General features: G+C 64.6%; 54 protein-coding genes and 1 pseudogene (2 of these 55 running past the window's edge). 29 read left to right on the top strand and 26 right to left on the bottom strand.

Annotated elements, in window-relative coordinates; translation table 11 throughout:
* Window positions 1–1,232: the 3' portion of an RNA repair transcriptional activator RtcR gene (gene rtcR / locus DWF74_RS27350; protein ID WP_115582102.1), read on the top strand. The gene continues 361 nt to the left of window position 1, outside the view; only the last 1,232 of its 1,593 coding nucleotides appear in the window; the start codon falls outside the window, past its left edge; the stop codon is at window positions 1,230–1,232.
* Window positions 1,233–1,516: 284 nt separating this feature from the next.
* Here the strand turns inward: rtcR and DWF74_RS27345 are convergent, their stop codons facing one another.
* On the bottom strand, window positions 1,517–1,936 hold the full coding sequence (locus DWF74_RS27345) for a PaaI family thioesterase (RefSeq protein ID WP_060843155.1): 420 nt from the start codon (window positions 1,934–1,936) through the stop codon (window positions 1,517–1,519).
* A 196-nt stretch (window positions 1,937–2,132) separates the two neighbouring features.
* Here DWF74_RS27345 and DWF74_RS27340 point away from each other — a divergent pair, with 196 nt between their 5' ends.
* The gene (locus DWF74_RS27340; protein ID WP_102880000.1) at window positions 2,133–2,930 is read left to right on the top strand and encodes a DUF4349 domain-containing protein; all 798 of its coding nucleotides are present in this window, start codon (window positions 2,133–2,135) and stop codon (window positions 2,928–2,930) included.
* A gap of 154 nt (window positions 2,931–3,084) precedes the next feature.
* Here DWF74_RS27340 and DWF74_RS27335 read toward each other — a convergent pair whose 3' ends face one another.
* On the bottom strand, window positions 3,085–3,678 hold the full coding sequence (locus DWF74_RS27335) for an ATP phosphoribosyltransferase regulatory subunit (RefSeq protein ID WP_115582101.1): 594 nt from the start codon (window positions 3,676–3,678) through the stop codon (window positions 3,085–3,087).
* A gap of 354 nt (window positions 3,679–4,032) precedes the next feature.
* Complete coding sequence (locus DWF74_RS27330; protein ID WP_115582100.1) at window positions 4,033–5,124, bottom strand: DUF1615 domain-containing protein; 1,092 nt, start codon at window positions 5,122–5,124, stop codon at window positions 4,033–4,035.
* A 467-nt stretch (window positions 5,125–5,591) separates the two neighbouring features.
* Between DWF74_RS27330 and DWF74_RS27325 the strand changes: the two genes are divergently transcribed.
* Window positions 5,592–6,206, top strand: coding sequence for a LysE family translocator (locus DWF74_RS27325; RefSeq protein ID WP_102864163.1), 615 nt, complete (start codon window positions 5,592–5,594; stop codon window positions 6,204–6,206).
* A gap of 63 nt (window positions 6,207–6,269) precedes the next feature.
* Window positions 6,270–7,820 (top strand): FAD-dependent oxidoreductase, encoded by a 1,551-nt coding sequence (locus tag DWF74_RS27320; protein WP_115582099.1) that lies wholly within the window; start codon window positions 6,270–6,272, stop codon window positions 7,818–7,820.
* On the opposite strand, the gene DWF74_RS27315 is transcribed toward DWF74_RS27320, so the two are convergent.
* Entirely contained in the window at window positions 7,807–8,664 is an 858-nt protein-coding gene (locus DWF74_RS27315) for an SDR family NAD(P)-dependent oxidoreductase (protein WP_102864161.1), read from the bottom strand. The genes DWF74_RS27320 and DWF74_RS27315 overlap by 14 nt on opposite strands.
* 198 nt (window positions 8,665–8,862) lie before the next feature.
* On the opposite strand from DWF74_RS27315, the gene DWF74_RS27310 reads away from it, so the two are divergent.
* Complete coding sequence (locus DWF74_RS27310; RefSeq protein ID WP_115582098.1) at window positions 8,863–9,771, top strand: LysR family transcriptional regulator; 909 nt, start codon at window positions 8,863–8,865, stop codon at window positions 9,769–9,771.
* 55 nt (window positions 9,772–9,826) lie between these two features.
* On the opposite strand, the gene DWF74_RS27305 is transcribed toward DWF74_RS27310, so the two are convergent.
* The 6 genes from DWF74_RS27305 to DWF74_RS27280 form a co-directional block, all read right to left on the bottom strand.
* A complete protein-coding gene (locus DWF74_RS27305; RefSeq protein WP_115582097.1) occupies window positions 9,827–12,301 on the bottom strand; it encodes a TonB-dependent siderophore receptor in 2,475 nt (824 codons plus the stop codon).
* 104 nt (window positions 12,302–12,405) lie between these two features.
* On the bottom strand, window positions 12,406–13,377 hold the full coding sequence (locus DWF74_RS27300) for a FecR domain-containing protein (RefSeq protein ID WP_115582096.1): 972 nt from the start codon (window positions 13,375–13,377) through the stop codon (window positions 12,406–12,408).
* Window positions 13,374–13,895: a sigma-70 family RNA polymerase sigma factor gene (locus DWF74_RS27295; RefSeq protein ID WP_102864158.1), complete on the bottom strand. Its 522-nt coding sequence runs from the start codon at window positions 13,893–13,895 to the stop codon at window positions 13,374–13,376. The genes DWF74_RS27300 and DWF74_RS27295 overlap by 4 nt, the downstream gene beginning before the upstream one ends.
* A 111-nt stretch (window positions 13,896–14,006) precedes the next feature.
* Complete coding sequence (gene hemB, locus DWF74_RS27290) at window positions 14,007–14,981, bottom strand: porphobilinogen synthase (RefSeq protein ID WP_016962997.1); 975 nt, start codon at window positions 14,979–14,981, stop codon at window positions 14,007–14,009.
* A 305-nt stretch (window positions 14,982–15,286) separates the two neighbouring features.
* Complete coding sequence (locus tag DWF74_RS27285; protein ID WP_115582095.1) at window positions 15,287–16,132, bottom strand: PhzF family phenazine biosynthesis protein; 846 nt, start codon at window positions 16,130–16,132, stop codon at window positions 15,287–15,289.
* Between the two features lie 1,300 nt (window positions 16,133–17,432).
* Complete coding sequence (locus DWF74_RS27280) at window positions 17,433–18,137, bottom strand: glutathione binding-like protein (RefSeq protein WP_102864156.1); 705 nt, start codon at window positions 18,135–18,137, stop codon at window positions 17,433–17,435.
* Window positions 18,138–18,355: 218 nt separating this feature from the next.
* On the opposite strand from DWF74_RS27280, the gene DWF74_RS27275 reads away from it, so the two are divergent.
* From DWF74_RS27275 to DWF74_RS27255, 4 genes and pseudogenes are all read left to right on the top strand, one after another.
* Window positions 18,356–19,018, top strand: a complete 663-nt coding sequence (locus tag DWF74_RS27275; protein WP_115582094.1) for a histidine phosphatase family protein — start codon at window positions 18,356–18,358, stop codon at window positions 19,016–19,018.
* Between the two features lie 254 nt (window positions 19,019–19,272).
* Entirely contained in the window at window positions 19,273–20,328 is a 1,056-nt protein-coding gene (locus tag DWF74_RS27270; RefSeq protein WP_115582496.1) for a permease, read from the top strand.
* Window positions 20,329–20,516: 188 nt separating this feature from the next.
* A pseudogene (locus DWF74_RS27265) lies at window positions 20,517–20,696 on the top strand (type II toxin-antitoxin system HicB family antitoxin); the annotation flags it as partial.
* 448 nt (window positions 20,697–21,144) lie between these two features.
* Window positions 21,145–21,486: a DUF3077 domain-containing protein gene (locus DWF74_RS27255; RefSeq protein WP_060838609.1), complete on the top strand. Its 342-nt coding sequence runs from the start codon at window positions 21,145–21,147 to the stop codon at window positions 21,484–21,486.
* A 52-nt stretch (window positions 21,487–21,538) separates the two neighbouring features.
* On the opposite strand, the gene mnmH is transcribed toward DWF74_RS27255, so the two are convergent.
* The 3 genes from mnmH to DWF74_RS27240 are packed head-to-tail and all read right to left on the bottom strand — an operon-like array spanning window position 21,539 to window position 24,084.
* Window positions 21,539–22,639, bottom strand: a complete 1,101-nt coding sequence (mnmH, locus tag DWF74_RS27250; RefSeq protein ID WP_115582093.1) for a tRNA 2-selenouridine(34) synthase MnmH — start codon at window positions 22,637–22,639, stop codon at window positions 21,539–21,541.
* The gene (gene selD / locus DWF74_RS27245; RefSeq protein ID WP_115582092.1) at window positions 22,639–23,673 is read right to left on the bottom strand and encodes a selenide, water dikinase SelD; all 1,035 of its coding nucleotides are present in this window, start codon (window positions 23,671–23,673) and stop codon (window positions 22,639–22,641) included. Before selD ends, mnmH begins: the two co-directional genes overlap by 1 nt.
* A 45-nt stretch (window positions 23,674–23,718) precedes the next feature.
* Window positions 23,719–24,084 (bottom strand): DUF4440 domain-containing protein, encoded by a 366-nt coding sequence (locus tag DWF74_RS27240; protein ID WP_115582091.1) that lies wholly within the window; start codon window positions 24,082–24,084, stop codon window positions 23,719–23,721.
* 250 nt (window positions 24,085–24,334) lie between these two features.
* On the opposite strand from DWF74_RS27240, the gene DWF74_RS27235 reads away from it, so the two are divergent.
* From DWF74_RS27235 to DWF74_RS27225, 3 genes are all read left to right on the top strand, one after another.
* Window positions 24,335–25,282, top strand: coding sequence for a nucleoside-specific channel-forming protein Tsx (locus DWF74_RS27235; protein WP_102864139.1), 948 nt, complete (start codon window positions 24,335–24,337; stop codon window positions 25,280–25,282).
* A 108-nt stretch (window positions 25,283–25,390) separates the two neighbouring features.
* Window positions 25,391–26,419: a purine-nucleoside phosphorylase gene (locus tag DWF74_RS27230; protein WP_115582090.1), complete on the top strand. Its 1,029-nt coding sequence runs from the start codon at window positions 25,391–25,393 to the stop codon at window positions 26,417–26,419.
* Between the two features lie 141 nt (window positions 26,420–26,560).
* Window positions 26,561–26,788, top strand: a complete 228-nt coding sequence (locus tag DWF74_RS27225; protein WP_011060569.1) for a DUF6555 family protein — start codon at window positions 26,561–26,563, stop codon at window positions 26,786–26,788.
* Between the two features lie 46 nt (window positions 26,789–26,834).
* Here DWF74_RS27225 and DWF74_RS27220 read toward each other — a convergent pair whose 3' ends face one another.
* A complete protein-coding gene (locus DWF74_RS27220; RefSeq protein WP_102864137.1) occupies window positions 26,835–27,005 on the bottom strand; it encodes a metallothionein in 171 nt (56 codons plus the stop codon).
* A 252-nt stretch (window positions 27,006–27,257) separates the two neighbouring features.
* On the opposite strand from DWF74_RS27220, the gene glcD reads away from it, so the two are divergent.
* From glcD to glcF, 3 genes are read left to right on the top strand one after another with little or no spacing between them, the layout of a single operon-like run.
* Complete coding sequence (gene glcD / locus DWF74_RS27215; RefSeq protein ID WP_115582089.1) at window positions 27,258–28,757, top strand: glycolate oxidase subunit GlcD; 1,500 nt, start codon at window positions 27,258–27,260, stop codon at window positions 28,755–28,757.
* Window positions 28,757–29,821 carry a glycolate oxidase subunit GlcE gene (gene glcE / locus DWF74_RS27210; RefSeq protein WP_115582088.1) on the top strand — a complete coding sequence of 355 codons (1,065 nt, stop codon included), beginning with the start codon at window positions 28,757–28,759 and terminating at the stop codon, window positions 29,819–29,821. The genes glcD and glcE overlap by 1 nt, the downstream gene beginning before the upstream one ends.
* 3 nt (window positions 29,822–29,824) lie before the next feature.
* Entirely contained in the window at window positions 29,825–31,012 is a 1,188-nt protein-coding gene (glcF, locus tag DWF74_RS27205) for a glycolate oxidase subunit GlcF (protein WP_115582087.1), read from the top strand.
* A 128-nt stretch (window positions 31,013–31,140) separates the two neighbouring features.
* On the opposite strand, the gene DWF74_RS27200 is transcribed toward glcF, so the two are convergent.
* Window positions 31,141–31,590 (bottom strand): DMT family transporter, encoded by a 450-nt coding sequence (locus DWF74_RS27200; protein ID WP_115582086.1) that lies wholly within the window; start codon window positions 31,588–31,590, stop codon window positions 31,141–31,143.
* A 2-nt stretch (window positions 31,591–31,592) separates the two neighbouring features.
* Entirely contained in the window at window positions 31,593–32,018 is a 426-nt protein-coding gene (locus tag DWF74_RS27195) for a DMT family transporter (protein ID WP_249735905.1), read from the bottom strand.
* A gap of 192 nt (window positions 32,019–32,210) precedes the next feature.
* On the opposite strand from DWF74_RS27195, the gene DWF74_RS27190 reads away from it, so the two are divergent.
* Window positions 32,211–33,158 carry a LysR family transcriptional regulator gene (locus tag DWF74_RS27190; RefSeq protein WP_102864131.1) on the top strand — a complete coding sequence of 316 codons (948 nt, stop codon included), beginning with the start codon at window positions 32,211–32,213 and terminating at the stop codon, window positions 33,156–33,158.
* 80 nt (window positions 33,159–33,238) lie between these two features.
* On the opposite strand, the gene DWF74_RS27180 is transcribed toward DWF74_RS27190, so the two are convergent.
* Window positions 33,239–34,507, bottom strand: coding sequence for an Nramp family divalent metal transporter (locus DWF74_RS27180; protein ID WP_430757478.1), 1,269 nt, complete (start codon window positions 34,505–34,507; stop codon window positions 33,239–33,241).
* A 208-nt stretch (window positions 34,508–34,715) separates the two neighbouring features.
* Between DWF74_RS27180 and DWF74_RS27175 the strand changes: the two genes are divergently transcribed.
* A complete protein-coding gene (locus tag DWF74_RS27175) occupies window positions 34,716–35,177 on the top strand; it encodes a thiol-disulfide oxidoreductase DCC family protein (protein WP_102864129.1) in 462 nt (153 codons plus the stop codon).
* A gap of 22 nt (window positions 35,178–35,199) precedes the next feature.
* Here the strand turns inward: DWF74_RS27175 and DWF74_RS27170 are convergent, their stop codons facing one another.
* From DWF74_RS27170 to folE, 3 genes are read right to left on the bottom strand one after another with little or no spacing between them, the layout of a single operon-like run.
* Window positions 35,200–35,727, bottom strand: coding sequence for a DUF3833 domain-containing protein (locus DWF74_RS27170; RefSeq protein WP_102864128.1), 528 nt, complete (start codon window positions 35,725–35,727; stop codon window positions 35,200–35,202).
* Between the two features lie 24 nt (window positions 35,728–35,751).
* Entirely contained in the window at window positions 35,752–36,279 is a 528-nt protein-coding gene (locus tag DWF74_RS27165) for a chalcone isomerase family protein (protein WP_115582084.1), read from the bottom strand.
* Complete coding sequence (gene folE / locus DWF74_RS27160) at window positions 36,280–36,840, bottom strand: GTP cyclohydrolase I FolE (protein WP_102864126.1); 561 nt, start codon at window positions 36,838–36,840, stop codon at window positions 36,280–36,282. It lies immediately after the preceding gene.
* A 437-nt stretch (window positions 36,841–37,277) separates the two neighbouring features.
* On the opposite strand from folE, the gene DWF74_RS27155 reads away from it, so the two are divergent.
* The 5 genes from DWF74_RS27155 to DWF74_RS27135 all read left to right on the top strand — a co-directional run bounded on the left by DWF74_RS27155 (window position 37,278) and on the right by DWF74_RS27135 (window position 42,525).
* Complete coding sequence (locus tag DWF74_RS27155; protein ID WP_115582083.1) at window positions 37,278–38,060, top strand: hypothetical protein; 783 nt, start codon at window positions 37,278–37,280, stop codon at window positions 38,058–38,060.
* A gap of 97 nt (window positions 38,061–38,157) precedes the next feature.
* Window positions 38,158–38,934, top strand: coding sequence for a helix-turn-helix domain-containing protein (locus DWF74_RS27150; protein ID WP_115582082.1), 777 nt, complete (start codon window positions 38,158–38,160; stop codon window positions 38,932–38,934).
* Between the two features lie 99 nt (window positions 38,935–39,033).
* A complete protein-coding gene (gene yddG, locus DWF74_RS27145; protein ID WP_115582081.1) occupies window positions 39,034–39,948 on the top strand; it encodes an aromatic amino acid exporter YddG in 915 nt (304 codons plus the stop codon).
* Between the two features lie 187 nt (window positions 39,949–40,135).
* Window positions 40,136–41,779: a B12-binding domain-containing radical SAM protein gene (locus DWF74_RS27140; protein WP_240321970.1), complete on the top strand. Its 1,644-nt coding sequence runs from the start codon at window positions 40,136–40,138 to the stop codon at window positions 41,777–41,779.
* A 167-nt stretch (window positions 41,780–41,946) separates the two neighbouring features.
* Window positions 41,947–42,525 carry a hypothetical protein gene (locus tag DWF74_RS27135; RefSeq protein WP_115582079.1) on the top strand — a complete coding sequence of 193 codons (579 nt, stop codon included), beginning with the start codon at window positions 41,947–41,949 and terminating at the stop codon, window positions 42,523–42,525.
* On the opposite strand, the gene DWF74_RS27130 is transcribed toward DWF74_RS27135, so the two are convergent.
* From DWF74_RS27130 to DWF74_RS27115, 4 genes are all read right to left on the bottom strand, one after another.
* A complete protein-coding gene (locus DWF74_RS27130; protein WP_205413467.1) occupies window positions 42,519–42,917 on the bottom strand; it encodes a hypothetical protein in 399 nt (132 codons plus the stop codon). The two genes, DWF74_RS27135 and DWF74_RS27130, sit on opposite strands and share 7 nt — an antisense overlap.
* 123 nt (window positions 42,918–43,040) lie before the next feature.
* Complete coding sequence (locus DWF74_RS27125; protein WP_102864120.1) at window positions 43,041–44,153, bottom strand: M14 family metallopeptidase; 1,113 nt, start codon at window positions 44,151–44,153, stop codon at window positions 43,041–43,043.
* A gap of 114 nt (window positions 44,154–44,267) precedes the next feature.
* The gene (locus DWF74_RS27120; protein WP_102864119.1) at window positions 44,268–45,047 is read right to left on the bottom strand and encodes an ABC transporter substrate-binding protein; all 780 of its coding nucleotides are present in this window, start codon (window positions 45,045–45,047) and stop codon (window positions 44,268–44,270) included.
* A 273-nt stretch (window positions 45,048–45,320) separates the two neighbouring features.
* Complete coding sequence (locus DWF74_RS27115) at window positions 45,321–45,755, bottom strand: rhodanese-like domain-containing protein (protein WP_115582077.1); 435 nt, start codon at window positions 45,753–45,755, stop codon at window positions 45,321–45,323.
* A 103-nt stretch (window positions 45,756–45,858) separates the two neighbouring features.
* Between DWF74_RS27115 and ftrA the strand changes: the two genes are divergently transcribed.
* Window positions 45,859–46,827 (top strand): transcriptional regulator FtrA, encoded by a 969-nt coding sequence (gene ftrA, locus DWF74_RS27110; RefSeq protein WP_115582076.1) that lies wholly within the window; start codon window positions 45,859–45,861, stop codon window positions 46,825–46,827.
* 60 nt (window positions 46,828–46,887) lie between these two features.
* Here the strand turns inward: ftrA and cobF are convergent, their stop codons facing one another.
* Both cobF and DWF74_RS27100 read right to left on the bottom strand, forming a co-directional pair.
* Window positions 46,888–47,649 (bottom strand): precorrin-6A synthase (deacetylating), encoded by a 762-nt coding sequence (gene cobF, locus DWF74_RS27105; protein WP_115582075.1) that lies wholly within the window; start codon window positions 47,647–47,649, stop codon window positions 46,888–46,890.
* A gap of 87 nt (window positions 47,650–47,736) precedes the next feature.
* Window positions 47,737–48,300: a histidine phosphatase family protein gene (locus DWF74_RS27100; RefSeq protein WP_115582074.1), complete on the bottom strand. Its 564-nt coding sequence runs from the start codon at window positions 48,298–48,300 to the stop codon at window positions 47,737–47,739.
* 212 nt (window positions 48,301–48,512) lie between these two features.
* Here DWF74_RS27100 and DWF74_RS27095 point away from each other — a divergent pair, with 212 nt between their 5' ends.
* The 6 genes from DWF74_RS27095 to DWF74_RS27065 all read left to right on the top strand — a co-directional run.
* Window positions 48,513–50,510 carry a bifunctional diguanylate cyclase/phosphodiesterase gene (locus DWF74_RS27095; RefSeq protein ID WP_115582073.1) on the top strand — a complete coding sequence of 666 codons (1,998 nt, stop codon included), beginning with the start codon at window positions 48,513–48,515 and terminating at the stop codon, window positions 50,508–50,510.
* Window positions 50,511–51,267: 757 nt separating this feature from the next.
* Complete coding sequence (locus DWF74_RS27085) at window positions 51,268–52,122, top strand: MurR/RpiR family transcriptional regulator (RefSeq protein ID WP_102861851.1); 855 nt, start codon at window positions 51,268–51,270, stop codon at window positions 52,120–52,122.
* Window positions 52,123–52,124: 2 nt separating this feature from the next.
* The gene (locus tag DWF74_RS27080; protein ID WP_102861852.1) at window positions 52,125–52,769 is read left to right on the top strand and encodes an isochorismatase family cysteine hydrolase; all 645 of its coding nucleotides are present in this window, start codon (window positions 52,125–52,127) and stop codon (window positions 52,767–52,769) included.
* A complete protein-coding gene (locus DWF74_RS27075) occupies window positions 52,766–54,121 on the top strand; it encodes a glutamine synthetase family protein (RefSeq protein WP_115582071.1) in 1,356 nt (451 codons plus the stop codon). Before DWF74_RS27080 ends, DWF74_RS27075 begins: the two co-directional genes overlap by 4 nt.
* Window positions 54,105–54,857, top strand: coding sequence for an N-formylglutamate amidohydrolase (locus DWF74_RS27070; RefSeq protein WP_115582070.1), 753 nt, complete (start codon window positions 54,105–54,107; stop codon window positions 54,855–54,857). Before DWF74_RS27075 ends, DWF74_RS27070 begins: the two co-directional genes overlap by 17 nt.
* Window positions 54,858–55,041: 184 nt before the next feature.
* A protein-coding gene (locus DWF74_RS27065) for an APC family permease (RefSeq protein ID WP_102861855.1) crosses the window boundary here: on the top strand, window positions 55,042–55,614 show its start. The gene runs 777 nt beyond the window's last position; the window shows 573 of its 1,350 coding nt (coding positions 1–573); its start codon is at window positions 55,042–55,044; the stop codon falls past the right edge of the window.

Below are 55,614 nucleotides of genomic sequence, written 5' to 3'. Positions count from 1 at the left end.
ACGTGGCGCAGATCTGCTGGTTCCTGCTGACCGAGGCGCGCTACCTCCCTGCCCGGCTGATCCAGACCTCGCCGGCCCGGCGCCGCGACCCCAGCGAACACGCCACCGGCACCCATGCGCTGATCGACCTCGACCTGTCGCGCTACGACCGCATCGCCTCGCGTTTTGCCCACAGGCGCCTGGAAGGCCTGGCCTTCCTCAAGTCCGGGATCGCCACCCGCAACCCGACGTTCAACCGCTCCATCGAGCAGATCGAACGGGTCGCGGTGCGCTCCAAGGCACCGATGCTGCTGATCGGCCCCACCGGTGCCGGCAAGTCGTTCCTGGCCCGGCGCATCTATGAGCTCAAGCGTGGGCGGCATCAGGTGCAGGGGCGTTTTGTCGAGGTCAACTGCGCCACCCTGCGCGGCGACGGTGCCATGTCGGCGCTGTTCGGCCATATCAAGGGCGCCTTCACCGGCGCCCAGAACGCCCGGGAGGGCCTGCTGCGGGCGGCCCACAGCGGCATGCTGTTTCTTGATGAAATCGGCGAGCTGGGACTGGACGAACAGGCCATGCTGCTCAAGGCCATCGAGGAAAAGCGCTTCTTCCCCATGGGCGCGGACCAGGAAGTGGAGAGTGACTTCCTGATCATCGCCGGCACCCACCGCGACCTGCGCGACCGGGTGGCCCAGGGCCTGTTCCGCGAAGACCTGTATGCGCGGATCAACCTCTGGACCTTCAACCTGCCGGGGCTGGCCGGGCGCCGCGAAGACATCGAGCCGAACATCGACTTCGAGCTGGAGCGCCACGCCCGGGAGCAAGGGCAACTGGTGCGTTTCAACCTGGAGGCGCGGCGCCGCTACCTGGCCTTCGCCAGTTCCGGCGAAGCGGCGTGGCTGGGTAACTTCCGCGAGCTGTCGGCGTCCATCACCCGCATGGCCACCCTGGCCGACAGCGGACGCATCGACCAGGCCCAGGTCGAGGAGGAAATCCAGCGCCTGCGCCACGCCTGGGGCCTGGAAAATACCGAGGATGAACTGCAGCAACTGTTGGGCGACGAGGTAGAGCTGGACCTGTTCGACCGTCTGCAGCTCAAGGCGGTGATTGCAGAATGCCGTCGCGCCGACAGCCTGTCGGACGCCGGGCGCCGGCTGTTCAGCGTATCGCGCCAGGGCAAGGCCAACCCCAACGACGCCGATCGCCTGCGCAAATACCTGGCGCGCTTCGGCCTGGACTGGAAGCAGCTGTAGCCGCTGCCGCAGGCTGCGCACGGCCCGTAGGGACGCAGGGTTCTCAAGACCGACAGAGCTCCGACGAGAGATCGCCAAGCAAGGTCCTGCGGACCTTTGCGCAGCTTCGCCATGGCTCAGCAGCGGCTACAGAGCCCATGCCGATCCGGGATTTGTGTAGCCGCTGCCGCAGGCTGCGAACGGCCCGCAGGGACGCAGGGTTCTCAAGATCGATAGCGGTTTGGCTGGGGATCGCCAGGCAAGGTCCTGCGGACCTTTGCGCAGCTTCGCAGGCTCAGCAGCGGCTACAGGGCTGCGGTTGGGACGGCGAAGACGCCGCTGGCCCGGGCCACTTCACGCTCGCCGACTCGCAGCACCACGGTGGCAAAGGCCATCTGCCGGCCGCGCTTGGCATGCTCCAGGCGCACCTCGATCCATTCCCCGACCTGCACCGCCCCCAGGTAGTCGAGGGTCATGCTGGCGGTGATCAGCGGCAACGGCGGCTCGCTGGAGAACGCCATGGCGTAGCCCATGCCGATGTCCGCCAGGGTGGCGATGATGCCGCCATGCACCGTGCCCCGGCCGTTGGCATGGCGGGTGTCGGCGCGCAGGCCGAGGCACAGTTCACGGCCACTGCCACGCCCATAGACCGGGCCGATCAGCTCCAGCAGCGGGCTGCTGCGAGGCCAGGGACTGAAGCCCGGGGGGATGTCCGATTCGCTCATGAGGTTCTCCTTGAACCGCTGGGTAACGAGGGTTGCACAGGGCGACAGGTGTAGCCCTGATTGACCACGGTGCCCATGAGCATCAGCCAGGCAAATGGATGAAAATAACTTGCGCCGCGATCGTGGTGATCCCGGGAACAGCGGTAAGATGCGCGCCTGCGCTCTGGCCGCAGTTTCAAGTACTCAAGGAGCCTCCATGCAACATCAGGACGATCACCCTGCCATCCGCCGCCGACTGGCCTTTGCCTTCTTCGGTGCCCTGGCCCTCAGCGCCTGCTCCCCCAGTGATCACAACAGCTCTGCGGTGGCCCTCGGTGGGGCCCAGGGCAAGGCCGGCGCCCTGCTGGCCTACGAGCACGAACTGACCCTGTCCCTGCCTGCCGAACAAATCGGCCCGCACCTGACACAAACCCGTGAAGCCTGCGAAAAAGCCCAGTTCGGCCCCTGCAACATCTTGCTCCTGGAGCAAGGCCCGTACCGCGCCCGGGTGGTGCTGCGAATCGTTCCGGAGGGGGTCGAGCCCATCGTCCAGCAGGCGTCCCAGGGGGCAGAACTGGGGGAGCGCATCACCAGCGCCGAAGACCTGGCCGATGCCGTGGCCGATGTGCAACGCCAGCAACAGCGACTCAAGGCCCAGCAACAGCGCCTGGATGAACTGGCGGCGCGCAAGGACATCAGCGTCAGCGACCTGATCGCCCTGAGCAAGGAGCAAGCGGGCATCGAGAACGACCTGCAAGCGCTGGCCCAGACAGCTGCCGGACAACAGCGTCGCCTGGACACCAACCGCCTGACCCTGAACTTCCTGCCCAGCAACGGCGCCGAACGCGGTTCAAGCCTCAAGCGCGCCTTCAGCAACCTGCTGGACAACCTGTCCGACGGCACAGCCGAAGCCCTGGAGAAAGGCAGCTATGCCCTGCCTTTCGTGATCCTGGCCTTCCCCCTCGCGATGCTGTGGGTGTGGCTGTGGCGCAAGTTCGTCCGTCGCCGCCCCTGAGTTCTGCAGCGCCCTCAAGGGCGCCTGCGCTGGCCAGCCAACTCCTACGGTTAGCCCACACACCGCGCAAGGCCCCGTAGGAGCCGGCTCTCCGGCAAAGAGGCCGGCGAATCCTGCAGCGCTCCCAACGGCGCCTTCGCTGGCCAGCCAGCGCCTACGACTGGGGTTGCAGCGCCAGTTGCAGGCGCTCCAGGCCGATGCCGAATCCGGCACCTTCGCGGTAGGCGCCGGCACCTACCACTTGCTGTTGCGCACCCAACTGCGGGCAACGCACCTCGAAACCTTCGCCATTGAGGTAGTAGGTCAGGCCGCGCTTGACCCCGAGGTTGAGCTCGTACTCCAGGCCCAGGGCATCCAGAAAGCCAACGCACAGTTCCCGCGCGCGCTCCAGCGCCTGCAAGGGTTCGGGGCCCAGTATCTCCAGGCCCAACTGGGTGAATTCTCGATACCGCCCGGCTTGCGGCCGTTCATAGCGATAACAGCGAGCGACGTAGAAAAAGATCGCCTGCTCCCGTCCTGCCAACAGCTCGCGGGCGGTTTCCTGGAACAGTGCAGTGGCTTCCGGAATCAGGCAGCAGGGCCGTCCGGCCTTGTCATTGAAGGCCCACATCTGGCCGATGACTTCACTGCCTCCGGCCTTTTCGATAAAGGTGTCCTGGCCCCACAGCGCCGGGACAATGACTTCTTCAGCACCCGCTTCGATGAAGCCAGCTCCGGAAGCGTCCTTCCAGGGTGCGCAGGGCGGCAGCTTGCGGGCCGGTGATCATTCGAGTGCCACGGAGCATGGTCATGGGTGTTTCCTCTTGGTTTTTGACAGGCAATAAAAAAGGCGCCTTGCAGGGCGCCTTGGTTTTTTTTCATCGACGGTCAGTGATCGCGTTCTCTCGATAACTGACGGCTCGACGCGCACAAGCGACCACGGCCCCGGGGGTGAGGTCGATGGTGATGAAGGCGGGAGTCGAGGCGGAAAAAATTCATGGCGCATCCTGCCACGCGGCCCAAGTGCCTGACAAGCCGCCCAATCATCCGGCACTCGCCGACGAAGAGGCCTGTGGGTCCTGCCGCTGGCAAGCCAGCTCCTGCAACGGGCAGGCCCTTGGGGTTACAGCGTCCTTTGCAGGCAGCGCTGGTAGCGTTCATCCACGCGCTTGGCAAACCAGGCAGTGGTCAACTGGCGGGTGATCTTCGGGCTCTTGAGTTCGATGCCCGGCAGTTGCTGGCGCGGCACGGGTCGGCCCGCCGCGCGGTCGGCCAGGGCAAATACCTGGCGGTACAGCTCGGTCTGGGCAAAGGCCTGGCTGTCGCCCTTTTCCAACTGAGCGCGAATCTGCGGGTTGCGCAGCCCCAGTTGCTTGCCCAGGGTACGCACCGCCAGTTCGGTGCTGCCGGGCAGGAGCGAGTCATAGCGGATCAGGTCGCCATCCAGGGCCAGCTTGATCCCGCTGAGGCGGCTCACCGCGGCCTGGAAAGCCGCATTGCGGCTGGCGTACCAGCCGGCGTTGAAGTCGGCGAAGCGATACAGCGGCTGCGGGTAGTCCACCGGATAACCCAAAAGGTGGGCGATGCCGAAGTACAGGCCACCACGGCGACTGAAGACTTCATGGCGGATTGAGTCCTGCACCGGGTACGGATAACCCTGGGCCTGTTGCTGGGCGAATTCGATGCTGACCTGCATCGGCCCGCCGGTGTGCACCGGGTTGAAACGGCCAAACAGGGTCTGGCCCAGGGGCACCTGGCCGATGAAGTCATCGAAGATCGCACTCAGTTCCTTCTCGCTGCGAGCCTTGGCCAGACGCTGGCTGTAGGACTGGCCGTCCGCGCCGCGCACTTGCAGGGCGGCACTGACCAGCAACGCCGGCACATGCACCTTGGCCGCGCGGCGGTCGATTTCCTCCCGGGCAATGCGCCCCAGGCCCGGCACTGTCGGGTCGACCTTGAAGGTGGATTCCTGTTCGGTCACCGCCAGCACCGCGCACAGGTTGCTCGGGCTCGGCTCAAGGCCCTGGGCGCTGAAGGCCACCTGGATATCCCGGGCCCAGCCCTGGCGGTCGCTGACCTGGGCCGGCAGCAGGCGCAGGATCCGCGCCTGGGTCTGCTCCGGGGTCAGCGTCGGTGCCTGGGGGCCACGCGGGCTGGCGCAACCGGCCAGCAGCGACAGGCCCAGGCAGCAACTGAGAAGACGAGAGGAAATCATGGGACTCCGCAAGAGGGCTGGACGAGGGCCGTGCAAGTAAAGCAGCGGCATGGGGCGTTCGACCAAAGAATGCGAGCGCTGTTCCCGCAACGCCCCTGTAGCCGCTGCCGCAGGCTGCGAACGGTCTGGGCGGCATTCCGTCGTAGGGACGCAGGGTTCTCAGGATCGATAGCGGTTTGGCTGGGGATTGCCAGGCAAGGTCCTGCGGACCTTTGCGCAGCTTCGCCTTGGCTCAGCAGCGGCTACAGGGCCAATGCCGATCCGGGATCTGTGTCACCGCTGCCGCAGGCTGCGAAAGGATGCGGACCCTGAGGCCTATGCGTGATCGACGGGAGATCGCCAGGCAAGGTCCTGCGGACCTTCGCGCAGCTTCGCAGGCTCAGCAGCGGCTACAGGCTAAAATCCTTCTATTGGCGGTGTGGCTGGGTGTACTTTGATGACCCCGCCCTCAATGGAGTGACACCCGGATGTTGACCCTGGATTTTCTGCTTACCAGCCTGATTGTCGTGCTGATTCCCGGCAGCGGCGTGATCCTGACCATTTCCACCGCCCTGGTGGCCGGCAAGCGCGCCAGCCTGTTCACCGCCATCGGCTGCACCGCCGGGATCGTCCCGCACCTGCTGGCCTCGATCCTCGGTCTGTCGGCGATCCTGCACACCAGCGCCCTGGCCTTCCAGGGCCTGAAGTTCGCCGGGGTCGCCTATCTGCTGTACCTGGCCTACGCCACCTGGCGTGATCGCTCGGCCTTTGCCGTGGATAGCAACGCGGTGAGCCACGGCGCCGGCGCGCTGATGCTCAAGGCCTGCCTGCTGAACATCCTCAACCCCAAGCTGACCATTTTCTTCCTGGCCTTCCTGCCCCAGTTCATCGCCCATGACGGCAGCGATCCGATCCCGCAGATGCTGCTCCTGAGCGGCGTGTTCATGGCCATGACCTTCTTCGTGTTCGTGCTCTACGGGTTGCTGGCCAATCTGTTCCGTACCGCGGTGATCGAGTCGCCCAAAGTCCAGAACTGGTTGCGCCGCAGCTTTGCCGCAAGCTTCGCGGGGCTGGGCCTGAACCTGGCCTTCGCCCAGCGTTGACCCCGCGGCAGGCGCCGCCCGCAGTCCGATGCATAACGTTGATCTCGTAGCGAGGGCAAACACATGAACTGCAGCGACGTACTGATCATCGGCGCCGGCCCCACCGGCCTGGTGCTGGCGCTCTGGCTGCGCCAGCAGGGGGTCAAGGTACGGATCATCGACAAGACCCTGGGTCCGGGCACCACCTCCCGGGCCCTGGCGGTGCAGGCCCGGACCCTGGAGCTCTACCGCCAGCTGGACCTGACCCAGGCCATCGTCGAACGCGGCCACCACGTGCCGGCGGTCAACCTCTGGGTCCGCGGCGAGCGGGCCGCGCAACTGCCGTTCAACGCCATCGGCGAGGACCTGACGCCCTACCCCTTCCTGCAGATCTTTCCCCAGGACGAGCACGAGCAACTGCTGATCGAACGCCTGGAACGGCTGGGCGTGCGCGTCGAGCGCGACACCGAGCTGCTGGCCTTCACCGATCACGGCCACCTGATCAACGCTCGCCTGCGTGGCCCCGACGGCCGCGAGGAACATTGCCAGGCCTTCTACCTGGCCGGCTGCGACGGCGCCCGCTCCACGGTGCGCAAGACCCTGGGCAGCGGCTTTCCCGGCGGCACCTACCAGCAGGTGTTCTACGTCACCGATGTCGAGGCCGACGGCCCGAGCATCGACGGCCAATTACACGTGGACCTGGACGACGCCGACTTTCTCGCGGTGTTTCCCCTGGCCCACAGCGGCCGCGCGCGGCTGATCGGCACCGTGCGCGACGAGCGCGCCGAGCACCCGGAAAACCTGCGTTTCGAAGACATCAGCCAGCGCGCCATGCATCAGCTCAAGGTCAACGTCACCCGAGTCAACTGGTTCTCCACCTACAAGGTGCATCACCGGGTGGCCGAGCAGTTTCGCCAGGGACGGGTGTTTCTCCTGGGGGATGCCGCCCACGTCCATAGCCCCGCCGGTGGCCAGGGCATGAACACCGGGATCGGCGACGCCATCAACCTGGCCTGGAAATTGGCGGCGGTGCTCAGCGGCCAAAGCGCCGAAAGCCTGCTGGACAGCTATGAAATCGAACGCATGGAGTTTGCCCGGCGCCTGGTGGCCACCACCGACCGGGTGTTCAGCTTCGCCACCGCCGACGGCCCGGTCGCCTACCTGGTACGCACCCGCCTGGCGCCCCTGCTGCTGCCGAAGATCGCCGCCTTCGACAGTGCCCGGGAGTTTCTCTTTCGCACCGTGTCGCAGATCACCCTGAACTACCGGGGCATGCCCCTGAGCGCCGGTGGCGTCGGCCCGGTGCACGGCGGCGATCGCCTGCCCTGGGTCCGCGACGGCGAGCACGACAACTTCGACAGCCTGGAATACCTGGGCTGGCAGGTGCATGTCTATGGCACCACCAGCGATGCCCTGCGGGACTGGTGCAGCGCGCACCGGGTGCCTTTGCGGATTTTCGACTGGCGCCCGGCCCATGCAGCAGCAGGGCTGGCGCGCAATGCCTTCTACCTGCTGCGCCCGGATACCTACGTGGCCCTCGCGGACCGCTCTGGCGACCCGCGGCTACTGGAGCGCTACTTCCGCGAGCGCGAGCTCTCCCCACACAGCGGCACAGCGCCTCTCAAGCCCCGGTGAAAGGCAGCCTGATCTGCGTCCAGCGCTGGGCGAACTGCTCCGGCGTGGCCGCCCGCACCCGCTTCAGGTCCCGGGGATAATCCACCCCGGGCGCCTCTTGCGGGCGCCAGGCGCTGAACTGGCCGTTGCTGGCCCGCAGGATATAGCCGCTGTCCTGGCACCCCTCGCTGACCAGAAACATCACCCCCGGCGTCACCCAGTCCGGCTTGAGTTCGAGCGGCTCGTCGCTGACGCCCCACATGCGGGTCTTGGCCACCGGCGACACCGCGTTGACCCGAATCCCGTGCTCCGCGCCTTCCTGGCTCAGCGCATTCATGATGCCCACCTGGGCCATCTTGCCCGCGCAATAGGCCAACAGCCCGGGCTGTGCATATTCCGCATACAGGGCGCGGTCGGAAGTGGTCAGCAACAGCCGGGGCGCCGTGGATTGCCGGAGAAAGGGCCAGGCGTGCTTGGCCAGCCAGATCGGCGCATGCAGATTGATCCCCAGCATGCGCTGGAGAAACTCGGCGTCGAGCTCCTCCAGCGCCTGGTAGCCGACCCAGCCGGCATTGTGAATCAGGATATCCAGGCCGCCAAAGGCCGCCACGGCGCACTGCACCAGCCCCCGGCACCCGGCTTCGGTGCTCAGGTCGCTGGTGTCGGCCACCGCCCTGGCGCCGCTGGCCCGCAAGGCCCGCACCGCCTCATGGGCGACGCTTTCATCCATCCCCAGGCCCGTGCCGTCGCTCCCGCAATCACTGATCACCACCTGGGCGCCACGGCTGGCCAGGGCCCTGGCATAACTCAGGCCCAGGCCGCGCCCGGCACCAGTGACAATGGCCGTCCTGCCGCTGAAATCCATCGCTTTTCCTCCTGTTTGAACCTCGGGCCGCTTAAGCCTCAGGCCGCTTCAATCTCAGAGTAACAGCATGAAAATCAACGACTTAATACTAAATTACAGCCCCTGTGAGAGGTTCTGAATATCAAAGAAAAACCTGTGAAACCATGGACCTCCAGGTTTACAGTCCCAGCGGTTCCCCCCAAGCAAGGAGCATTCGCCATGATCGAGACGCGCCTGTTGCGCCAGTTCATCGTCGTCGCCCAGGAGCTGCACTTTCACAAGGCCGCTGCGCGCCTGCACATGGCCCAGCCGCCCCTGAGCCAGGCCATCGCCCGCCTGGAGGAAAAACTCGGCTTCAGCCTGCTGCTGCGCAATCGTCGTGGCGTAACCCTGACCCCGGCCGGGGCGGACTTCCTGCACAGCGCCCAACGCACCCTGGAAACCCTGGAGCAAGGCATCCAACAGGCGCGCGATGTCGCCCAGGGGCTGGCCGGCACCCTGCGTATCAGCAGCCTGTCACTGGCCGGCTACCCGATGCTGCTCGCCAGCCTGCGACGCTTTCGCCAGACCCTGCCTGGGGTGCGCCTGGCGTTGCGGGAAATGCCATCGGCCGGGCAGCTAAAGGCCCTGCTCAACGACGACACCGACCTCGCCTTCATGCGCGACCTGCCGCTGCCCGCAGGGCAGATTGTCTCGCGGCTGATCCTCGATGAACCGATCGTCATCGCCCTGCCCCACGACCACCCCCAGGCCCGAGCATCCGAGGTGGACCTGCAGGACCTGGCCACTGAAGATTTCGTGTTCACCCGCCAGGCCCTGGGCAGCGGTTACCACAACCAGCTGATGGCGCTGTGCACGGCAGCCGGCTTCACCCCGAAGGTGGCCCAAGAAGCGGAGCGCATCCACACCCTACTGGGTCTGGTGGCCTGCGGTTTCGGCGTGGCCCTGGTACCGCAATCGATGGCCGACACGGCGCTGCAAGGCAGCGTCGCCTACCGCCCGCTAAGCGCCGTCGGCACGCAATCCAGGCCGAGCATCGGGCTCTACATGAACTGGCACCGGGACAACCCGTCGCCGCAATTGCAACGCTTCATGGCCCTGCTCGACGCCCACCCGCCCACGGCCTGAAGCGGCCGCGCCCGGTCCCCGCACGGCCAGCACCGGCGCGACCGTCAACCCGACCTCAGAAGTCGGCCTTGACCGACAGGGTGAAGTTGCGCGGGTCTCCGTAGAAGTTGCCGAAGCCTTCGGTACCGATGGTGGTGTAGTAACGCTTGTCCAGCAGGTTGTTGCCGTTGAGCGCCAGGGACCAGGTGTCGTCGATGCGATAGCCGATGCGCCCGTTCCAGATCGCATAGCCGGCCTGGCTGATGTGATTGCCGCTGGTGGGCGAGACCCGGTAGTTGTCGCTTTGCGCGTTGACCCCAGCCCCCACATTGAAGCGCTCCAGGGCACCGCCCAGTTGGTAGTCGCCCCACACCCGTAGCAGGTGCCGCGGTACGTAGGAATTGAACGACTGGCCGTTCTTGCTGCTGTCGGCATCCTCCAGGGTCTTGGTCTGGGTGTAGGTGTAGCCGGCCAGCAGTTGCAGGCGCTCGATCACCTCACCGCTGACTTCGGCTTCAAAGCCCTGGGCGCGGACCTTGCCCGAGTTCAGCGAGCAGGTGCTGTCCGGGCAGGCCGGGTCGTCCTGCTGCGCATCCTCCTGAATCGTGCGGAACAGGCTGAAGGCGCTGTTCAGGCGACCGTCAAACCACTCGCCCTTGATCCCCGCTTCGTAGCTCTTGCCCACCAGCGGCTTGAGAGAGGCACCGTCCAGGGTCCGATAGCTGCCCTGGGGGGTGAAGATGCTGGAGTAGCTGGCGTAGGCCGTGAGGTTGTCGTTGAGGTCGTACAACACCCCGGCGAACGGCGTGACCTCGCCGGTTTCCTTGGAACGGGCGCTGCTGGGGGTGCGGGTGTCGCGCCAGTAGGCCACGGCATCGTTCTGCGACTTGTACCAACTGACCCGGCTGCCCATGACCAGGGTCAGCGGGTCGGCCAGTTTCAGGCGCAGGGTGGAATACAGCCCCTGCTGCTGGATCCGCAGATCAGAGGGGCCGCCCCGGGTGGAATTGCTTTCGTAGTAGCTGGCATCAGGCTTGGGCAGATGGTGATCGGGGTCCAGCACGTTCTGCCGCTGCGGCAAGCCGGCCACAGCATAGAAGTCGTCCTTGATCGAGCGGCTGGCGTTGGCGCCGAAGGTCAGTTCGTGCTCCTGGCCAAAGGCCTGGAAGTGGCCGTCGACATAGGCATCGAAGCCGTAGTCCACCTGATCGTAGTCATAGGTGCTGCCCAGCATCAGGGTGCTGGAGCGGCTGGCACCCACCGGCACCGAACCGCTGGGGAAGGCGTACTCGATGTCCTGGGTGTTGCGGCTGTAGACCCCGGCCACCTTCAGCGCCCAGTCGTCGTTGAGCTGTTGCTTGAGGTCGGCGAAATAGGTCGCGCGCTTGCTGCGCGAGTTGTTCCAGGCGGTGTTCAGGCAGGTGGAACGGCCGAGCTTGAGGTCGCTGCCGTCGCTGTAGCGTGGCAGGCCGCCCCAGCACGGGCGCGAGTCAACGTCTTCATAGGCCATGCCCAGGCCCAGGGTGGTGTCGTCACTGAGGTCGAAGTCCAGGGCGCCGTAGTAGACCTGATCCTTGCGCTCCCCCAGGTCATAGAAATACTGCCGGGTCTGCTGGGTCACCACCGCACGGCCGCGAACGGTGCCGGCGTCGTTCAGCGGCCCGCCGGTATCCACCTGGGCCCGGTAGTTGTCCCAACTGCCGGCGGACATCATCAGCTGGGTGTGGGGCGTGGCCTGGCCGCGCTTGCGCACGAAGTTCACCGAGCCGGCGGTGCCGCCCGCGCCCTTGAGCATGCCGGCGGCGCCGCGCAGGATTTCCACCCGATCATAGAAGGCCATGTCGCTGCTGAAGCTGTCGGCCTGCACGTAGCTGCTGCCCATGTCCAGGGGCACGCCGTCGTACTGGTACTGGCCGGTCATGCGAAAGCCCCGGGAGTAGAAATACTTGCCGCCCATGGGCGAGTCGTAGAGGGTGATGCCCGGGGTCTTTTCCATCACCTGGTCGATGGTGTTGAGGTTCTGGTCATCGAGCATCTTGCGGGTGATCACGGTCACCGACTGCGGGGTTTCCTTCAGCGAGTGCTGGCCCTTGCCGATGGTCACCGCGCCGGTGGTGTAGGAACCGGAGTACTCGGTGGTGGCCCCCAGCTCCTGGCCCTGGACCTGAGTGGTGCCCAGCTCCAGGGTGCCATTGCCCTTGGGCACGGGGCGCAGCACATAGCTGCCGTTACTCTGCGGTTCGGCCTGCCAGCCGCTGCCGGCAAGAATCCGCGCAAAGCCTTCCTGCACCCCGTAATCCCCCTGGAGCCCCGCCGAACGCAAGCCGGCCGTCTGTCGCGCATCGAAGGAGATGGCCGCCCCGGCGGCACTGGCGTAACGGCTCAGCACTTCGGTGAGATCCCCCGCCGCGATATCGAAGCGGCGCACCGCCGTCTGTTCGCTGGCCGCCACCGCAGTCAACGGCAGCAGTGCCGCGCCATACACCGCCAGCGCGCCCCAGAGCCCGACCTTGATGGCCTGGGCCAACTTCGACTTGTGAACTTCAGACATGTTTTGCCTTCCCCCAATCTTGAAAATGAATCCACTGGGGGATGAGCCGGATCAGAATGGGCAAAAGTGCAAAGACCGGAATAATTATTTTTTACCGCTTGGTTTCAGCCGAGGCGGCGCTGGGACACCCGCACCCAATAGCGGGTGTAGCGCTCGATGCGCAGCGAGAAACCGCTCTCAAGCGCCGCCAGGGCGCGGTCGGTGTCATCGATGGGAAAGGCCCCGGAAATCTTCAGGCCGGCAATCTGCGGATCGCACTGCACCACACCCCGGCGGTAGCGCGACAGGTCCGCCAGCAAGTCCTCCAAGGGTCGGTCGAGGGCGATGATGCTGCCCTGGCGCCAGGCGCCTACTGAAGCGTCGTTGGGTTGTAGCGCGGCGAAACTCCGGGTGTTGAAAGCCAGTTGCTGCCCGGCTTCGACCCGACGCACCAGCGCCCCGTTACCCAGGCTGACCTGCACGCCCTGCTCCAGCACCGCCACCTGATCCTCGCGCTCTTCGCTGCGCAACACGAAACGCGCGCTCTGGGCCTGGACCTCGCCGTGGCGGGTGATGATCCGCAATGGCCTGTGCTGCGCATCAACGCCGGCGCTCACCAGCATCTCGCCCCAGAGCAACTGCAACCGGCGCTGCTGACCGTCGAAAGCCACATTCACCGAGGTGTCGGTGTTGAGCAGCAATGCACTGCCGTCCGCCAGGCGCACTTCGCGGCGCTCGCCGACCTGGGTTCGATAGTCCGCCAGCAATTGCTGGGCGCTGTCGCTGCGCCAACCCAGCCAGCCCAGGGAGCCGGCCGAAGCCAGCACCACCAGATTGCGCATCAGCTCACGGCGCGAGCGCCCGGCCCCGCGTAAGGTGGAACCGGCCAGACCGCCAGGCAGGGCCGACATCTGCTCGCCCAGTTGCTGCATGCGTTCCCAGGCCTGGCGATGCAAGGGGTCGGCGGCCAGCCATTCGCGCCAGGCCGCCAGTTCCTGTTCGCTGGCGGTGCCGGAGCGCAACTGCGCATACCAGCGCGCCGCGCCGCTGATGGCCTGGCGCTCGCTCACGCTCAGTTGCAGGTTGGCAAAACTCATGACAGCTGCATCCGCATCTGCATCAGGCAGCAATGCTCCATGGCCTTGGCCATGTAGTTGTTGACGCTGCGCACCGAGATCTGCAGGCGTTCGGCGATCTGCTCGTAGGTCAGGCCATCGCACTGGGACAGCAGGAAAGCCTGCTTGACCCTGGCCCCCAGGCCGTCCAGCAGCCGGTCGACCTCCAACAGCGCCTGGAGCATCAGGTTCTGCTCCTCCGGCGACGGCTGCTCGCCCTCGGGCACCAGGGCCAGGGCCTCCAGGTACGCCTGCTCCAGGGAGCGGCGGCGAAACAGGTCGATCAGCAGGCCATTGGCGATGCGCGACAAGTAGGGCCGCGGCTCACGGATCTCCAGGGCATTGCGCGCCTTGAGCACCCGCACGAAGGTGTCCTGGGCCAGATCGGCGGCATCGAAGGTGTTGCCCAGGCGCTGGCGCAACCAGCCCTGCAGCCAGCCGTGGTGATGGGTGTACAGATCGGTGACGGCACTGCGCAGGGATAAGTCGTCGGCGGGCATGACAATAAGGATTCATATTTGATAATGAATCGCATTGTCATGTAGGGGCGGAAGTCTTGGCAAGAGCCACGAACGCCGGACGACGTTCGTGGCGGTACGGCGGGGGCCTGGTCAGATCCCGGCCAGGGCCAGGTCCATGGCGAAGTAGGTGAAGATCAGGTCGGCGCCGGCGCGCTTGATCGAACCCAGGCTTTCACGCACCACACGCTGCTCGTCGATGGCCCCGGCCTGGGCGCCGAACTTGATCATCGCGTACTCGCCGCTGACCTGGTACGCCGCCACCGGCAGGCGCGAGGCCTCGCGGATGTCACGGATGATGTCCAGGTAGGCCCCGGCCGGTTTGACCATCAGCGAGTCGGCGCCTTCCTGCTCGTCCAGCAGGGATTCGCGCACCGCTTCGCGACGGTTCATCGGGTTCATCTGGTAGCTCTTGCGGTCGCCCTTGAGCGCACTGCCGCCCGCTTCGCGGAACGGGCCGTAGAGCGCCGAAGCGAACTTGGTGGAATAGGCCATGATCGGCGTCTGGGTGAAACCGGCGGCGTCCAGGGCGCGGCGGATGGCCTGGACCTGACCGTCCATGGCCGCCGACGGCGCGATCACGTCGGCGCCGGCACGGGCCGCGGCCACCGCCTGCTTGCCGAGGTTGATCAGGGTCTGGTCATTGTCCACTTCATGGCCGTGCATCACGCCACAGTGGCCGTGCTCGGTGTATTCGCAGAAGCAGGTGTCGGACATCACGATCATCTCCGGCACCGCGTCCTTGGCGATGCGCGACATGCGCGACACCAGGCCGTTTTCCTTCCAGGTATCGCTGCCATCGCAGTCCAGGTGGTGCGACACACCGAAAGTCATCACCGACTTGATCCCGGCGCGGGCGTAACGCTCGATCTCCCCGGCCAGCTTGGATTCGGGGATGCGCATCACCCCGGGCATGCTCTTGATCGGCACGAAATCGTCGATTTCCTCCTCGACGAAAATCGGCAGCACCAGGTCGTTGAGGGTGAATTCGGTTTCCTGGAACAGACTGCGCAGTTGTTCGGAGCGACGCAGGCGACGGGGACGGGCTTCTGGGAACTGGCTGGACATGATTTTTCCTAAGGCTGAGCGCGGGACAACACGAGCGATGGCGAAAAAAGGCTGAAAGCTTATGCCCAGAGCCGCCGTGGTACAAACCCGCACGGCTCAAGAGAGTCTTGCGAATCTGCTAACAATCAGCGCCAGGCCCGCTATTCATGGGCTTGGCGAAGGCCCGCGCAGGCCGGCCTGCGACCATCTGACGCAAGACAGAGGAGCAGCAACAAGCAACAAGCTTCGAGCGGCAAGCGGCAAGCGGCAAGCGGCAAGTGGCAAAAGCGCCGGGCTGGGCTTGCAGCTGGACACTTGCCGCGGCTTCACCCTGCGAGAAACTTGCCTTCAATACAGGTGACGGCAGAGCCGCCGATCCACACCTCATCGCCCACCTGCTCCACATCGATGGACCCAGCGCGGCCCATGCTCAGGCCCTGGCTGACCCGATAGCGCGACGGCGCCAGCCCGGCCCCCAGCAGCCACTGGGCGATCCCGGCATTGAGGCTGCCGGTGGCCGGGTCTTCGGGCATGCCATCACCGGCGATAAAGGCCCGCACCTCGAACTGCGCATCGGTGTCATCGTGCTCGGGGTCACAGGGCGCGATCACCCCTACGGCCAGACCGATCAGTGCCGGGTAGTCCGGTTGCAGATCCAGCACCTGCTGGCGCTCGCCGAGCATCACCGCCAGCCAGCCGGCGCCGTTGTCGACCCACTGCGCCTGGACGATATCCCCGGCTTTCAGGCCCAGGCCACGGCCTACCTGCTCCAGCACCTCGGGCTCCACCGGGCCGGACTTGAGCAGCGGCGGCGCGAGAAAGGCCAACTGATCGCCCTGACGACGAATGCGCACCAGACCGACTTCACACTCCTGAATGATCTCCTCGCCCCGGGGCACCCCACCGGCTTCGAGCCAGGCATGGCAACTGCCCAAGGTCGGGTGACCGGCGAAGGGCAGCTCTTGGGTGGTGGTGAAGATCCGCAAGCGATAGTCGGCCCGAGGGTCGCGGGGCTTTAGCAGGAAGGTGGTTTCGCTGAGGTTGGTCCAGGTGGCGAAAGCGGCCATGCGTTCGTCGCTGAGATCGTCGGCGTTGAACACCACGGCCAGGGGGTTGCCCTTGAGGGGGGTGGCGCTGAAGACGTCGATTTGCTTGAAGTTCAGGGCGGGCATTTAGAGGGAGCCTGGGGTCGGTGGGGGGCTGGGGGTGAAGTGTACATATTCGTTGCTGCGGGTGTGGCGGTTGGTGGTTTCGCTCTTACAGCGGTGGGTTGGGTACATATCCGGTGCGGCGGTCAGGGCTACTTGGGGTTTCGCTCTTACAGCGAGTGGGAGGGGGTACATATCCATTCCTGCGGGGGCGGCCGCTGGCGGTTTCGCTCTTACAGCGGGGGTTGGGTACATATCCGTTCCTGCGGGGGCGGCCGCTGGCGATTTCGCTCTTACAGCGGGGGTTGGGTACATATCCGTTCCTGCGGGGGCGGCCGCTGGCGATTTCGCTCTTACAGCGGGGGTTGGGTACATATCCGTTCCTGCGGGGGCGGCCGCTGGCGATTTCGCTCTTACAGCGGGGGTTGGGTACATATCCGTTCCTGCGGGGGCGGCCGCTGGCGGTTTCGCTCTTACAGCGAGTCACTTTGAAAAGCCCAAAGTAACCAAAGGCTCCTGCCCCTCCACTCGGTGCCTCGCCTAGGCTCGGCATGCCCGAACTCCGGCATTGATCCGTGGGCCGCCGCCACCGGCCATCCATGGCCGGGTGGCGGCTAACCCGGCATCCCTGCCGGGTTACCCACGGATCAATGCCTGCGTTCGGCCATCGTGGTTAACGGGGCGTTCAGATCAAGATCAAAAGCCAGAGCAAGATCAACATCTGACGGCGGCCTGCCGGCCGGCCTGTTTCATCGCCGTTCGCGTTACATGTAGCCGCTGCCGAAGGCTGCGACCGCTCTGGGCGGCATTCCGTCGCAGGAGACGCTAAACCTGCCTCCCCGATATTCCTGACCTATCGCGCCGCCTGGTTTTGCGAGCGCGAGCGCTCGTTCGCAGCCTTCGGCAGCGGCTACAAGGAGCCGGCCTGCGCACCTTGGTTTTGGCTTTTGATCTTGATCTTGATCTTGATCTTCCGGCCCCTTCCCAGCCGGCCGAGCGCAGGCGTTGCGTAGGGGGCAGCTCGGCATGGATGCCGAGCTAGCCGCCACCCGGCCATGGATGGCCGGTTGGCGGCGGCCCCCCGGAGCAATGCCGAAGCGAGGGAACCCCGAGCCCTAGCGAGGGGCCCATGGAGGGGCAAGCGTTTTTGGTTCCTTTTTAGGCGTTTGTAAAAAGGGACTCGCCGTAAGGGCGAAACCCTAAGTAGCCGTGACCGCAGCAATGGATATGTACCCCGTCCCACTCGCTACAAGAGCAAACCCCTAAGTAGCCACACCCGCAACACCGAAGATGCCCCCCCTTCGCCCCACCCTAAAAAAACACCTCAAACCACCTTGGGAATCTCCAACCCACGAATCACCGCCGGCCGCGCCACAAACTTGGCCAGCACCCGCTGCACCTGCGGGAAGCTATCAATCCCCACCAACCCGCCCGCCTCATAAAACCCGACCAGATTCCGAATCCACGGAAAAGTCGCAATATCGGCAATGGTGTAGCGCTCGCCCATGATCCACTCGCGCCCCTCCAGGTGCTTGTCCAACACCCCCAGCAACCGCTTGGCCTCGTTCACATAACGCTCCAGCGGCCGCTTGTCCTCGTAGTCCTTGCCGGCGAATTTGTGGAAGAACCCCACCTGCCCGAACATCGGCCCGATGCCGCCCATCTGGAACATCAGCCACTGGATGGTTTCATAACGCGCCGCCGACTCCTGGGCCAGCAACTGCCCGCTCTTGTCCGCCAGGTAAATCAGGATCGCCCCCGATTCGAACAATGCCAAAGGCTGGTCGCCAGGACCATGGGGATCGAGAATCGCCGGGATCTTGTTGTTCGGGCTGACGCTGAGGAACTCCGGGGTCATCTGGTCCTGGGTCTCGAAGCTGACCCGGTGCGCTTCATAAGGCAGGCCGATCTCTTCGAGCATGATCGAAACCTTGACCCCGTTAGGGGTCGGCAGGGAGTACAGCTGAATCCATTCGGGAAACTGCGCAGGCCATTTCTGGGTAACGGCAAAAGCGGAAAGATCGGTCATGACAGGCTTCCAATGACAGTCAAAGGGGGGCGCCACACGAGGCAACGGTCGGCGATTATCCGCCGGGTTTTCTTAAATCGGCAACATACCGCGGTTAGTCTGGCGCCTCATCGAACCAAACGCCGTCCAGGGACTCAGAAGCACTGCCTTCACCGGCCGTGATGACAGGGAACACACAGGTTTGTCAGCCTCCACCCCTTGCGCTGAAGAATCCCGCCATGCCCCTGCTCCGCCGCTTCAAGAACCGCGCCTACCTGCTGCTACCGGCCTTGCTGCTGGGCAGCGCCCTGTGCCTGTCGCTGGAGTCCAGCGTCAGCCGCGCGCAACCGGTGGACGGCACTCAGACCCTGGTGTTCCTGCGCCACGCGGAAAAGCCCGCCGGCGGCCTCGGCCAGCTCAACTGCCAGGGCCTGAACCGGGCCCTCGACCTGGCCTCGTTGCTGCCGGAAAAATTCGGCAAGGCGCAGTACGTGTTCGCCGCCAACCCGACGCGCAACGTCGAGGAAGGCGAGCTGGACAACTCCTACAGCTACATCCGCCCCTTGATGACCATCAGCCCCAGCGCCATCAAGCTCGGCCTGCCGGTGAACATCGATTTTGCCGCCAACGACACCAGCGACCTGGCGGACGAGCTGCTGCACAACCGCTACCACAACGCGATCATCTACACCGCCTGGTCCCACGGTTACCTGCCGGAGCTGATCAACAAGGTCGCCGAAGAGGCCGTGGGCCAGAAGCGCCCGATCACCGAGGACTGGGCCTCCAGCGACTTCGACTCGCTGTACGTGCTGACCCTGACCTGGCGCAACGGCAAGGCCAGCCTGCACAGTCAGAGCTACAAGCAGGGCCTGGACGGCGGCGAGCAGGATTGCCCAAGCTGATGGTTCCGGACTACAGGCGCCCTCCGCCCCTGTAGCCGCTGCCGCAGGCTGCGAACGGCTCCGCAGGAGACGCCACGATCTTTAGGTTGCTGCGCGTTCGGCGGGAGATCGCCAAGCAAGGTCCTGCGGCCCTTTGCGCAGCCTCGCTGACGCTCGGCAGCGGCTACAGTCCAATGCCGGACGAGATCGGTTCGCGGCGCACCGGCGCCAGCGGCTACAATTCGCGCTTATTGTCTCTGTGCGGAAACCCCTTCATGTCCAACCTCGCCTCCACCCAGCCCGCTCGCGGCTGGGCGTTCTGGTGCAAACCCCTGCTGTTCCTGCTCGTGGCCGCCATCGGCCTGTATTACGTGAAGTGGTCGCCCTACTACCTCAAGGCCTTTGTCGCCGCCGACAGCCACAGCATCGGCGCGTCGATCCTCAACGATCAGCAAAGCTCGCCCTGGAGCGCCGCCCTGGCCTATTCCCAGGTGTACTTCCTGGCCATCTGGAAAGCCGCGGTGCTGGCGGTGATCTTGGGTTCCCTGCTGCAGGTGCTGATTCCCCGGGACTGGCTGCTGCGCCTGTTCGGCCGCGCCGGTTTCGGCTCGACCCTGCGCGGTGGGCTGTTCGCCTTGCCGGGCATGATGTGTTCCTGCTGCGCCGCCCCAGTGGCTGCCGGCCTGCGGCGGCAGAAGGTCTCGGTGGGTGCGGCCCTGGCGTTCTGGATCGCCAACCCGGTGCTCAACCCGGCGACCCTGGTGTTCATGGGCTTTGTCCTGGGCTGGGGCTTTTCCGCCCTGCGCCTGGTGGCGGGCATTGTCCTGGTGCTGGGCGTGTCCCTGGTGGCGCAGCGGGTCGCCGGCCCCGAGCAACTGCCGGAAGCCGCGGTGGATGCGGTGGTGGAAGCCAGCACGGTGAACGACCAGCCGTTCCTCAGCCGCTGGGGCAAGACCCTGTGGCAACTGTTCTGGAGCACCATTCCAATCTACGTGCTGGCAGTACTGGTGCTGGGCGCGGCGCGGGTCTGGCTGTTCCCGCACATTGACGGCGCCATGGGCGACAGCCTGTGGTGGCTGGTGCCCCTGGCGATTGCCGGCACCCTGTTCGTGATCCCTACGGCGGCAGAGATTCCCATCGTCCAGACCATGATGACCCTGGGCCTGGGCACCGGGCCGGCGGTGGCGCTGCTGATGACCCTGCCAAGCATCAGCCTGCCGTCGCTGCTGATGCTGCGCAAAGACTTCGATGCCCGGGTGCTGGTGACCGTGGCCGTGCTGACCATGCTGGTGGGGATTGTCTGCGGCTTGATTGGTGCGGCGTTGTTGTAAGGCTCTGGTTGTCGCTGCCGCCGATTCGGGTCAGGCTCGAATAGGCAGCGACACGTCGGCTCTTGGCATCGGCATCGACTCGATCGCGCGCGATGTGCAACCTGCGCAAAGCGCGCCCCGGTCATGAGCTAAAGAGCGAGATGCTTCGCCACGTCATCGAACAACGCAGACCCGGAGGCCTCGATACCGTGAACAACCTGCTGCAACACAAGGGCTATTACGGCTCTATTGAAGTCAGCCCCGAGGATCACTGCCTCTTTGGCAGGCTCCAGTTCATCAAAGCCCTGGTGAGCTATGAAGGGCAAACCCTGGCTGAGCTGGAGGTCGCGTTCAAAGAGGCGGTCGATGACTATTTGAGCACCTGCAAACACTCGGCTGTCCCCGCTCAACTCCGTTGAGCACAGGTTTCCAATCGAAGCACCACCCCTCCGCCACAGCATCGTCTTGAAACACATTGATCAGGGAATGCCGCTCCCGAAACCAGAGTTTTCGCTTTGTTTTGTAAGGCTTGTCCGAGAGAATCGCCAACGCCTTTGAGCGGCTTGTGCCCTGGGTGTTCGTCAGGCAGTCTCCCCCGGTCGCTGCACCATCAGCGACTCGGATGTGGAAGTCCGGACATGAAGAACGTGCAACTTGCCTCAATGGGAACACCTGTATTTTTCAATATGGGTGACCTCGCTCTATGGCGGCTGTACGTGGGGCACTCTCGGGTGCGCCGGATCCTTCAGTCCCGGTCTTCCACACCTGCGTACAGCTGCCACCCTCTCATGTGGAAGTGAGTTCCGGCAGTTCTTGAACGACTGGAGGACCCAACTCATGAAAAAGCTCGTCCCCGATCCACCCCGCCCGCTACGCGATCCCGAGCTGGATCGCGCCAACGCCAACCTGCTCGCCGCTCTGAAACCGACCCAGGCACGCCCGTTCGGCCTGCGCGATGCCCAGGGCAATGCCCTGTTCAGCGTGCAAGCCGGGGTCAACGCCGAACAGGCCTTGAGGCACGTCGCCCTGCTGCTCAAGTGCGCCGAGGAGGTGTCCGATGAAATCACCGAGCGCGCCAGCGGTATCGAGCGTGGCCTGATCTGGTCCATGGTGCATTCCGTGGAAATGGCCCGGGCCGTGGTCGAGGCCTTGCTCGACCGTCCACGCCCTGCCGGCTGACGCCCGCGAACACCGCGCGCTCGGGGGCTGCGAGCGCGCGGGTTATTGAGCGCTAGCGCGATGGCGACTGGCGCTGGCGCAGGTAATCGAGCACCGCGCCGTGCTCGCCCATGAACTCGATCCGCGCGCCCTTGCTCTCGCGTTGGTAGGCGTACATCGGATCGTAGTATTCGCCGAGCAAGCCTTCGATCCAGGCCCGGTGCAGCTCCACATCGCCGCTGCGGGCCTGTTCCGCCAGCGCCGCTTCCATCAGCAGGAACAGGCGCTGGTGACGCTCGCCCCCCAGGCGTTTGTGGATCTTGTTCAGGCTCTCCAGCAGGCGTTCGGCAAACAGGGCAAACCCTTCCTCGCCATGCACGGCCACGAACTCGGCGCTGAGGTTGACCACGTAATCGTCAAGGATGCGCTGTACCCGGCTGTCGAGGCGGTCTTCCAGCCAGACCATGGGCAGGCCCTGCATGCTCTGGTACAGCGGCAGCGGCAAGGCGCAGCTGCCGATCATGCGGTTCTCGTCTTCCAGGACAAAGCTCTGCACGCCGCGCTCACGCTTTTTCAGCAGGTCCACCGCCAGGCGGTTTTCGAAGTCGATGTTGCTCGGCTGCCCGGTGGCGCGGCGGCCGAAGCTGGAGCCGCGGTGGTTGGCGTGGCCTTCCAGGTCCAGGGCGTTGTCCAACTGGCCCAGCACTTCGGTCTTGCCGGTGCCGGTCATGCCCCCCAACAGGACAAAATCGCACTGCTGCAGGGCCTGCTCGGTGGTGTCCAGAAGGAAGGTCCGCATGGCCTTGTAGCCGCCGCCAACCCGCGGGTAGTCAATGCCCGCTTCCTTGAGCCACTGCTGGACGATCTGCGAGCGCAGGCCGCCACGGAAGCAGTACAGCAGGCCATTGGGGTGAGCCCGGGCGAAATCGGCCCAGGCCTGGACGCGCTGTTGCTTGATGTCGCCGGACACCAGCTGATGACCCAGGACAATCGCCGCCTGCTGGCCCTGCTGCTTGTAGCAGGTGCCGACCCGCTGGCGTTCCTGGTCGGTCATCAGCGGCAGGTTGAGCACCCCGGGAAAGGCGCCCTTGGTGAATTCGATCGGCGCCCGGGTGTCCATCATCGGCCGGTCGTTGAGGAAGATCTCGCGGTAGTCGGTGCAGTCCAGAGGCATCAGAACACCTCGACCGCGTGGCTCTGTCGCTCCACCAGTTCACCGATGGGCGCCAGTTCCAGGCCCAGCTCCGCCGCCAGGGCGAGGAACTCGGCATTGCCTTCAGGCGTAACCGCCACCAGCAGCCCGCCGCTGGTCTGCGGGTCGCAGAGCACCCGTTTGTGCAGCTCCTGGACCCGGCCGATCTTCTCGGCGTAGCTGCTGTAGTTGCGCAAGGTGCCGCCGGGCACGCAGCCCTGATCCAGGTAGTACTCAACCCCGGGCAGGCGCGGTACGCGGTCGTAGTGAATCTGTGCGGTGAGGCCGCTGCCATCGGCCATTTCCACCAGGTGCCCGAGCAGGCCGAAACCGGTGACGTCGGTCATCGCGGTCACCCCTTCGAACTTGCCGAAACGGCTGCCGGGCTTGTTCAGGGTGCACATCCAGTCGCGGGCCAGACCGATGTCGGCGTCGCGCAGCTTGCCCTTTTTCTCGGCGGTGGTGAGCACGCCGATCCCCAGGGGCTTGGTCAGGTACAGCAGGCAACCGGCGGTGGCGGTGTCGTTGCGTTTCATGAAGCGTTTTTCCACCAGCCCGGTCACCGCCAGGCCGAAGATCGGCTCCGGCGCGTCGATGGAATGGCCGCCCGCCAGGGGAATGCCCGCCGCGTCGCACACGGCGCGGCCGCCGCGGATCACTTCCCGGGCGATTTCAGGGGCCAGCACGTTCACCGGCCAACCGAGAATGGCGATGGCCATCAGCGGGTCGCCGCCCATGGCGTAGATATCGCTGATGGCGTTGGTGGCGGCGATGCGGCCGAAGTCGAAGGGGTCGTCGACGATGGGCATGAAAAAGTCGGTGGTGGAGACCACGCCGCGCTCTTCATCGATGGCGTAGACCGCCGCGTCATCGCGCGAAGCGTTGCCGACCCACAGCTTGGGGTCGAGGTTCTGCGCCCCGCTGCCGGCCAGGATCACCTCCAGTACCTGGGGGGAAATCTTGCAGCCGCAGCCGGCTCCGTGGCTGTACTGGGTCAGGCGAATCGGCTCGCTCATGGGGCACCTCGTCAAGTTCGGGACGCAGGATTCTAGCAGAGGGGGTCAGGCCCCGGGCCGGGGCGTGCCCTGGTGGAACAGCATCTGCCAGCGCCCTTCGCGGCAGCGCCACAGCGAACTGCGCCAGGCGCTGCCGGCCGCGCGCCCGCCGGCTGCGGCGTTATGGCACAGGTAGGTGACCTGGGCCAGATCGGCCGCCAGAAGCTGCAACGAGAACTCGCTGATCCGGCGCTCGATAAACACTTGCTGCGGCAGGCTTTCCAGCACCTGTGCCTTGTCCCAACGCCCGCCACTGGCGCCGAACTCGAGAAAGTCGTCGGCCAGCAAGTCGTCCAGCAACTGGCGATCGGCACGCACTTCGGCCTGCTGCAGGCGGGTTTCCAATTCCAGCAAGAGTTGATGCAACGCCATGGTCGAGCTCCGCAGAAAATCCAGCCCCGGACTTTAACAGTGCCCCGCTTTCGCGCCCACCGCCCCCTGCCCGGGCATTTTTTGACCCCAGAGCCAGCTTCCGAGGCGTTTCCAATTGTTTTTCAACCGCCTATTTCAAGTTGGTACGCCATGTGCAAACGTTTGCGAGTTGCAAATTTGTGGGTGTTCGCCACCGCCACGCGCGCGAACGGACATCAGGGACTTCACACCGCACGAACAGGGACTTTCCATGCACAACCGCTTCCCCCGTCATGGCCAATGGGCTGTTTCCCTCGGGCTGGCCGGCGTTACGGGTCTACTCAGTCACGCCACGCTGGCCCAATCCCCCGCGCCGGACGCGTCAGCCCAGGGCGAAAGCCTGAGCGCCGATGTGCAATCCGCGAAACAGGGCGCCTACCTTTCCGACTGGTACAACCAGGACCTGATGCTGATCGGCAGCAAGGACATCAGCTTCGGCCCGCGCCCGGCGGACGACATCTACCTGGAGTACGAATACTTCGGGCGCAAGGGCCCCTTCGAGCTGTACGGCTACATCGACCTGCCGAAGATCCTCGACATCGGCAACAGCCACGACAAAGGCATCTGGGACCACGGCTCGCCGCTGTTCATGGAGCACGAACCGCGGATCTCCATCGATTACCTGGCCGGTCGCAGCCTGGCCATCGGTCCGATCAAGGAGTGGTATGTGGCCTTCGACTGGATCTACGACCACGGCAGCCGCACCGCCAACCGCGCCAACACCCTGTACAGCGGACTGGGCACCGACATCGACACCCATTCGCGGGTCAACCTCTCGGCCAACTTCTATGGCCGCTACCAGTGGGAAAACTACGGCGCCAGCAACGAGTATTCCTGGGACGGCTACCGCGCCCAGCTCAAATACATCGTGCCCATCGACAGCTACAGCAACGGCGCCTCGCTGACCTACATCGGTTTCACCAATTTCGATTTCGGCTCCGACCTGCACAAGGACAACCCGGCGCGCACCGCCAATGCCACGGTGGCCACCAACGTGCTGCTGTACGCCTTCACTCACCTGCGCTTCACCCTGGTGGGCCGCTACTTCCACAACGGCGGCAACTGGGAGGATGGCAGCGTGCTGAATTTCGGCGACGGCGAGTTCCGTGCCCGCTCCAATGGCTGGGGCTATTACGCCGGGGTCGGCTATCAGTTCTAGAGCAATGGCAAGCTTCGAGCGGCAAACGGCAAGACAAGAACGGTTGCGATGAGTTGCAACCTGGACCAGGCAGGATAAGCGCCGGTTAACGGCAGTCATGGAGGTTGTATGCGTGGGATTACAAAGGTTTCGTGGGTATTGGGACTGGGGGCTGTGCTGGCAGGCGGCGCCTGGGCCAATGAGGCGCCGATCAAGCCCAAGGTGGTGCTGATCAGCATGTTCGCGCCGGAAGCGCAGCACTGGATCGAGCGCCTGGAGCTCAAGCGCGAGATTCGCGTGCCGGGGCTGGCGGCGGAGTATCCGAGCATTCGCTGCAATGACCGGGACGTGTGCCTGTTGACCACCGGCATGGGCCAGACCAATGCCGCGGCGTCGACCCTGGCCCTGGCCCTGTCGCCGAAGTTCGACCTGCGCAAAAGCTATTTCCTGATTGCCGGGATCGCCGGCATCAGCCCGCACCACGGCACCCTCGGCACCGCCGCCTGGGCGCATTACCTGGTGGAGTTCGGCACCCAGTGGGAAATCGACTCCCGGGATGCGCCCAAGGACTGGCCCACCGGCTACCTGGGGATCAACACCAAGGGGCCGAACGAAAAACCGCCCCTGGACTACAAGACCGAAGTCTTCGAGCTCAACCCCAAGCTCCAGGCCAAGGCCTTCGCCCTGAGCCAGCGGGTGACCTTGAGCGAGAGCCAGGAATCGGCGGCCTGGCGCCTGAAATACCCCAAGGCCCCGGCCAACCAGCCGCCGGTGGTGACCCGCTGCGACACCCTGGCGGGCAACACCTGGTTCTCCGGCACTCGCCTGAGCGAACGGGCCGAAGTCTGGACCCGCCTGCTGACCGACAACAAAGGCACCTACTGCACCACCCAGCAGGAAGACAACTCCACCTACGAAGCCTTGCTGCGGGCCAGCCGCGAGGGTCTGGTGGACATCCAGCGCCTGGCGGTGCTGCGCGCCGGTTCCGATTTCGACCGCCCGGCGCCGGGGGCCAGTGAAGTGGACAACCTGCTCAAGTACGCCGACCAGGGCGGCTTTGTCCCGGCCCTGGAGAACCTCTACCGGGCCGGCAATCCGCTGGTGCAGGACATTCTCAACAACTGGTCGACCTGGGAAACAGGCGTCCCCGACGCCTGATCCGTGGCAACCCGCAGGAGCCGGCGTGCCGACGAAGGCGCGCTCAGGGCCATGACCGTTGGCGCCAGAGTCGGCCAATCAAAGTGAATTTTTGCGCCTGCGGGGGATCACTCAAGGATCACAGGGAGGAACAGAGGCTTTATGAACAACGCAAAACTCTTCGTCATCGAATACACCCTTCACGGCGCTCCCAAGTCCTTCATCATCCGCCAGGAAAAGATGGACAACGCCGAGGCCTGGCACTGGGCAAGCTGTGATGCGGGAGTGGGCCGCATCGGCCGTTTCGGCCGGGAACGGGTGAAGAAGACCAGCAAGCCCATGGCGGAAAAGTTCGGTATCGAGAATGTCACCTGGCGGCCTTCGGTCTAGGCCCGCCGCAAACGGGTGGAGCCGCAGCCCCACCCGTTTGCGCTCTTCAGCCGTGGGCGCCTTGGGCGCATTTGCACCCTTGGGTGGAAGCACAAGGCTCACCATGAGCGTGATGATCGGCGCAAGCCTGACAGCAGTAGTGCTTGCCGTGACGGACAATCGCATGGGGCCCCAGCTTGCAGGTGCAGGCCGGACAGGCGCAGGTTTCATTGGACATGGCAGGGTTCCTTTTTATCAGTCTTTCAGGGGACTCGATCACCGCGCCACCTCAGACAATGGCAGCCACTGCACGGTACGAGCCCTCCAAAGACTAGGCCAACCCAGCCCCCCCGCCACGCCAACAGCGACTAAAGTGATTCGGCCAGCGCCCGCATGGACCGATGGCCACCCCGGCCCGGCCAGCCAATGATGCAGGCCGTGGTCATGCTGTCTCGACCTGACAAGAACAACCCAAGGTCATTCGCCGCCCATGACGATTCTCTATGACGAAACCCTCGACGGCGCCCTGCCCGACGTCGACCAACAGGCCCTGATCCGGGCCTTGCGCAGCCAATTGCCGGACCTGGAACTGCTGGACCAGGAGCCGCAGCTCAAGCCCTACGAATGCGACGGCCTCAGTGCCTATCGCACCACACCGATGCTGGTGGCCCTGCCGCGGCATCTGCACGAGGTCCAGCGCTTGCTGCAGATCTGCCATGAGCACCGGGTGCCAGTGGTCCCCCGAGGGGCCGGTACGGGTTTGTCCGGAGGCGCCCTGCCCCTGGAAAAAGGCCTGCTGCTGGTGATGGCGCGCTTCAAGGACATCCTGCAGATCGACCCGGCCGCCCGCTGCGCAAGGCTCCAGCCGGGGGTGCGCAACCTGGCGATTTCCCAGGCGGCGGCGCCTTTTGGCCTGTACTACGCCCCCGATCCTTCATCACAGATCGCTTGCTCCATCGGCGGCAACGTCGCGGAAAACGCCGGGGGCGTGCATTGCCTGAAATACGGCCTGACCGTGCACAACCTGCTGCAGGTGCAGATGCTCAGCGTCGACGGCCAAGCCATGACCCTGGGCAGTCAGGCCCTGGACGCGCCGGGGTTCGACCTGCTGGCGCTGGTCACCGGCTCCGAGGGCCTGTTGGGGGTAATCACCGAGGTCACGGTCAAGCTGCTGCCCAAGCCGCCGATCGCCAAGGTGCTGCTGGCGGCCTTCGATTCGGTGGAAGCCGCCGGCCGCGCCGTGGCCGAGATCATTGCCGCGGGGATCATCCCCGGCGGCCTGGAGATGATGGACAACCTGGCGATCCGCGCCGCCGAGGACTTCATCCACGCCGGCTACCCGGTGGACGCCGAAGCCATCCTGCTGTGCGAACTGGACGGGGTTGAGGCTGATGTGCATGACGACTGCGAGCGGGTGCGCCAGGTGCTGGAACGCGCCGGCGCCAGGGAGGTGCGACTGGCCCGGGACGAAGCCGAGCGCGTGCGCTTCTGGGCCGGGCGCAAGAACGCCTTTCCAGCGGTGGGCCGTTTGTCCCCGGACTACTACTGCATGGACGGCACCATTCCCCGGCGCCAGCTGCCGGGGGTGTTACGGGGCATTGCTCGTCTCGCCGCCGAGCATCAACTGCGGGTGGCCAACGTGTTCCATGCCGGGGACGGCAACATGCACCCGCTGATCCTGTTCGATGCCAACCGGCCGGGCGAGCTGCAGCGGGCCGAGGCCCTGGGCGGCAAGATCCTCGAACTGTGCGTGGCGGTGGGCGGCAGCATCACCGGCGAACACGGCGTGGGCCGGGAGAAAATCAACCAGATGTGCGCCCAGTTCAACGCCCACGAGCTGGCGCTGTTCCATGGGGTCAAGGCCGCCTTCGATCCCGGCGGCCTGCTCAACCCCGGCAAGAACATCCCGACCCTGCAACGCTGCGCTGAATTCGGCGCCATGCATATCCATCATGGGCAACTGCCCTTCCCCGAACTGGAGCGCTTCTGATGACGGCGCCTCCCGACGGCGATGCCAGCGCCGCGCTGCTGGAACAGGTCCGCAATGCCTTGCAGGACAGCACCCCGCTGCGCATCCAGGGCTCCAACAGCAAAGCCTTTCTCGGCCGCGAGTGCGCTGGGGAAATACTCGATACCCGCAGCCATCGCGGCATCGTCAGCTACGACCCCACGGAGCTGGTGATCAGCGCCCGGGCCGGCACCCCGCTCAGTGAGTTGCACGCCGCCCTGGAGGCCGCCGGGCAGATGCTGCCCTGCGAGCCGCCATCGTTCGGCGCTGGGGCCACCCTGGGCGGCATGCTCGCCAGCGGCCTGTCCGGACCGCGTCGACCCTGGGCCGGCGCGGTACGGGATTTCGTCCTCGGCACCCGGATCATCAGCGGCAGCGGCCAGCACCTGCGCTTTGGTGGCGAGGTGATGAAGAACGTCGCCGGTTACGACCTGTCGCGGCTGATGGCCGGCAGCTACGGCTGCCTGGGGCTGATCACCGAAGTCTCGCTGAAGGTCCTGCCCAAGCCCCGGCAATGCCTGAGCCTGAGCCTGGAAATGGACCGCCGGCGCGCCCTCGCGCAACTGGCCGAATGGGGCCAACAGCCCTTGCCGATCAGCGCCGCCTGCCACGACGGCGAGCGCCTGCACCTGCGCCTGGAAGGCGGCGAAGGCTCGGTGGCAGCGGCCCATGAGCGCCTGGGCGGCGAGCCTCTGGATTCGGGCTACTGGAGCCAGCTCAATGAACAGCAGCTGGACTTCTTCAACCCCGGCCTGCCGCTGTGGCGCCTGTCACTGCCACACAACACGCCGCTGCTGGCACTGCCCGGCGAACAACTGCTGGACTGGGGCGGCGCCCAGCGCTGGCTGAAAACCGCTGCACCAGCCAGCGAGATCCGCGCCGCCGTCAGCGCCGTTGGCGGCCACGCCAGCTGCTACAGCCACGGCCTGCAGGACAGCCCGTTCCAGCCCCTGGCGCCGACCCTGCTGCATTACCACCAGCGGCTCAAGGCGCAGCTGGACCCGCAAGGGATCTTCAACCCCGGCCGACTCTACGCGGAGCTCTAGACCATGCAGACCACCCTCAGCCCCGAGGCCCGGCAACTGCCCCGGGCCGCCGAAGCCGAGCGCATCCTGCGCAGCTGCGTGCACTGCGGTTTCTGCAACGCCACCTGCCCCACCTACCAGTTGCTGGGCGACGAACTGGATGGCCCCCGCGGGCGCATCTACCTGATCAAGCAGGTGCTCGAAGGCGCCACCGCCACCGCACAGGTCCAGCAACACCTGGACCGCTGCCTGACGTGCCGCAACTGCGAAACCACCTGCCCGTCCGGGGTCGATTATCACCACCTGCTGGACATCGGCCGCGCCGTGGTGGATGCCGCCCTGCCCCGGCCCGCCGGCCAGCAACTGCTGCGCCGCGGGCTGCGAGCGCTGAGTGCCAACCCGCAGCTGTTCAAGGCCCTGATCCAGGGCGGCAGCCGCCTGCGTCCGCTGCTGCCCCAGGCGCTGCAGGACAAGCTGCCGCGCCAGTTGCCCAGCGCCAAGCCGCGTCCGCCCCTGCGCCATGCACGGCGCGTGCTGTTGCTCGAAGGCTGCGTGCAACCGGGGCTGTCGCCCAATACCAATGCCGCGGCGGCGCGAGTCCTCGATCGCCTGGGCATCAGCGTGCAGCCGGTCGCCGAGGCCGGCTGCTGCGGCGCCGTGGACTATCACCTGGACGCCCAGGAAGCCGGCCTGCAGCGCGCCCGACGCAACATCGACGCCTGGTGGCCGCACCTGCAACAGGGCGCCGAGGCGATCATCCAGACCGCCAGCGGCTGCGGCGCCTTCATCAAGGATTACCAGCACCTGCTGGCCCATGACCCGGCCTACCGCGACAAGGCCCGGCAGGTCAGCACCCTGGCCCGGGACCTGGTGGAAGTGTTGCGCGCCGAACCCCTGGAGCAGCTCGGCGCCCACAGCGAACAGCGTCTGGCCTTCCACTGCCCCTGTACCCTGCAGCACGCGCAAAAGCTCGGCGGCGCCGTGGAAAGCCTGCTGCAGCGCCTGGGCTTCAACCTCACTGCCGTGCCCGACAGCCACCTGTGCTGCGGCTCGGCGGGCACCTATTCACTGACCCAGCCGGTGCTGGCGCGGCAACTGCGGGACGACAAACTGCGGGCCCTGGAAAGCGGCCAGCCGGAGTTGATCGTCACCGCCAACATCGGCTGCCAGACCCACCTCGATGGCGCCGGCCGCACCCCGGTCCGCCACTAGATCGAGGTGCTGGAAGACGCGCTGAGCTGAGCTAAGCGACAAGCTCCGAGCTGGAAGCTGGAAGCTGGAAACTTGTGGCGTGTGGCGTGTGGCGAGTGGCGTGTGGCCTGCGGCCTGCCACTTGCAGCTCAGGGCCGTGCCTTGCTGCGGTACATGAACAACAGCGCCAGGGCCAGGCACAGCAGCGCCAGCAGGCGGTTGGACGACAGCTCGATGGCCGGGTTGCCGAACCAGCCGAAGTTGTCGATCAGCATGCCCATGGCCAGTTGTCCGAGGATCACCGCCACCGTGGCCACCGCGGTGCCGACCCGAGGCACCGCGCCGACCATCACCAGCATGTAGACCACGCCAAACAGCGCGCCAGTGAGTTGCCATTTCGGCGCCTGCAACAGGCTCATGGCCTGAGGGGGCTGGAAAAACACTATCAGCAGCCCGGTGATCAGGGCACCCACGGCAAAGGTCAGCAGGCTGCTGCGCAACACCCCCACGCTTTCACCCAGGCGGCCGTTGATCGCCGCTTGCACACTGAGCACCGCACCCGCAGCCACCACCAGGACCAGCAAAAGAATCAGGTTCATGTTCAACCTCGGGCGATCAGGATCAGGGCCACGACAATCAGCACCAGGGCCAGCCAGCGTTCGCCATTGACCGGCTTGCGGGCGCTGCCGAACCAGCCGAAATGGTCGATCAGCACGCTCTTGCCCACCTGCCCGGAGAGGATCGCGATCATGGTCATGGCAATGCCGATATGGGGCGTGGCCAGGGTCAGCACCACCACGTAGATCGGTCCCAGCACCCCGCCGAGCAATTGCCAGCGCGGCAGTTGGCTGAAGGCCGGCCCCGGCTGCGGACCGCTGAACAACAGCAGCAGAAACAGCAATGCCGTGCCCACGCCGAAGATGCTCAAGGTCGCCCACAAATGCCCGACCTGGGCGCCCAGCGGGCCGAGCAAGCCGGCCTCCACCGACAGGCCCATGCCCGCCAGAATCACCAGGGGCAACAACATCAAGCGCTGCCAGCCAGCGCGGGGTTCAACCTGGGCCGCCGGAGTCGGCAGCACTGGATCTAACACATTGGAGGACATACAACACCTGCTTGGGGATCAAGGAATGGCGGGCATTATCGATTGCGCCCTCTTTGCGATAAATGGGAGCATGCCGACAACACCTTTGCGTAAAACGCACAGCAAGGATTTCCTATGCAAGGCTTCAACGACCTGGGCTTCAAGGCCCTGCGCCTGTTCATCGCGGTGCTCGACCAGGGCAGTTTTTCCGCCGTGGCACGCCGCGAGGGGCTGGCGCCTTCGTCCATCTCGCGGCAGATCCAGCTCATGGAACAGGCCCTGGGCCAGCAGTTGCTTTATCGCCACACCCGCGCCGTCAGCCCCACCGAGGCCGGGCGCTTGCTGGGCCACCATGCGCGGCGGGTGCTGGCGCAATGGGAAGAAGCCGAACAGGCGCTGCAGGAACAGCAGGACGAACCGGCCGGGCTGGTGCGGATCAATGCCCCAGTGGTGTTTGGCCAGCGACACCTGGCGCCCTGGCTGGGCGAGCTACTGGGCCGCCACCCCAAACTGCAACTGGACATCCAGCAGACCGACAACTACATCGATCCTTTGCAGGACGGCACCGACCTGCTGTTTCGCATCGGCACCCTGGAAGATTCCTCGATGCAGGCACGCCTGCTGGCCCCGCAGCGCTACCGGGTGGCGGCCAGCCCCGCCTATCTGGAACGCCATGGCACGCCACAGCACCCGCAGCAGTTGCAGCAGCACCAGTGCCTCGCCTACAAGGGCGAAACCGGCCAGCAGCGCTGGTTCTTTCGCCGGGGCCGGGAAGACTGGACGCCCTACAGCGTCAAGGGCCCCCTGACCGGCAACCACGCCGACACCCTGACCCAGGCCGCCGAACAGGGCCTGGGGCTGGTGATGTTTCCTTCCTGGCTGATTGGCGAGGCCCTGCATCAAGGCCGCCTGGTGGCCTTGTTCGAAGACTTCGACGTGGCCACCAGCCTCGAGCCGCAGCAGATTGCCGCCCTTTGGCCCGGCAGCCGGCGCCTCTCACTGAAAGTGCGCACGGTGATCGACTTCTTCGTCGAGAAATTCGGCCCGGAGCCCTATTGGGATCGCCGCGCCCCCGCCCCGTAACCCTAGGAGCTGGCTTGCCAGCGAAAGCGCCGGCAAGCCCTGCACAAGACTCAGCGGCCCCTTCGCCGGCCAGCCGGCTCCTACAGGAAGAGTTGAGCGATCAGCCAGGCGTTGGCTGCGCTGATGACAGCAAACAGGCTCCAGGCCAGCCATCGCGTCGGCCAACGGTTGACGAATTCGCCCATCAGGCGCCGGTCGTTGGTCATGCGGATCAGCGGGTACAAGGCAAACGGCAGTTGCAGGCTCAGCACCACCTGGCTCAACACCAGCAGTTGGCCCACTGCGCCATCCCCCAGCAGCCAGACGCCAATGAACGCCGGGATCAGCGCCAGCCCGCGGGTGATCAGGCGCCGTTGCCAGCAGGGAATCCGCAGGTTCAGGTAACCCTCCATGATCACCTGCCCGGCAATGGTCCCGGTGAAGGTCGAGCTCTGCCCCGAGGCCAGCAGCGCCACGCCGAACAGCACGCTGGCCAGGGCTCCGCCCACCAGTGGGTCGAGCAGGTGGTAGGCATCCTGGATCTCCACCACGTCGCTGTGGCCGGTGTTGTGGAAGGCCGCGGCGGCGAGGATCAGGATCGCCGCGTTCACCAGCAGTGCCAGGGCCAGGGAGCCGATGGTGTCGATGCGCGCCAGCTTGATGGCGTCGGCACGACTGGCCCGGTCCTGGCCGATCAAGCGGGTCTGCACCACCGAGGTGTGCAGGTAGAGGTTGTGGGGCATCACCGTGGCGCCGAGGATGCCAATCGCCAGGTACAGCGGTGCGGCGTCGCTGATGGCCGAGAGCGACGGGGTGAAGCCCCGGGCCACGTCCGGCCAATAGGGTTTGATCAGCAGCAGTTCAATGAAGAAACACACGCCGATGGTCGCCACCAGCGCCAGCATGATCGCTTCCAGCCGGCGAAAACCGCGGTTCTGCAAGGCCAGCACCAGCAAGGTGTCGAAGGCGGTGATGACAATCCCGGTGCTCAGGGACACCCCCAGCAGCAGGTGGAACGCCAGGGCACATCCCAGCACTTCGGCCAGGTCGGTGGCGATGATCGACACCTCGGCCGCCAGCCACTGGGCCCGGGCCGAACGGCGGCTGTAGCGCTCCCGGCACAGTTGCGCCAGGTCGCGCCCGGTGGCGATACCCAGGCGTGAGCACAGACATTGCACCGCCATCCCCGCCAGGCTTGCCAGCAACACCACGAACAGCAGGTTGTAGCCATAGCGCGACCCCGCCTCGATGGCGGTGGCCCAGTTGCCCGGGTCCATGTAGCCGATGGAAATCAGCAACCCGGGGCCGGCAAAACGCAGCAGGCGCTTGAACAGCGAAGCGCTGGGATCGACGGACACGGAGCCCGCCACCTCCGGCGGACAAAAGGGGGCGGTGGCAACTTTCGGTAGGCTGAATTTCACGGGGATTTCCACGACGAATTGACGCAAGGGCTCAGCTTAGAGGTTTCAGCACAGCCACCCAAGCCTGATTTTTCACCCTGAAGGCGAGTATGCTGCTGCCACTCCAGACCCTTGCGACGCCTGCTGCAGGTATCGATTTCCCGCCCAAGGTGGCCCCGTGAACAGCGCTGCGACACCCCCCGAACCCGACACCCAGCCCCCCTTCCTGCAACCCGGCGACCGGGTGCTGCTGTTCGATGGGGTCTGCAAGCTGTGCAATGCCTCGGTGCGTTTCGTCATCCGCCACGACCGCCAGCGGCGTATCAAACTGGCATCGATGCAATCACCCCAGGGCCAGGCGCTGCTGAAATGGTTCGGCCAGCCCACCGAGCAGTTCGACAGCGTGCTGCTGATCGAGGACCAGGGGCTGTCACAACGCTCCGAGGCCTTTATCCGCCTGATGGCGCAACTGCCTGCCCCCTGGTGCTGGCTGCGCCTGTTGCGCTGGATTCCCCGGCCGCTGCGGGACTGGGGCTACGACCGTATCGCCGGCAACCGCTACCGCTGGTTCGGCCGGCATGACGTCTGCCTGCTGCCCAGCCCCGACCATCACGGGCGCTTTCTCGACGACCCGTCCTGAGTCCGGAGCCGGCCAGCGCGCCTCAGCCGGGCTGACGGCGGAAGAACAGGGTCACCTGCCCCAGCTCGAAACCGAACTTGGTCATGTAGGAACGATTGGCCAGGGTGTTTTCGTCCAACAGGTACATCCAGTCATCGAAATGCACCTGATAGGTGGTGCCGTCCACCGGCAGGTTGAGCACGTAACGCCAGCGCAGGGCATTGCCGGAGACTTCGCCCCGGGCCTCGCCGACCACGTCGTCGGCGGTCCCGCGCCACAGACCGGGCCCCGTCGGGACCAGGGTCCAGATCCGGGTCTGGCGGGTGCCATCGCTGTAGGTAAAGTCCTCATGCATGATGAACTTCTCGCCTTCGCTGCGGCTGTTGATCTGCACATGGAAGCGCTTGATCACCTCACCGGAGCGCTTCTGGAACAGGCCCCAGGCCTCGACCCGGCCACTGAAGAACTGCCGCAGTTCCAGCTCGGGCTTCTGGTCACGGTACTGCTTGACGTCGGTGTCGCTGCAAGCAACCAGGCCAAGGCACAGCACCAGCAAGTATTTCTTGAACATGGAACATCTCCTGTGCTGCGCCCGCTATCGGCCCAGCAGTTGTGCGCGCAACTGCGGATTGCGGGTGCGCGGGTCGAGCCAGATGGCAAAGAACGCTCGGGCGAAGGCCTCGTCGTCGACCACGTGCTGCAAGCGCTGGTCGACAAAGAACTGCACCCCGCGACCGGGCAGGAACACCCCGGTGATGCGCTGGCCCGGTTCGACATCGACGAAGGCGCGCTGCATCTGCGCCTGCCAATCCTTGAGTTGCTCCGGGCTGACTGCAGTGCCGGACAAACGCTGGATCTCATCCAGGCTGGTCTGCACCAGCTCGTCACGACGGATCGTGCGCCGATAAGTCAGCTCCAGGGCAAAGGGGCTGTCGGCCGTCAACGGCAAGGCCGTGCCCCAGAGCCGGGCGTTGTAGACCTTGAAGCCGAACCAGCTGAACTCACCGCTGCCCAGCAGCCGTGCATTGGGCAGCGACTCTTGCCAGCCGGCACTGGCGGTGGCGCTGAACAACACCAGCAGCCACAACAACCGCGCCGCGAGCACTCGCCGGATACTGTTCATTCAAGACCGCCTGGGCAACAGCTGGAGAAATTCCTGGCGGGTACTGGCGCAGTCGCGAAAGGCCCCGAGCATCACTGAGGTGTTCATCAGCGAGTTCTGCTTCTCGACCCCGCGCATCATCATGCACATGTGCCGTGCCTGGATGACCACCGCCACCCCGGCCGCCCCGGTCACTTCCTGGACCGCCTCGGCAATCTGCCGGGTCAGGTTTTCCTGGATCTGCAGGCGTCGCGCATACATGTCGACGATCCGCGCCACCTTGGACAGCCCCAGCACCTTGCCGGTGGGGATGTAAGCCACATGGGCCTGACCGATGAAGGGCAGCAGATGGTGCTCGCACAGGGAATACAGCTCGATGTCCTGAACCATCACCATCTCGTCGCTGGTGGAACTGAACAACGCGCCGTTGACCAACTCTTCGAGGCTGGTGTCGTAACCGTGACACAGATAACGCAAGGCCTTTGACGCTCGCTGCGGGGTATCGCGCAGGCCCTCGCGGGATGGATCTTCACCCAGCCCCTGAAGAATGCAGTGGAAATGCTCGGAGAGAGGATCGTACATGGCGCACAGGTTCCGCAAAGTGAATGAGGCGGGCAAATCCTTGCACGCGCCAAGGGGAAAAAGAGGGCCCCGAGGTGACCAACCACACAACTGGCCCAGCCCTGATTCCACCAGGGCTTGACCTCGGGAACCCCAAAGTGTGGAGAGTGACAGCCTGGACAGCTAAAACTGGCCAGTGATCACCTCATCTCACACTGAAAAACCTATACGAGAATTTCATTTTTGTACAACTTTTATCGATTAAAACCCGATAAAAGCCGTAAATACTTGTACAAAAAGTTCAAAAACCGATTCAGCCTCATTGTTTCGTACAAGAAAAACCCGCACCAGCCTGCTCTCTCCGGTGCTTCGCTTTTTGCCAGATACACGTGCCAGATACGCGTCAGATGCAGGGTTGGATGCTAGGGTGGCGCACCGTTCATCCACCGAGCCCCCCCATGCTGCTGTTGAAACTGCTGACAGTTCCCGGATTCCTGCTGTTGATTTCCCTGGCGAGCAAGCGCTGGGGGCCGAATGTTGCCGGCTGGCTTGCGGGTTTTCCCGTGGTGGTGGGGCCGATCCTGCTGTTTCTGGCCCTGGAGCAAGGTCCGGTGTTCGCCACCCACGCCGCAGTGGCTGCGCTCTCGGCATTGTTCGCCATGATCGCTTTCAGCGTTGCCTACACCCATGCCGCGCAGACCCTGGCCTGGCCTGGAGCCCTGAGCATCGCCACTCTGGTCTGGGTGCTGCTGGCCAGCGTGATCGCCCAGGTCCCGCCCTCCCTGGGGTTCTCGATTTTCTGTGCCGCCAGCGCCCTGTTGCTGGCGCCCCGGGTGTTTCCCCGGGTCAAGACTGTGCCCGCCCTGCCCGGCACCCAGTCGGACAAGCTGGTGTACCGCATGCTCGCCGGGGCCCTGCTGACCCTGGCAGTCACCTTGCTGGCCAGCACCGTTGGCGAACGCTGGAGCGGCATGCTCGCAGTCTTTCCGGTGCTCGGCAGCGTGCTGGCGGTGTTCTCCCACCAGAGTCACGGCGTGGCCTTCACCACTGTGCTGCTGCGCTCGCTGAGCACCGGCCTGTATTCCTTTGCGGCGTTCTGCCTGGTGCTGGCCCTGGCCCTGCCGAAACTGGGAATGCTCGCCTTTGGATTGGCAGTGGCGGTGTCAATGCTGGTGCTGGGTTTGAGCAAGCGCCTGTTGGCGCGAAGCACCATCAGTTGCGCCGCCAGACAACATCCTTGAACCGCAAATAAACCGGCACAAAACCTCGGCATACAGAGACTGGCGCCGAACTCAGGCACTCATGCATCATGCGTCGTCAGTCTTATGGAAGAGTGTGATGAGCAACATAGAACCCCCAAAGGCTTCATTGGCCTTGCGATCCTACTCCGGCCAGATTGAGCTGCATGACCACGACTATCACCAGATCGTGCTGCCGCAATCAGGCTCCATGGAGATAGAGGTCGATGGCCGTGGCGGCAAAGTCGACTGGAGCCAGGGCGTGATCATCCCGGCAGGTTGCTCTCATACCTTTTCCGCCAGTACCGCAAACACTTTCCTGGTCCTTGATGTTCCGCTTTCATCGCCCCGCACCCAAAAGTTCGAAGCTGAAACCATCAAGAGGCTCAACGAAAAAAGCTTCTTTCCGGTAAGACCGGAGATTCGTCACCTGCTTGACTACGCCACACGCAGCGTTCCATTGCTGACCAGCTCACCTGAGGTGGCTCAATCCTGGAGTACTTTGTTGATGTCGTCTCTGGTCCAGCCCCACAGCCACACCCCTGACCACGGACAGTTCACCCTGGCCAGGGCGCTGACCCATATCGAAAACAATCTGGACACTCATCTGACCGCCTCTGAAATAGCCCGAATCTCAGGCACCAGCGAACGACGCTTGTACATACTCTTCGAGCAACACCTGAAAACCACGCCTTTTGCCCATGTGACGCGGCTGCGCCTGGACTTGGCCATTGACCTGCTGCGCGATACTCGACTGTCGATCACGGAAATTGCTCATCGAGTGGGTTACGCAGACCAGAGCGCCTTGAACCATGCGCTGAAAAAAAACCGCAACCTGACACCGGCATCGGCTCGAAGGCGCACCATAACCTGCTGAAACATGCAGCCTGGAACAAGTATTAGGCAGCACAGGCCAATACCCGACCGACCGTCCTTCCTATCATCCCCGCTTCGAAACGCTCATCGGGCGGGACCCATGACACAAGCAACGACGTCTACCAAAACGCTCACCCCCCCAAGATCTGCCGCCTCGGCAACCGCCATTGGGGTGATTGCCGTGTTTCTGTGGTCCTGCCTGGCCTTGCTCACCACTCTGACGTCAGGCATCCCGCCTTTTGAGTTGCTGGCGCTGAGCTTTGCCGTAGCCTTTCTGGCCAGCCTGGTCATTCTCGGGCTGCGAGGCGCAGCGGGCTTTCAAGGCTGGCGTCAGCCATGGAAGGTGTGGGCCACAGGCTTTCTGGGAATCTTCGGCTATCACGCGCTGTATTTCTTCGCCCTCAAGGCCGCGCCCCCGGCCGAGGCCAGCCTGATTGCCTACCTCTGGCCCCTGCTGATCGTCTTGCTGGCCGGTGTCAGTGGCGGCCAGCGACTGCGCCCGCGACAACTGCTGGGAGCACTCCTGGGGCTCGCCGGTACGGCGTTCATCATGCAGCAACGCTCACAGTCCGGCGTGGCCAGCATGCCGATCGCTGGCTATGCGGCTGCCTTGCTCTGTGCCTTGGTCTGGTCGGGTTACTCGGTGATCAATCGACGCTTCAGCAACGTTCCCAGCAGCATCATCGGGGCAATCTGCGGCCTGGTGGCCGTGGCCGGAGCGCTTTGTCACCTGGCGTTCGAAACCACGGTTCAGCCTGACTACGGGCAATGGGCGGCGATCATCGGCCTCGGGCTGGGCCCGGTTGGCCTGGCGTTCTTTGCATGGGATCACGCGACCAAACACGGCAACCTGGCGAGTCTCGGCGCGCTTTCCTATCTCGCCCCACTGTTTTCCACCCTGTTGCTGATCCTGGTCGGCCAAACCCACGCCAACCCGATCCTGCTCATACCGGCGCTACTCATCATCGCTGGAGCGGTGATCGCTACCTCACGTCGACGCACCTCCGGCGCCTGATTCTCTGTACCAACAAGGAACTCAAAAAATGCATCTGATTGCCTCCCAAGGGGCTGAGAGGCTCGATCGTACCGGCCCGTTTTTTTCGGTAGCCCCCACCAGAGCGACCCTGCAGCATCTGGGGCTCCCCTCCCGAACGACCAGCCATAGCGCCACACGCCGCCGCTCCCATGGCGAAGCCCCAAGAGTGCTGCTATTCGTTCCGCCCTACACGCGCCTGGTCGAACCGGCACCGAAGGACAGCGCATTCACCCAAATCGGCATCGATACCTTTGAAGTGATGAAGCGTGCAGGTACTCCCATCGGCCTGCTGCGCATCGCTACAGTGGCCAGGCGCGCCGGTTACGACGTACAGATCGTCGACGCCCCCTTCGCTGGCTGGGAACAGGAATCCCCCCTGGTGCAAGTCGATCAGGGACACCTGCTGCGCTACGGCCTGAGCGATGCGCAGATGCGCACCATCATCGAGACGGCACAACCCGATATCGTCGGCATCCAGTGCAACTACACCGTGCAATGGGGCAACGCTCGGGCGCTGGCGGATCTGATCAAGTCCATTGATCCCAACCTGGTACTGGTGACAGGCGGCGCGCACTCCAGCGGCGATTGGCAGAACGCGCTGCTGGACTCCGCATTTGATTTTGTCCTGATCAATGAAGCAGACCGGGCCTTCACCCTGTTGCTTGACGCCTTAAGCCATGACGGCGGCGACATTCATGCAGTTCCGGGGGTCGCCTATCGTGGCCAGCAGGGACAACTGGTTCGCCCGTCGCGCAAATCCAGCTACTTGAGCATTGTCCCTGGCCGCCAGGGTCTGGAGGAGCGTCTTGGGGTCATGCCCTTGCCCGACTTCAGTTTCCTGGATATGAACCACTATCTGCAGCCCTATCACTCCTCCGGCGCTCGGGTGCACAAACACGGCGCCTGGGCACAGATTTTCTCCACCATTGGCTGCAATGTGAACTGCAACTTCTGCTACATACCCAAGATCAACGGCCCATGGCGTGCCCTGGGGTTGGATTGGTTCGACCTGCACTTGGCGGACCTGGTCAGTCAGGGCGTGAGCGAGGTACTGATCGAGGACGACCACCTGATGCACGATCCGCTGTATGCCATGGAAGTGGGACGCCTGCTGAAAAAACACAACCTGCCCTGGGTCGAAGAAGGTGGTCTGAGCCTGTTCAATCTGGTGCTGCTACACAAAGGAGAGCGCTTCCTCGCTGAGCTGGATGATCAGGAACTGAAAAGTCCGCAATACCGCAACGTCATCGCCGCGATCAAGGGCGGACTGACAGCCCGGCAGTTCATTCGCTCGATTGCCGAAAACGGCTGCTACAACATCTACCTCGCCGTGGAGAGTGCCAACGAGGAAAGCCTGATCAACTCCAACAAGTCGCGCTTCAACGCGATTCAGCAAGCCACCTTTGAAATCATCGAGATATTCACCGCGCACGGCATCCAAGTCACTGGCGGTTTCATGTTGGGCTTTGTCAATCCGCCCGCCACTCCGGGCGCCAAACCGTTTATCGAAAGCCTGGAATTGATAGAAAGAACCACCGACTACGCGGTCAGCCTAATGGGTGCGGGAATGGCCTACGCCAATCCGTTTATCGTGACGCCCATTCCTGGCACTGAAATGTGGGAGTACCAGCAGCAGTATGTGGTGCGTCACTACGACAATGGCTGGTCCCATGAGAAGGCCACGATGGCAACCGAGTTGTGGAGCGCTGAGGACATCGAAAAGGCCAGGCTGGAACTTCTAGTCCGTGCCAATGGCGCAGATCGAGTCAAAGAGATGGTTCGGCGCGGCACTTGGCCGGTCAATACGTAACCAGCTCCCCGAGAAGTAGAAACCCGATTGCCACTGTTCGGTGTCTTGTAGACCTCAAGAACCGAAACAGCTTGTGGTCATTGATCCACCACGAAAAATCCTTCTGGAGCCTTCTGTAACGACCGTGGGATGATGCGCACCCCTGATCCCATGCCCGGAGATTGTGCATGTCATCCTTCGCTAGAAAAGCCCTGGTCCTGGTGTTCGCCGCAGTGGCGGGCTTCGGTGCGCTGAACGCGGTTGCCGCCGACAAGTCCGCGGCCAAAGCGGCGCCGGGAGAAAAAGTCTCGATGCTCGACGGCAAGCTGTCCTTCACCCTGCCCAAGGGCTTCAGTGCCTCGGCCCTGCCGGCCGGCAGCGAGGCCGACGGCACCGCGGGCGCCAGCGGCACTCTGTATTCCAACGCCACCACCCGCACCGTGGTGATCGCCGCGCAGAACAGCATTCCCAATGCGGCTCAGGTCAAGGACAACGACAGCGCCTTTCTCGATGCCGCGGTCAGCGGGTTCCTGTCGCAACAGGCCGCAGCGCTGCCGGACTTCAGCAAGCAGAGTGAAAAGAGCATGACCCTCAAGGGCCTCGGTGTGCGGCAGATCGACAGCACCGCGACCCAGGGCGGCGGCCAGACCCTGAACTCGACCCTGATCGCCGGCTCCGGCACCCGCATGGCGGTGATCCAGGTGATTTCCCGGGCCGCCGACAAGGCCGGCCATGCGGCGCTGATGAAGCACATCCTCGGTCAGTAGACCCGCTTCGACTCAGGGGGTGAGCCCAGCCCCCTCCAGGCCAAAGGCAGCAGCACCAGCACCGCCAGCCCGAACCCCGCCTGGGACAGGTAGAAGGTTTCCAGCCACTGGCTGTGGGCCGCCACATAGAAACTGTTGTGCACGACATCCAGCACGATGATCGCCAAGGTCAGCACCAACCCCCAGCGCGGGCGCACCCACAGCAGCAACGCCGCCAGCGGATCAAAAAAGGTCAGGGCGCCCCAGAAGGCCCGGCTGGCCAGGGGCGTGTCGACGCCATAGCCATAGTCCCAGAGCAACCCATGGTCCAGGGCGGCGCGCAGGTGATTGAAGCTGGCTGCCAGCAGGCACAGGGTGAACAGCAGGCGGATAGACACGGACACTCGGGACATGGACACATCTACTGTATGAGCCGGCTTGCCGGCGAAGGGCGCGATGGCGGATCGAGGGCCGACGCAGCCGAGCGTTCCCTGGCAACCCAGTTGCTGCGCCTCGTCAGCGTCGCCCCTGGCGGTTCAGTCGTTGATCAGCTTGCCGGCGCGAATCGCCTCGCGGCCGGCCACCTTGGCCAGCCAGATGCCCGGCTGGGTGTAGCGCCCGCGGTCCAGGGCAAAGAGCACGCCGCTGGTGCCGGCACGCACGGTGCTGACCCTGTCGTTCAAGGGGTCCACCACTTCGAACAGGGCATCGCCGCGCTCCACCCACTCGCCGGCATCGCGCAGAAAACTGACCACTCCGGGGTGCGGTGCGAACAGGTATTGGGTGCCTTCGAAAGGCATGCCTTCACAGCAGTGATCCGGTGCAGCGGGCCACTGGCCACTGATCAGGCCCTGCTCGGCCAGAAAGCCGAGGATGGCCTCGCAGTTGGCTCGCGCCTGCTCGACCCGGGTATCGCCCATGCTGCCCAGCTCCAGGGTGGTGGCCAGGTTGGCCGGGGGAATCGCCGCCTGGGGAAAGTCCCGGGCCAGGCGCAGCCAGGGTGAGGAGCAGGATTCGTCGAAAGAGCTGCCGCCGGAGTCCTCGCAAAGCAACGCCACCCCAGCCTTCAGACGCGCCGCCAGGGACTGCCACCGCGGCCAGTGCTGGGGCAAGGCATAGAGGTGGATCGCCGCTTCGAAATCGCAATGCAGGTCGAGGGTGATATCGGCGTCGCAGGCATGGCGCAGCAGCAATCGGTGCAGGGCTTGCAGCTGCGAGTCCGGAGCCGGCAGCTCATCCAGCACCTGGACCATGGTGCGGCGGATCAAGGCGATATTGACGGCGGCATCAGTGCCCAGTTGCTTGCCGATCAAGTCGCCCACCGGACCACTGAGCTCGACGAAGGCACGGTTGAAGTTCTTGCCGCTGCCCAGTTCGAAACGCCCCAGGTGACTGCCCTGAACCTGCTGGTCGAGGCCGATGGGGTTGGCCACCGGCACCAGTTCGATCACAGCCTGCAAACGCCCCTGGCGCTCCAGTTCCGTCAGGCGCTGCTTCAGCTCCCAGGCGGTGCGCATGCCCGGCAGCTCATCGGCGTGCAGGCTGGCCTGGATGTACACCTTGCGGCCACCGCTGCCGAAGCGAAACACGCTGAGCTGGCGCGCAGTGCCCAGGTGGCCCCAGGGCAAGGAATGGTCGATGCGTTGCATAGTGGCTCCAGGGATCAAAAAAGGCGTGGCGCAGAATAAAACAGCGGCGCACAAAAAAGGTGGCGACCGGATCACGGGCGCCACCTTTTTTACCCAAGCTTTGCAGCCTGCGGCTTACTCGCCGTAGACATCAAAGTCGAAGTACTTGTCCTGCACTTGCTTGTACTTGCCGTTGGCGCGGATCTCGGTAATGGCCGTGTTGAATTTCTCTGCCAGCTCCTTGTCGCCCTTGCGCACGGCAATGCCGGCACCGCCACCGAAGTACTTCGGATCGTTGTACTCGGGACCGACGAAGGCAAAGCCCTTGCCGGCGTCGGTTTTCAGGAAACCGTCGTCGAGGTTGACCGAGTCCGCCAGCAGCGCGTCGACACGACCGGACACCATGTCCAGGTTGGCTTCCTGCTGGGAACCGTAGCGCACCAGGTCGATGCCGGCCGGCACCAGCACTTCAGTGGCGAAACGGTCATGAGTACTGGCGCGCAGTACGCCGACTTTCTTGCCCTTGAGCTCGGTCAGCGGGTCCTTGACCGTGGTGCCGGCCTTCATCACGAAGCGCGCCGGGGTGTGGTAGTACTTGATGGTGAAATCGACGTTCTTCTTGCGATCGTCGGTGATGGTCATGGACGACAGGATGGCGTCGATCTTCTTCACCTTCAGCGCCGGGATCAGGCCGTCGAACTCCTGCTCGACCCAGGTGCACTTGACCTTCATCTGCTCACACAGGGCATCGCCCAGGTCCACGTCGAAACCGGTGAGCTTGCCGTCGGGCGTCTTCATCGAGAACGGTGGGTAGCCGGCTTCGATACCGATACGGATCGGCTTGGCTTCATCGGCCGAAGCGGTCAGGGAAAACAGCGACAGTGCCAAAGCACCAAACAGCGCAAACTTATTCATTTATAACTCCAGGAGGCGGAGACTTTTATTGGCTGGTTTCGATTATGGGCAAATCGAAGTGGCCAGCAGTCTAGAGCGGCTCCCGGGAAGCAAATTGTGTTTATGCGACAAATACTTATAAAAAACACGCTACCGCGATTCTGCGCCCTCCCCCTCGCCCCGGCGTGGTGCATTTGACCCTGAACCACCCGACGTTCGCCTCAGAACGGACCATTTTTACCGACACATCCTGCGCTAGCCGCAGCCTGGGGCCGCCGCCAGCGCAGTGGCCCCTCAGCAGGCGCAGGACAGATCCGGCCCCTCGCTGCGCGGTTGCCCGGCGCTGAGCTCGAAGCCCTCATCGAGCCAGCCGGTGACCCCACCGATCATCTCCTTGACCGGGTATTCCAGGGCCGCCAGCTTGACCGCCGCCTTGTTCGCACCGTTGCAGTGAGGACCGGCGCAATACACCACGAACAGGGTGTCGCGGGGATAACCGGCCAGCTGTTCGAGGGTGAGCAAGTGCCCGGGCAGGTTGATCGCCCCGGGGACATGGCCGCGGGCAAAGGCCTCGGGGCCCCGCACATCCACCAGGACAAAATCCACTTCACCGGCCTCCTGGCTGCTGTAGACGTCGGAGCAGTCGGTTTCAAAGGTCAGGCGGTTGCAAAAATGCATCAGGGCAATGGCCGAAGGGGCGGCGGCAATGCTGCGGACCAGGCTGGTCATGGGCGTCTCCAGAACGTGGCGATTAAGGTGGGAAGAACTTTATCGGCCCTGCCCCACCGCGTTAAAGTGGCGCTCCGGACACCCACTGGTAACTTTCCGCCAAATGCACAATCCTCCCGGCTTGGTCGCGATCCTGGCTTACGACGGCCTTTGCACCTTCGAATTCGGCATCGCCGTGGAAATCTTCGGCCTGGCCCGGCCGGAGTTCGACTTTCCCTGGTATGAGCACTGCATCGTCGCCGTGGACCCGGGGCCGATGCGTGCCGCGGGCGGTATCCGGATACTGGCCGATGGCGGCCTGGAACTGCTGGAGCAGGCCCGGACCATCATCATTCCCGGCTGGCGCAGCCGCGACCAGGCGCCGCCGCCCGAGCTGATGGAAGCCCTGCGCCGGGCCTACCACCGCGGCGCGCGGCTGCTGTCGATCTGCTCGGGGGTGTTCGCTCTGGCGGCCAGCGGCCTGCTCAACGGCCTGGGCGCCACCACCCACTGGCGCTACACCCAAGAGCTGGCCGAGCGCTTCCCGGACATCTGGGTGGACCCGGATGTGCTCTACGTGGACGCCGGCCAACTGATCACGTCTGCCGGCAGCGCCGCCGGGATCGATGCCTGCCTGCACCTGGTGGCCCGGGACTTTGGCACTCGGGTGGCCAACAGCGTGGCCCGACGCCTGGTGATGTCGCCCCAGCGGACCGGCGGCCAGGCCCAGTTCATTCCGGCTCCGGTCAGCCGCACCCCGCGCAGCGACCTGTCGCAGGTCATGCAATGGGCTCGGGAGCGCCTGCATGAGCCGCTGACGGTGAGCGATCTGGCGGCCCGAGCGCTGATGAGCGAACGCACCTTCCTGCGACGTTTCAGCGCCGCCACCGGCGCCACGCCCAAGGCCTGGCTGCAACATGAGCGACTGGCCCGGGCCCGGGAACTGCTGGAAAGCGGCAGCCAGACCACGGAAAGCATCGCCCTGCATTGCGGTTATCGTTCGGTGGAAAGTTTTCGCGTGGCCTTTCGCAGCCTGGTGGGCCTGCCGCCCTCGGCCTACCGCGAACGCTTCGGCCAAAAATCCCCCTCGTAGGAGCTGGCTTGCCGGCGAAGAACACCACGCTTATCCGGTGGCGTCCATTCCGGCCAGTGTCTAAGGCTCCGGTTTGCGCAGAAGGTAGGTATCCATGATCCAGCCATGCGCCTCGCGCGCTTGGCGACGGACCCGCTGGATGTCGTCGGCGACCTCGTCCAGGCGCCCGGCAATGAGGATTTCGTCCGCCGTGCCCAGGTAGGCGCCCCAATAGATGTCCAGGTCCTGATTGCGCAGCTGGCGGTAGGAGTCCTCGGCATCGAGCATCACCACCCGGCTGTCGGCATCACCGACCTGTCCCGCCGCCAGACGCCGCCCGGTGGTGATTTCCACTGAACGGCCAATACGGTTCAACGCCACCTTGTGTTGCGCCGCCAGGGCCTGGACGCTGGTGATGCCGGGGATCACCTGATACTCGAACTGCGCCGCACCACTGGCCAGGATCTGCTGCAGGATGCGCAGGGTGCTGTCATACAGCGACGGGTCGCCCCAGGCCAGGAAGGCACCGGTCTGGCCCTCTGCCAGTTCCTCGTTGATCAGCCGCTCGAAGACCTGCTGCTTGTCCTGGTTCAGGGCCTGGACGCTGGCCTGGTAGTCCACATCGCCGCGCTGGCGTTCCGGGGTCTGGGCTTCGACGAAGCGATAAGGACGCTCGGTGAGATAACGCTGGCACAGCTCGCGCCGCAGATCGATCAGCGAGTCCTTGCTCGGCCCCTTGTCCATCAGGAACACCACGTCACTGCGGTTCAGCGCCTTGATCGCCTGAATGGTGATGAAATCGGGATTGCCGGCGCCGATGCCGATGATCAGGAGGGTTTTCATGGGGATCCGGTTCTCGCTGCTGTGCCAGGGGGCAAGTATGGGCGGCTTTGGCGCCCGGAGAAATGCCCCGAACGCCGGGCACAGCTCTCAGTCACGGCCATCCAGGCGCAGGCGCCAGCGACCGGCATGGCTGAGATCGATCCGCGACAGGGGCTCGATATCCATCAGGTTGAAACTGCCCAGGGGCGCCTGCAGCAACTGCAGCAGCACCGCACGCATGACAAAGGGATGGGTCACTGCCAACCAGTGTCCCGGACGCTGGGCCATCTGCTCCAGCCACTGCGCCACGCGCCGGCACAACCCGGCGACCGACTCGCCTCCCGGCGGAGCGCTGTGAGGGTCATCCAGCCAGGCCTGCAAGGCTTGCGGCTGCTGGCGTTGCAGATCGCCGATCCCCACCCCCTGCCAGGCGCCGAAGCCATAGTCACGCAGGGCTTCCTGCACTTGCGGCGCTGCGCTGAACAGCGCCGCCGTCTGACAGGTTCGCCGCTCCGGCCCGCACAGCACCTGCGGGTGGTGCCTGAACTGCGCAGCCCGGCTCAGGGCCTGGGCCTGCCAATCCATCTCCACGGCTTCGTCCAGGGGAAAGCGCCCCAGCTTCTGAGCGGCGGTACGGGCGTGGCAGATCAGCGTCAAACGGGTGGCCGGCAAGGGGTTATCTCGACAAAGGAACATCAGGGCTGAGGCCGGTTTTTAGCACGACCACGGGGCTATTTCCCAGCAGGGGACAGGTTGAAAATTCCTCAGAAACTCAAGAAAAGCCTGATAACCAAACAAGAAATGGCTTATAGGCAACCCAAACAGTACGCCTTTATTCTCCGCGAAGTTCCCACACTTCGACTCGAATCAGGTACCTCGACACCATGCACAGCGGTATGTGGGAGCTCCTGTCTCTCGACCTTGCGCTCAACGCCTCGCTCCAACCCATCGTCCTGCTGCAATACGTTGCCCTGGTAGGGATCTTCAGCATCCTGCTGATGCTGCGTCAGGACGCCCAGCGCCTGATCAAGTCGAAAAAGATCCTGCTGGGTTTGATCCTGGGCACCAGCAACGCCGCCTTGATCGCCCTCGCCTCCGGGTTCATGCAGACCCCGGTGAAGATTTTCCTGAGCAACGACATGCTGTTTCTCGCCGGTTTGCTGGGAGGCTGGTGGGGCGGCATGACCTGCCTGGTCCTGGTGGCACTGGCTCGTTACTGGATTGCCGGCGCCGCGCAGTTCGAAGAGGCGCTGTTCAGTTTTAGCCTGGTGGCCCTGGGGGGCATGCTGCTCCATCGCTGGTTCGAAACCCGCGACCTGAGCGCCCTGAGCCTGAAGGACATGCTGCTGGTGATCCTGATGCGACTCGGCGCGACCATCGTCCCGATGCAGATCATCGACTGGATGGGCACGGTCAGCTCCAGCATCACCGCGCAACTGCTGTCCTTGCGACTGAGCTCGACCCTGCTCTCCCTGCCCATGATCATCCTGATATTCGCCATGCTGCGCCGCGAAGCGCGCTACCAGTTGGCCCAGCAAAGCCTGCTGCAACAGGCCCTGACCGATCCGACCACCCAACTGCCCAATCGCCGTGCCCTGCGCGACCACCTCGACCAGATGCTGGAGCAAAACAAAGAGCGGCGCATCCCCCACACCCTGATCGTGATCAAAATCAGCAACCTCAAGGACCTGGTCGCCATCCACGGCCATGACTGGACCGACCAGTTGCTGATCTCCCTGGCGCAAGAATTCAGCAGCGGCGCCTCCAGCCATGCCCTGCAAGCCAGCGCCGCCCACCGCGCCTTCATGTTCTCGGACCTGAGCCTGGCACTGGTGGTGCCTTACCGCTCCATCCAGCAGGTCGAAGAATCGGCGCTGCTCGCCACCCTGCAGATGACCTTGCAGGCCGGTTTGCCCAGCGACGGCAGCCTGTCGCCCAAGCTGCAGTTCTGCGTGATCGATGCCTGCGCCGGAGACAGCGCCAACGTCACCTTGCGCAACATCAGCCTGGCCCTGCAGGACAACAGACAGCCGGTGCGGTACCTGCACCAGTCGCTGATCGAACAGGCGCAAAACAACGAACGCATCCGCCAGCAACTGCTGGAGTGGGTGCGATCGAACACCCCGCCGCTGTATTACCAGCCCAAGTTCTGCCTGAGCCAACGCACGATCATCGGCGCCGAAGCCCTGCTGCGGGCCCAGGACGACCAGGGCGCGGCGATTTCCCCCTTGCTGATCCTGGAAGTGATCCGCCACCACGACCTGCAGCAAGCCTTCGAATGGGCGACCATCGAAGCGGTGATCCGCGACGCCCGGTACTACATCGATGCCGGACTCCAAGGACCGCTGGCGGTGAACGTCTCGTCCTCGACCCTGAGCGATGCCAACTTTGCCGTCCTGCTGATCCAGCGCCTCAAGGAAGCCGGGCTTCCCGGCGCTCGCCTGACCCTGGAACTGACCGAGCGCACCCTGCTGCAAGACACCCAGCAAGTGGCGCACAACATGCTTCTGCTCAAGGATCACGGCGTGGGATTGTCCCTGGACGATTTCGGCACCGGCTACTCGGCCCTGAGCATCCTGGCCAAGTATCCTTTCAGCGAAGTGAAGATCGACCACTCGATGATTTCCCTGCTGCACTATGAACGGATGCGCACCGCGGTCTCCATCGCCCAGGAAAGCGCGCGCCTGTACCAGGCGACACTGACGGCCGAAGGGGTCGAAACCCAGGAGCAGATCGACATTCTCCAGAGCATTGGCATCCGCTGCGCCCAGGGCTACATCTTCTCCCCGGCAGTCCCCCTGGCCGAACTGATCGAACTGGATAGCGACGGGCCAAAGAAAGCGCCCCTCGATCAACCAGTGGGCAGCGTGGGCAAAGCCTGAGCGCCTTGATCGAACGCCTTTCGCCCAGCGCCTCATTGCCCACCTTGTTGAACCATTCCGTCAGGGCACGAGCCGGCTTGCCGGCGAAGAGGCCCGCAAGACCTGCAGCGCCCGGGCGGACGCCTTCGCTAGCAAGCCAGCTCCTACGGAGGCCCAACCACCGCAGCTCCCTGTAGGAGCCGGCTTGCCGGCGAAGAAGCCCGCAAGACCTGCAGCGCCCGGGCGGACGCCTTCGCTGGCAAGCCAGCTCCTACACGGAGGCAATACACACCGCTCCAGCTTCAGGCCGGCCGCAAGGCCGCCGTCTGGCTCTTGATCTTGATCTGAACGCCCCGTTAACCACGATGGCCGAACGCAGGCATTGATCCGTGGGTAACCCGGCAGGGATGCCGGGTTAGCCGCCACCCGGCCATGGATGGCCGGTGGCGGCGGCCCACGGATCAATGCCGGAGTTCGGGCATGCCGAGCCTAGGCGAGGCACCGAGTGGAGGGGCAAGAGCCTTTGGTTACTTTGGGCTCTTTCCAAAGTGACTCGCCGTAAGGGCGAAACCGCCAACCGCCCCACCCGCAGCAACGGATATGTCCCCCCGCCTCCACTCCACTCCACTCCGCCACGCCCCGCCTCCACCCCGCCCCGCCCCATTTCAGAGCATTTCACCACCAACGCAAATTTCACTAGACATGTAACGTCCATTACATAAATATCATTTAGCCATTTTATGAAACAAAAACGACACTCAGCTTCCAAGGCACCCCGATGCCCTCTCTCCGAGACCTGATCACCGACCCCGCCCTCGACCTGACGCCTTCAGAGCGCAAAGTCGTGCGCGCCCTGCTCGACCACTACCCGCGCAACGGATTGGGGCCAATGTCACGCCTGGCAGAACACGCCGGGGTCAGCGACCCGACCATCGTGCGCTTGGTGAAGAAACTCGGCTTCAGCGGCTACGGGGAATTCCAGGAAGCCCTGCTCAGCGACATGGACGACCGCCTGCGCTCCCCTAGCACCCTGCTGCGCCCACGCTCACAAGTGGCCCAGGGCGATACCTGGAGCCGCTACCTGGCGGACAGCCAGCGCGCCCTGCACGACACCCAGTCCCTGACCCAGCCCGAAGACATCCGCGTACTCATGGACTGGCTGCTGGACAGCCGTCATCAGCTGTACTGCTTTGGCGGACGCTTCAGCAGCTTCCTCGCCCACTACCTGCTCAACCACCTGCGGCTGATGCGCCCCGGCTGTTTCTTTCTTGAAGACAACGCGCAACTGCCGGACCGCCTGTTCGATCTGCAGCGCCAGGATGTGGTGCTGCTGTTCGACTACCGCCGCTATCAGTCCCAGGCCCTGCGGGTGGCCAGCGCAGCCAAGGCGCGCAACGCCCGGGTGGTGCTGTTCACCGATATCTATGCCTCGCCGCTGCGGGAGCTGGCGGACCTGATCATCAGTGCCCCGGTGGAGTCCCTGTCGCCATTCGACACCCTGGTGCCGGCGCTGGCCCAGGTCGAGGCGCTGATCGCCTGCCTGACCCCGCGCAGCGCCGATCTTGATCAACGCCTGGAGGGCATCGACGCCCTGCGGGCGCAATTTGATACCCATGTGCTGGAGGAGAAATAAGGATGTTCAGCCTGCCCCACCGTTCGCCCCGGGACTTGCCCTTCGTCGTCGATCACACGGCCCTGCTGCTGGTGGACATGCAGCGCGCCTGGCTCGAACCGCAGTTCGACCCGCACCTGCAAGGCCCCGAGGGCGAGGCCTTTCTCAAGCGTGCCCGGGAGCAGGTGATCCCCAACCAGCAACGCCTGCTGGCCGCAGTGCGCGAAGCACGGCAGAACGTGCTGCACACCATTATCGAAAGCCTAACCGCCGACGGCCGTGACCGCTCCCTGGACCACAAGCTGTCGGACATGCACCTGCCCAAGGGCAGCCCCCAGGCAGCGATCATCGACGAGCTGGCACCGGTGGAAAACGAGATCGTCCTGCCCAAGACCTCTTCCGGGGTGTTCAACTCCACCAACATCGACTACGTGCTGCGCAACCTGGAAACCCGGCACCTGATCGTCGCCGGGATCGTCACCGACCAGTGCGTGGACATGGCCGTGCGTGACGCCGCCGACCGCGGCTACCTGGTGACCCTGGTCGAGGACGCCTGCGCCACCTATAGCGATACTCGGCACCAGGCCTGCCTGAATGCGATCAAGGGCTACTGCTGGATCACCGATACCCAGACCGTGCTCGGCCGCCTGCGGGAGATCCGCGGATGAGCCGCGGCCAGGGCATCGAGGCCCTGACGCCACTGGCCATGACCAGCATCGTCACCACCGATTTGATCGGCGTCACCCGGGGCCGCTCCTTTCCCAGCGACGAGCTGGAGCGCTACCGGGTCGGCGGCTGTGGCTGGGTGCCGGCCAACAGCGCCCTGACGCCCCAGGACCTGATCGCCGAGGACAACCCCTGGGGCGCCTATGGCGACCTGCGGCTAATACCCGACCTGGACAGCCGGGTCACTGTCGGCGCCGGTCCGGATGCCACGGCCGCGCCCCTGGACTTCATTCACGCCGATATCTGCCAGACCGATGGCCAGCCCTGGGCCGCCTGCCCGCGCACCCTGCTGCGCAAGGAGGTCGAGCGCTACCGTGAGCTGGGCATCCAGATCACCGCCGCCTTCGAGCACGAATTCAACCTCGACAGCGGCGCCGCTCAGCGCGAGCACCTGGCCTTCTCCCTGGAGGCCCAGCGCCAGGGCGCGGCCTTCGGTGGCTGGCTGCTGGCGGCATTGCGGGCGGCCGCTGTCGAACCGGAAATGTTCCTCCCCGAATACGGCAAGCAGCAATACGAGATCACCTGCCGCCCGACCCAGGGCCTGGCCGCCGCCGACCGCGCGGTGAACGTGCGCGAGATCACCCGGGAGGTGGCCCGGCAGCTGGGGCAACGGGTCAGCTTCGCCCCCAAGACCGCGGCGGACGCCGTGTGCAACGGGGTGCACCTGCACCTGAGCCTGCAAGACCTGGACGGCACGCCACTGCTCTACGATCCCCAGGCGGTCCGCGGCGACGACCTGTCACGGCTGGGCCAGCACTGGGCCGCCGGGGTGCTCAAGCACCTGCCGGCACTGTGCGCCTTCACCGCGCCGACGCCGCTGTCCTATGAACGCCTGCAACCCCATCACTGGAGCGCCTCCTACGCCTGCCTGGGCCTGCGCAACCGCGAAGCCTCGCTGCGCATCTGCCCCACCGTGGACATCGGCGGCAAGCCCTTGGCGCCGCAGTACAACCTGGAATTCCGCGCCCTGGATGCCACCGCCTCGCCACACCTGGCCATGGCCGTGATCCTGATCGCCGGACGCCTGGGCCTTGAACAGAAGCTGCCGCTCAACGCAATGACCGACAAGGTCCCCGATGAGCTGAGCACCGAACAGCGCCTGGCCAGCGGCATCGTCCCCCTGCCCAGTACCCTGACCCAGGCCCTGGAATGCCTGCGCAGCAACACGGAATTGCTGCAGACCCTGCCGCCGGAGCTGCTGAGCACCTATTTCGCCGTCAAACAAAAGGAAGTGTCCCTGACCGAGCACCTGACCGCTGCCGATCTCTGTGAGCACTATGGACACCTGTACTAAATCCGCCGAGCACGGTTTCTATACCGAGCCGGCCTATCGCCTGTTCCGCGAAGACTCCACGCATCCGCTGATCCTGGTGTGCGAGCACGCCAGCCACTACATTCCACCGGCCCTGCACGACCTGGGCCTGGACAAGGTGGCGGCCCGCGAGCATATCGCCTGGGACCCGGGCGCCCTGGAACTGGCCCAGAGCCTGTCCCAGGCCCTGGGCGCGACCCTGATCGCGGCCAACTATTCGCGCCTGCTGATCGACCTCAACCGGCCGCGGCATGCCCCCGACAGCATCCCGCTGCAAAGCGAGATCTATCAGGTGCCGGGCAACCAGCACCTGGACGAGGCCACCCGCGAGTACCGCCGCCAGCAGCTGTTCACGCCGTTCCACCAGCGTCTGCAGCGGATCATCGACCGGCGCCTGGCCGAGGGGCGCGAGGTACGAGTGGTGGGGATTCACAGCTTCACCCCGGTGTACTACAGCCAGCCACGCGCGCTGGAAGTCGGCGTGCTGTATGGCAGCGCCACCGCCTACGCCGCGCGAATACTGGAAGGTTTGTGGACCCTGCCGATAAAGGTGGCGGGCAACCAGCCTTATGAAATCGACCCCTTGAGCGACATGACCGTGCCGGTGCACGGTGATGCCCGGGGCCTGGAGTCGGTACTGATCGAGGTGCGCAACGACCTGTTGCGCAGCCCTGAAGCGGTGCAGCACTGGAGCGACTGTCTGGCGCCACTGCTGTAACGGATGTTGAAAGACGCTTGAACGCAACAAAGGCTGTTTGCAGGACAGGAACAACAACAAGAAAAACCGCTGTGGTGTGTCTTTAACCCTGCCAGGTTCAAACACAGACCGGCGCGCGAGGCGTCAATGACGACCCTCGCCGCCGGATGCGCCCACTTACATTGGCTACAAGGAGAACTGCTTCATGGAGATTGAAGAATTCGGCTACAAACAGGAACTCAAGCGCGGGCTGAGCCTGCGCGACCTGGTGGTCTACGGGATGATTTTCATGATCCCCATCGCCCCGTTCGGGGTCTACGGCTACGTCAACCAGGAAGCCCCGGGCATGGTGCCCCTGGCCTACATCATCGGCATGGTGGCGATGGTCTTCACCGCCCTGAGCTACGGCGCCATGGCCCGCGCCTTCCCCATCGCCGGCTCGGTCTACTCCTATGCCCAGCGCGGCCTCAATCCCCATGTCGGGTTTCTCGCCGGCTGGCTGATGCTCCTGGACTACCTGCTGATCCCGCCGCTGCTCTACGTCTACGCGGCCATGGCCCTCAACCACCTGTACCCGGAAGTGCCCAAGGTCGGCTTCATCCTGGCGTTCCTGGTCAGCGCCACCTTCGTCAACCTGCGGGGCATCACCTTCACTGCGCGGATGAACATCCTGTTCCTGCTGGCGCAACTGGTGGTCCTGGGGATCTTCCTGTTCTACGCCTGGAACGCCCTGCACGGCGGCACCGGCAACGGCCAACTGACCCTGGCGCCGCTGTAC

Origin of the sequence: Pseudomonas protegens (genome assembly GCF_003363755.1) — a bacterium.
Classification (GTDB): Bacteria; Pseudomonadota; Gammaproteobacteria; order Pseudomonadales; family Pseudomonadaceae; genus Aquipseudomonas; species Aquipseudomonas danubii.
The sequence above is the reverse complement of the archived record's forward strand: the minus strand, read 5'-3'. Positions and strand labels throughout refer to the sequence as shown.

Bases quoted from the DNA above. Each gene is read 5' to 3' on its own strand.
- DWF74_RS27125 (WP_102864120.1), bottom strand. From the start codon at position 44,153: ATGCAACGCATCGACCATTCCTTGCCCTGGGGCCACCTGGGCACTGCG.
- glcE (WP_115582088.1), top strand. From the start codon at position 28,757: ATGACGGCGCCTCCCGACGGCGATGCCAGCGCCGCGCTGCTGGAACAG.
- DWF74_RS27075 (WP_115582071.1), top strand. From the start codon at position 52,766: ATGAGCCGCGGCCAGGGCATCGAGGCCCTGACGCCACTGGCCATGACC.
- ftrA (WP_115582076.1), top strand. From the start codon at position 45,859: ATGCACAATCCTCCCGGCTTGGTCGCGATCCTGGCTTACGACGGCCTT.
- DWF74_RS27280 (WP_102864156.1), bottom strand. From the start codon at position 18,137: ATGACCGATCTTTCCGCTTTTGCCGTTACCCAGAAATGGCCTGCGCAG.
- hemB (WP_016962997.1), bottom strand. From the start codon at position 14,981: ATGTCCAGCCAGTTCCCAGAAGCCCGTCCCCGTCGCCTGCGTCGCTCC.
- DWF74_RS27095 (WP_115582073.1), top strand. From the start codon at position 48,513: ATGCACAGCGGTATGTGGGAGCTCCTGTCTCTCGACCTTGCGCTCAAC.
- DWF74_RS27080 (WP_102861852.1), top strand. From the start codon at position 52,125: ATGTTCAGCCTGCCCCACCGTTCGCCCCGGGACTTGCCCTTCGTCGTC.
- DWF74_RS27150 (WP_115582082.1), top strand. From the start codon at position 38,158: ATGAGCAACATAGAACCCCCAAAGGCTTCATTGGCCTTGCGATCCTAC.
- DWF74_RS27310 (WP_115582098.1), top strand. From the start codon at position 8,863: ATGATCGAGACGCGCCTGTTGCGCCAGTTCATCGTCGTCGCCCAGGAG.
- DWF74_RS27230 (WP_115582090.1), top strand. From the start codon at position 25,391: ATGCGTGGGATTACAAAGGTTTCGTGGGTATTGGGACTGGGGGCTGTG.
- glcF (WP_115582087.1), top strand. From the start codon at position 29,825: ATGCAGACCACCCTCAGCCCCGAGGCCCGGCAACTGCCCCGGGCCGCC.
- cobF (WP_115582075.1), bottom strand. From the start codon at position 47,649: ATGAAAACCCTCCTGATCATCGGCATCGGCGCCGGCAATCCCGATTTC.
- DWF74_RS27220 (WP_102864137.1), bottom strand. From the start codon at position 27,005: ATGTCCAATGAAACCTGCGCCTGTCCGGCCTGCACCTGCAAGCTGGGG.
- DWF74_RS27200 (WP_115582086.1), bottom strand. From the start codon at position 31,590: ATGAACCTGATTCTTTTGCTGGTCCTGGTGGTGGCTGCGGGTGCGGTG.
- DWF74_RS27120 (WP_102864119.1), bottom strand. From the start codon at position 45,047: ATGAATAAGTTTGCGCTGTTTGGTGCTTTGGCACTGTCGCTGTTTTCC.
- DWF74_RS27170 (WP_102864128.1), bottom strand. From the start codon at position 35,727: ATGTTCAAGAAATACTTGCTGGTGCTGTGCCTTGGCCTGGTTGCTTGC.
- folE (WP_102864126.1), bottom strand. From the start codon at position 36,840: ATGTACGATCCTCTCTCCGAGCATTTCCACTGCATTCTTCAGGGGCTG.
- DWF74_RS27320 (WP_115582099.1), top strand. From the start codon at position 6,270: ATGAACTGCAGCGACGTACTGATCATCGGCGCCGGCCCCACCGGCCTG.
- DWF74_RS27285 (WP_115582095.1), bottom strand. From the start codon at position 16,132: ATGCCCGCCCTGAACTTCAAGCAAATCGACGTCTTCAGCGCCACCCCC.
- DWF74_RS27155 (WP_115582083.1), top strand. From the start codon at position 37,278: ATGCTGCTGTTGAAACTGCTGACAGTTCCCGGATTCCTGCTGTTGATT.
- selD (WP_115582092.1), bottom strand. From the start codon at position 23,673: ATGAGCGAGCCGATTCGCCTGACCCAGTACAGCCACGGAGCCGGCTGC.
- DWF74_RS27165 (WP_115582084.1), bottom strand. From the start codon at position 36,279: ATGAACAGTATCCGGCGAGTGCTCGCGGCGCGGTTGTTGTGGCTGCTG.
- DWF74_RS27195 (WP_249735905.1), bottom strand. From the start codon at position 32,018: ATGTTGTTGCCCCTGGTGATTCTGGCGGGCATGGGCCTGTCGGTGGAG.
- DWF74_RS27325 (WP_102864163.1), top strand. From the start codon at position 5,592: ATGTTGACCCTGGATTTTCTGCTTACCAGCCTGATTGTCGTGCTGATT.
- DWF74_RS27135 (WP_115582079.1), top strand. From the start codon at position 41,947: ATGTCATCCTTCGCTAGAAAAGCCCTGGTCCTGGTGTTCGCCGCAGTG.
- DWF74_RS27255 (WP_060838609.1), top strand. From the start codon at position 21,145: ATGAAAAAGCTCGTCCCCGATCCACCCCGCCCGCTACGCGATCCCGAG.
- DWF74_RS27330 (WP_115582100.1), bottom strand. From the start codon at position 5,124: ATGATTTCCTCTCGTCTTCTCAGTTGCTGCCTGGGCCTGTCGCTGCTG.
- DWF74_RS27130 (WP_205413467.1), bottom strand. From the start codon at position 42,917: ATGTCCCGAGTGTCCGTGTCTATCCGCCTGCTGTTCACCCTGTGCCTG.
- DWF74_RS27235 (WP_102864139.1), top strand. From the start codon at position 24,335: ATGCACAACCGCTTCCCCCGTCATGGCCAATGGGCTGTTTCCCTCGGG.
- DWF74_RS27190 (WP_102864131.1), top strand. From the start codon at position 32,211: ATGCAAGGCTTCAACGACCTGGGCTTCAAGGCCCTGCGCCTGTTCATC.
- DWF74_RS27305 (WP_115582097.1), bottom strand. From the start codon at position 12,301: ATGTCTGAAGTTCACAAGTCGAAGTTGGCCCAGGCCATCAAGGTCGGG.
- DWF74_RS27315 (WP_102864161.1), bottom strand. From the start codon at position 8,664: ATGGATTTCAGCGGCAGGACGGCCATTGTCACTGGTGCCGGGCGCGGC.
- DWF74_RS27300 (WP_115582096.1), bottom strand. From the start codon at position 13,377: ATGAGTTTTGCCAACCTGCAACTGAGCGTGAGCGAGCGCCAGGCCATC.
- DWF74_RS27115 (WP_115582077.1), bottom strand. From the start codon at position 45,755: ATGACCAGCCTGGTCCGCAGCATTGCCGCCGCCCCTTCGGCCATTGCC.
- DWF74_RS27295 (WP_102864158.1), bottom strand. From the start codon at position 13,895: ATGCCCGCCGACGACTTATCCCTGCGCAGTGCCGTCACCGATCTGTAC.
- DWF74_RS27270 (WP_115582496.1), top strand. From the start codon at position 19,273: ATGTCCAACCTCGCCTCCACCCAGCCCGCTCGCGGCTGGGCGTTCTGG.
- DWF74_RS27240 (WP_115582091.1), bottom strand. From the start codon at position 24,084: ATGGCGTTGCATCAACTCTTGCTGGAATTGGAAACCCGCCTGCAGCAG.
- DWF74_RS27275 (WP_115582094.1), top strand. From the start codon at position 18,356: ATGCCCCTGCTCCGCCGCTTCAAGAACCGCGCCTACCTGCTGCTACCG.
- DWF74_RS27345 (WP_060843155.1), bottom strand. From the start codon at position 1,936: ATGAGCGAATCGGACATCCCCCCGGGCTTCAGTCCCTGGCCTCGCAGC.
- DWF74_RS27225 (WP_011060569.1), top strand. From the start codon at position 26,561: ATGAACAACGCAAAACTCTTCGTCATCGAATACACCCTTCACGGCGCT.
- mnmH (WP_115582093.1), bottom strand. From the start codon at position 22,639: ATGCCTCTGGACTGCACCGACTACCGCGAGATCTTCCTCAACGACCGG.
- DWF74_RS27085 (WP_102861851.1), top strand. From the start codon at position 51,268: ATGCCCTCTCTCCGAGACCTGATCACCGACCCCGCCCTCGACCTGACG.
- yddG (WP_115582081.1), top strand. From the start codon at position 39,034: ATGACACAAGCAACGACGTCTACCAAAACGCTCACCCCCCCAAGATCT.
- glcD (WP_115582089.1), top strand. From the start codon at position 27,258: ATGACGATTCTCTATGACGAAACCCTCGACGGCGCCCTGCCCGACGTC.
- DWF74_RS27070 (WP_115582070.1), top strand. From the start codon at position 54,105: ATGGACACCTGTACTAAATCCGCCGAGCACGGTTTCTATACCGAGCCG.
- DWF74_RS27340 (WP_102880000.1), top strand. From the start codon at position 2,133: ATGCAACATCAGGACGATCACCCTGCCATCCGCCGCCGACTGGCCTTT.